The organism is Carboxylicivirga linearis (genome assembly GCF_018271995.1).
In the GTDB taxonomy this organism is placed as follows: Bacteria; Bacteroidota; Bacteroidia; order Bacteroidales; family Marinilabiliaceae; genus Carboxylicivirga; species Carboxylicivirga linearis.
Genome location: NZ_JAGUCO010000020.1, coordinates 1 through 57671 on the forward strand (window position 1 = coordinate 1; position 57671 = coordinate 57671).

Below are 57671 nucleotides of genomic sequence, written 5' to 3' on the forward strand. Positions count from 1 at the left end.
TTTTGCTTCTGTTTTCTTGTATCAAGGCAAGAAAATGAAGTGGGGATTGGGGCAAAGCCCCATTTTAATGATTACCCACTATAAACCATACAGAGACAAATATAAATTCAATATGTGTTTTTTGAGATATTGTAAAAAAGCAATTTCTTTGTACTTAACCGCAAAATAAATAGAAACATATTTATGGAATTTAATTCAATACTGTTTGCCTTTGCTTTAACCTTATTTGCCGGATTAAGTACCGGAATTGGAAGTGCTATGGCCTTTTTTGCCAAACGCACCAATACCCGGTTTTTAGCAATTTCGTTAGGTTTTTCAGCGGGTGTGATGATTTATGTTTCGTTTGTTGAAATTTTTATGAAAGCCAAAGATACTATGGTGGAGGCTTATGGCGAAGCTTCAGGTACCTGGTATACGGTAATTGCCTTTTTTGGTGGTGTTTTGTTTATTGCGTTGATCGATAAATTTATTCCTTCGGCAGAAAACCCGCATGAGTTACATTCGGTGGAGGAAATGTCGGCCTCGCCCAAAGTAAAAGATAAAAAACTAATGCGTATGGGTATGTTTACAGCCCTTGCCATTGGTATTCATAATTTCCCCGAAGGTTTAGCCACTTTTACTGCCGCTTTGCAGGACCCTAATCTGGGTATTGCCATTGCTGTGGCTATTGCCATTCATAATATTCCGGAAGGTATAGCTGTTTCGGTACCCATATATTATGCTACCGGAAGCAGAAAAAAAGCCTTTCGTCTCAGTTTTTTATCCGGATTATCCGAACCCATTGGTGCTTTAATTGGTTATTTAATATTAATGCCATTTATGACACCCTTAACCTTCGGAATCATCTTTGCCGGTGTAGCAGGTATTATGGTGTTTATCTCGTTGGATGAGTTATTACCATCGGCACGTGAATATGGCGAGCATCATTTATCCATTTATGGATTATTTGCCGGAATGGCTGTAATGGCAGTCAGTCTTCTATTGTTTTTATAATACTTGAGAATATATAGTTATGAGAAAATTGATTGGTTGTTTAATCGCAACCATAGTAGGAATTAATATACTTAATGCTCAAAATACCGATGCCAATATATTTGGTGATGTACAGTCTGAAGGGGAGCATCTTCCGTTTGTAAGTATTTATTTAAAAGGCACCCAGTATGGGTCAATGACTGATCATACGGGTCACTACATGTTAACCAATCTGCCCGAAGGGGAGCATATTTTGGTAGCCAGCTTAGTGGGATTTAAACCGGTTGAAAAGAAGGTGCTGATTGTAGCAGGTAAAACACTGGAAATTAATTTTGTTTTGGAAGAAAAGGTTCTATCGCTGGATGATGTAGTGGTTACCGGCACCAAAACCTTTAAGCGTAAAACCGAATCGGCTGTGGTGGTTAATGTGTTGGAAGGCAAAAAGCTTGAAATGCTGCAGGCAGGAACTTTGTCTGAAGGATTGGCATTTCAACCCGGCTTGCGCATGGAAACCGATTGCCAGACCTGTAATTACACTCAATTACGCATGAATGGTTTGGGTGGAGGATATTCTCAGATATTGATTAATAGTAGACCTGTTTTTAGTCCATTAACCGGTTTATACGGGTTGGAACAGATACCCACCAATATGATTGAGCGCATTGAGGTAGTTCGCGGTGGAGCATCTGCTTTGTATGGAGCCGGTGCCATTGGCGGAACGGTAAATGTAATTACCAAAGTGCCTGCTAACAGTTCTTTTTCGGCTTCTACCAGTCGATCGGTAATAAACGGAAGTGCAACCGATCAGCAAATTAATGCCAATGCCGGCATTTTATCCGATAGAAAAAACTCAGGACTCACCTTATTTGCTTCGCATCGTAATAGAGAATCATACGATCATAACGGAGATGGCTTTAGCGAATTACCTAAGTTAAAGAACAATTCATTTGGGCTGACTTCCTTTTTTCTACCGGCTCCCAACCATAAACTGGAAATAAGCCTTTCGAGCATGTACGAATATCGTCGTGGTGGCGATAGTGAAGAGCTACCTGCATATCTTGCCGAACAGTCGGAAGAGAGAACGCACAATGTGCTGATGGGCGGTGTTGATTATTCGTTCAGTTTTAATGATAATCTATCGTCACTGGCTGTATATCTGGCCGGGCAAAATACACAAAGAGATCATTACACCGGCATAAAGCCCGAAGCAGATGATGAAGGCTATATTGAGCATTTAGAGAATCCTCCTTATGGCATTACCGATAACGAAACGTACATGGGTGGTTTTCAGTTGAATCATCTTTTGTCTGAATTTGTTACTGGCAAAAACAACCTTACCGTGGGAGCAGAATACAACTACGATATGGTGAATGATGAGATTAAAGCCTATGATTATCTGCTGGATCAAACCACTCGAAATGTGGGAGGATATTTGCAAAGTGATTGGGATATCACCCGTAAATTGAATCTTTTAACCGGATTAAGAGCCGATAAGCATAATATGGTCGATCATGTTATTTTAAGTCCCCGTGTTTCGGCTTTATATAAGCAAAACGGAATGCAGTTACGTGCCAGCTGGTCAACCGGCTTCAGACCGCCTCAGGCTTTTGATGCTGATATGCACATTGCTTTTTCCGGTGGGGGCATTCGTCGTATTTTATTGGCTGATGATTTAGAGGAAGAACGATCGCAGAGCATCAGTGCATCTGTCAATTACGATAAACCAACTGAGCAATATATTTGGGGCGTTACCTTAGAAGGTTTTTACACCCGTTTATACGATGCTTATGTATTGGAAGAGAATGGTGTTGATGAGCAGGGAAATGCTATTCTGGAAAAGCGGAACGGACCGAATTCAACTGTGCAGGGAGTTACTTTTGAATTTCGCGGAAACTATAACAGAAGATTACAGTTAGAGTCGGGTATAACTTTGCAGTCGAGTATTTATGATGAGGTAGTTTATTGGTCGGAAGAACTGGAAGGAACCGACAAGTATTTGAGAACCCCCGATGCCTACGGTTATTATACATTAACTTATACTTCGCTGTGGGGTGTTCAGGGAGCTTTATCCGGGGTTTATACCGGACCCATGTTAGTACCCTACTACAATGGTCCCGAATTACGCGAATCTGATGCTTTTTTCGAGCATAATATAAAACTTTCTTATGGTATGGATTGGCATCGGGTAGGTGTAGATGTTGAATTCTATGGAGGCGTTCAGAATATTTTCAATGCTTATCAGAACGATTTTGATACTGGAAAAAATCGGGATAGTAATTATATTTACGGACCTTCTCGTCCGCGCACTGTTTACTTTGGACTGAAGGTGATGAGCCTGTAATAGTAAATTATTTGAGTGATGCTAAAAAAAGAAAGATATCAACGTACCATTGAGTACTTTCAAAAAAATATGCCCATTGCCGAAACCGAATTACACTATTCCAATCCATACGAATTGTTGGTGGCGGTTATTCTATCGGCGCAATGTACCGATAAAAGGGTAAATCAATTGACTCCTGCCATTTTTGAACGTTATTCGCATCCCGAAGATATGGCGGCTGCAACACCCGAAGATGTTTTTGAATTGATTCGTTCGTGCAGTTATCCAAACAATAAGAGTAAGCACTTAGTTGGGATGGCTAATATGCTGGTAAATGATTTTAACGGTGTGGTGCCCGATGATATTAAAGAACTGCAAAAAATGCCGGGTGTGGGGCGCAAAACAGCCAATGTAATTGCTTCGGTAGTATACGAAAAACCGGCAATGGCTGTAGATACTCATGTATTTAGGGTAGCTGCCCGAATTGGTTTAACCACCAACTCAAAAACACCTTTGGATACAGAAAAGCAGTTAGTAAAGTTTTTTCCCGAGGAATTACTGCCCATTGCCCATCACTGGTTGATCCTGCATGGTAGATATGTGTGTATTGCACGCAAACCTAAGTGCGGTAGATGTGGTTTAAAAGACTTTTGTAAATTTTTTGAACAACAAACGATCAATGCGTAATAGTAACACTTACAGATCGTAAGGAGTGATGTAGGGTAGGTGCTTATTTGTTGTTTAACAATTATTAACTGCGATAATTTGTTAGTTAAGGCATAAAGTTCCCATATTTGCAGTAGGGATTTTCATAAAATTGGATTTAGTTAGCTGATTTAAGGGTAAGGACAGATTTTTATCTGTCCTTTTTCTTTTTTTACCGCACTAAGCTAACCTTCTCACCATTAACATGATTTAACTTTGTTTGAACTTTGTTCACTGAATAATTTCAGACATTTGTTGTGTAGATTTTTTTTCATAGATTTTGGATTTAGTTAACGAACTGATAAGGTAGGACAGATTTCTCGATCTGTCCTTTTTTTATGTGTAAAGTAATGATTTAACATGAATTAACCTTGTTTGGATTTTCTTTACTATAATAGTTCGCATATTTGCACTGTAGATTTTTATTCATAGATTTGGATTTAGTTAACGAACTGATTTAAGGGTAAGGACAGATTTTTTAATCTGTCCTTTTTTTATGCTTTAAAGAGGATTATCCCTTTATCTTTAGTCTATATCCTGATAGTGGAATATTCGGAGACGCACTAATCGAAACTCAGTTTCGAAATTCGGATTGTCAGTGATAGTTGCGAACATGGCGGAATGGTGTCTCGAGGTACGAGAGATGTGCCTGAAGCCATAAGTTCGACAACGATGCGTAGCAATCGCCTCAATCCGAAAGATTTTTGATTCCTTTTTCTAAAAAAGGAATTATTTAATCAAACAAAGGTATAATGCATTGAAGATTGCCTCGAGCTAGTTCACTTTTTTGCAACAAACTTCTGAGATTCAAATTTGTGTTAGGAAATATTTTTATTCAAGAGGATTTGCGAATTTTGTTTCACTTCAATTGCTTCCAAATCAACGAGTTTTTAGACACTCTTAGTGAGGTTCTGACAAGAAAAGAACTGCTATTTCACAACAAAGCTGTCCAAATTGTTTTAATTAACTGGGCTACACTCATCTTACTCATAAAACTAAGGTTGGTTGCCTAAAAACGTTTAAACTCACTGCGTTCAAACAAAAACGATTTTTAACCGTCAATCTAACCTTGTTTTGGGTTCACTGGCTGAAGCTTACTAAGAAAACGCTTCAAATGCAATTTTTTTTTATTTGGAATTGCTCTCGTTCCGTAACAAATACCTGCTGATTTTACTTGTAAGCTTACCGGGATTTTAGTATCTTATGATCAGTTTAAACCTCTAAAATCAGCGCTATGGATAATCTGTTTTTACAATACATGAAAGATCGGTCCGGACAGCGGAAATCCTCCGATGTTAAAAAGAAAGAAGGTGGTCCGGCTATTACTATCTCGCGAGAATATGGTTGTCATGGTCAACGAATCGGACAATTACTTGCAGAGAGAATTAGTGAAGAATTAAAAAAGCAGGGAGTGAAGAAAGAGTGGCGAATGATTAGTAAAGAAATTCTGGAACGTTCTGCTTCTGAATTAAAATTAACACCTGCTTTGTTAGAAGATTTAAGCGATTATAAGCAAAAGAGTTTCTTTGAAAATCTGGCCTTGTTTTTTAGTCAGGAATACTACCCGGGGGATGTGAAAATTAAAAATACAATAGCCAAGTTTTTGCACGATGAAGCTGAAGAAGGAAATGTTGTAATTATAGGTCGTGCCGGAGAAGCTATCACAAAAAGCATAAAAAGATCATTCCACGTTAAAATGGAAGCACCTTTAAACTGGCGTGCTGAAGTGGTTTCAAAAGAAGAAAACCTGAGCTTATCAGATGCTAAAAAACGTTGTATTGATCAGGACAAGCGAAGAGCCAGCTTTAGAAATTACTTTGAAAAAGACCGTCCTGATGTTGATTTCTTTGATATACGAATAAATGCCATGAGCATGACCGATGAAGAGATTGTAAATCTTTTATTCTGTTTTGCCCGTTCAAGAGGATTTATAGAATAGCTGATTACAGATAGCTTCGCATTAGTTGTTCGGCTTGTGATTTATAAGAATATCCAAAAAGATTGAGGTGATTTAAAACATGATATAATAGGTAAATATTCTGCCTGTATTCGTAGCCTTCTTTTAAAGGGTAAGTTTGATTATAGCTCTGATAAAATTGAGGACTAAATCCGCCGAACAACTTAGTCATGGCGAGGTCGGCTTCGCGATGGCCGTAATAAACTCCCGGGTCAATCAAAACAGCCTTATGGTTGGTGTCAACCATATAATTACCGCCCCATAAATCTCCATGTAGTAAGCTAGGAGCTTCTTTGCTGCCAGATAATATGTGAGAGATATTTTTTTCAATTCCGGCAAACAAGCGCTTGAATCCTTCGTCGGAATATCCATTTTTTTCGCAAAGCAAGAATTGATATTTAAGCCGTTTGTTAAAATAAAAGTTGGTCCAGTTGGTTGATTCAGAGGTTTCGGGGATGTTGAGTTGAGGAGTTGATCCGATAAAGTTATCTTCATAAAAACCAAAGTTATCAGAAGTAAACCGATGCATTTGAGCAAATGCTTTTCCAAAATCATCAAAAAAGTGCTTGCTTTTTGAGCCTTGCTCAATGTTTTCAAGCAGAAGAAAATCATCGCCAACCGCTAAAACCTTCGGAATTCTGATACAACCCGCTTTAGATAACTCTTTTAATCCGTTTGCCTCGTTACGAAACATTGAATTGTTGAACCCGGCTTTTAAGAAATAATTGTGGCCATCGTCTGTTTTTATCACTTGAGTTTGAGCAATACAACCACCACCCACTGATTGATGTTTGACAATGGTTGTTTGCAGAATATCTTCTATTTTCGATATCAGATCAGGCATTTTCAATATGTTCGATTAAACCTTCGCAGGCATCTTCTAGTAGGTCTAATACCAATTCAAAACCGGCAGCACCTCCATAATATGGATCCGGAACCGAAGTGTGTGTATATGTTCTGCAATAATCAGTCATCTTGCTTATTTTAGCTCGTTGTTCATCATTCTGAGCCATCATCTCCAAGTCTTCCACATTTTGATCATCCATTGCAACAATAAAATCGAAATAATCGAAATCAACTTTTGCATTTACTTTGCGGCTTATACTGGTTAGGTTATAATTCCGATTTACAGCATGGCGTTGCATACGTTGATCGGCAGGTTCGCCTGAATGATAACCGGCCGTTCCGGCAGAATCAATTTCCAATTTGGCATCCAATCCTTTTTTTTCAACCAGAGCTTTCATCACAGCTTCGGCACTGGGGCTTCGGCAAATATTACCCAGACATACAAAAAGTACTTTTGTTTTATCCATTCTCATCAATTTTATCTCAAATATAATAGTTTCGTATAGATGAGAAAGTATTTCTATTATGGATATAAGTACCTGTGGCAATCAGTACATAAATAATCCTTCCAATCGGTTCCAATATCAATGGGGTGATGAAATTCAAGTGGCTCATTGATACTTGCTGATTCTAATTGACCCGGCGTTCCTTGCATTAATATGCTGTGACAGGCATTACAGTCTTTGGTGATTTTATTCCCTGCCAGACTTTCATGTGTATCATTATGACATCTGAAACAACCGTTAAATTCAACATGACCAATATGATCGGGATAAACATCCCAGTTGGCTCCCATTTCAGGGAAAATGTTGTTAAGGTATCCATTTGAAATACCTTCAATAGCTTGCGTAATTGCTTCAGGCTGTAATTCGCTGTAATTTTCTTCATAAAAATGCTGAATAGTATTTTTTATTACCATCAGTGCTGTGTCGGTTGTAGGATAGGGATCTTTTAAGACTTCCATAGCTATATATTTTATCTGTGGTAGCTTTGGAATGTCACCCGATGAAATGGCATAATCCACAAAATCAGAAGGTAAATGATAATTGTGTGATGGACGGTTATGGCAATCCATACAGTCCATTGTGCGGATAGTAGCTGTTTTTATATCTTCCGGATCCAATGGGCCCCAGGTGTCCTCGTACAAGGTGGTATCGTTTGTTTTCAGATTGATGTATCGTACCCAGGGAATACTTTCTCTTGTTTCGTCTGCTGCGATATATTCAATTTTAACATTAGGATTAATGTGCCAGTGAATGCCTTCGGCCAGATTGTTAGAACTATGTTGGCTATTAGTTTTCATTTGCAATTGTATCATCCATTCAGTATTTAAACTGTCGGATAAGTAATGCTTTTCGGTATGTAAACGAGGAGTGTAGAATTTCTGCGGCCAGTGGCATTCTTCACATGTTTCTTTTGCCGGACGCAAGCTTGAGATGGGTGTGGGTATGGGTTTAGGATAGTTATTGGTAGCAACTGCATATACCTGATATAAACCAGAGAGCTTTGATTTAACATACCAATCAGCTCCCTGCCCCACATGGCATTCAACACAGGCAACCCGGGCATGTGATGAATTAGTATATGTAACGTATTCGGGTTTCATTACCTTATGACAAACTTTACCACAAAACTCAACCGACTCGGTATAATGGTAAGCTTCATAACTACCAACAGCTGATAGAAGCATGAGTACAACAGTGCCAATGAAAAATACAGATGCAGCATTTCTGTATCGTGGGTCATTAAAATCAATGACAATCCATTTTTTGTATTGTTCTATGTTGTTTTTGCGTGCTTTTCGTGTAGAAAAAAGCATTCCTATTGGGATTAGAATTAATCCAAGCAACATGATGCCGGGGAGTAAAATATATGAAAATAAGCCCAGGTATGAGCTTCCGGCATTAAAAATAAAGGAGAGTATGAATGATAAAATAATAAGTAAGATTGAAATGCCGGCGATTATAGTTCCGACCAGCGAAATGTGATTGTAGTAGGATTTTGGGAAACGCATAACGGTCAATTTTCTAATAATTTACGAAAATTATTCCATTAAAACAATTGTTTGTGAGAGGGAAGGTTCTTATATTTAGGTAGATATGATGCTTAATAGGCATTGAAGCTCTTTTGCAGGAACAAACTCAGTTTTCTGTTGTTTTTTTTATAAGTAAATTGCTTTTACTTTGAATGTTCAAAGGAAATAACGTAAGAAAATGAAAAAGAATAGCTTAATATTAGCACTACTCCTTATCACAGCAGGAATATCTGCCCAGGAAGAGTACAAAGACATTAAGAATGAAAAGTTTGAATATACAGCTGAACAACAACACGAGGTAGTTCAGTTTGATATTGATGATGTGAGGTTTAAAAGAAAACCTAAGAATATAATATTATTCATTGGTGATGGAATGGGGGCTGCACAGGTGTTTGCCGGAATTACTGCCAATGGAGGTGAGCTAAATATTCAGAATATGCCCTTTGTTGGATTCAGTAAAACGCAAAGTGCAGATAACTATGTAACAGATTCTGCTGCCGGAGGAACGGCTCTTTCATCAGGAAAGAAAACAACTAATGGTACCATAGGGTTAGATGCATATGGAAATAAGGCAACCACCATATTGGAATATGCAGAACGAAATGAAAAAGCTACCGGACTTGTTTCAACTTCTGCTATTACCCATGCAACGCCAGCATCTTTTATTGCCCATCAGCCCAGTAGAAATATGTACGAGCAAATAGCCGGTGATTTTATGAACACAGATATTGATTTGTTTATTGGCGGCGGCGCTGATTTCTTTATGAAAAGGGTAGATGGACGAGATTTATTGCAGGAGTTGAGAGACAAGGGATATAGAACTGCCTATAATATGCAGGAAATAGAGCCGGTAACAGAAGGTAAATTGGCTGTATTAACGGCAGTTGGTCATAATGCCGGCTACCGCGATAGAGGAGATATGTTAACCGAGGCTACTACCAAAGCCATTGAAGTGTTGTCCAATGCCGATAGTAAAGGATTCTTTCTAATGGTTGAAGGTAGTCAGATTGATTGGGGTGGTCATCAAAATGATGCTTCTTATAATACCGGCGAAGTACTAGATATGGATAAAGCGGTAGGAGAGGCTATTAAGTTTGCTATTAATGATCGTCGCACCTTAATTATTGTTACTGCTGACCACGAAACAGGTGGTATGTCGGTTAACGAAGGAGATATGAGTATAGGGTATATTAAAGCTGCTTATACAACAGGAGATCATACCGGAATTATGGTTCCTGTTTTTGCTATTGGTCCGGGTGCCGAAGAATTTACGGGAATCTACGAAAATACCGAGATATTCGAAAAGATGTATAAGTTATTTAAGTTTAAAGAGAAAGATAAGGATCAGTAAATATCTTACTGATAAAACGATTATGGGCTGGATAGTTTATCCAGTCTTTTTTGTTTTATAATTAAATCAAATAGCATTTTGCAAACGCCTGACTACAGGAATGCCTTCTCAACATAGCACTGACGTACTATGCTAGTACAGACGTCCCTCCGGGACTGTGAATTTTTATTCAACTATCATTAACATAGCACTTACGTACTATGCTGTTAAATACGTCCCTCCGGGACTACCTATATAGTTAAAGGGCATAGCCCTGACTGTATTAAAACAGTACGTGAGTGCTGTGATGAGCGAGAAGGAAATCAGAGCCCCGGATGGGGCGACTGTGTTAATACATCCTATATCAAACTATAATCCAAATAACGATTAATCACTACCAATACTCAATAAAAACAACCAACTACTCATTTGGATGTGAAACTTTTCTTATGTTTATGATATTTGATGGAAAGAATTTTCAACTTTACATTAAATCCTAAACCAATGAAGAAGCTTCTGTTTTTAATTTATCTAATAGCACATTTTGCGATATCTCAAGCCAACAATTCCAAGTCTTTAAAATATGATTTTAATATTGGCGATGAATTTGTGGTGAAAGTGCGGAGTTATGGGCTGGTTCATAATAAATTATCAATGCAATCTGTTATTTATGTTAATGAGTTAAATCCTACTTCAATTGATTTTTATTTTCTGTTTCAACCTCTCAGTAATAGTAGAGGAGTAACAAAAATGAAGGTGGACATTCATAGGGTAGTTCGATGGCACAACAATCGATGCTACGATACTCAAATACCCAATTATGCGATAGATAGTTATGAAAATATTTTTAAAGAACTGGTAAATAAATCGTTTACTATTACCCTCGATCAGCAAGGAAAGGTGTTAACTGTTAAAGGTATTGAAGGTATTTATGAAGATATACTGAATAAAAAATTCTCCGATAGCTTCAATCAGTTTTATAATACCAGTTTTCGATCAGCATTTTCTGCAGTAGAATTTAAAAAGGTGATTCAAAATATCTTTCCTCGATTGGACTTAGCATCTAATGTTTTAAAAGTTACAGATGCTTCTGATCTGCTAAATGTTATCTACAAGGCTACGACTTCACCCTATAAATATGATATATGTATATTGAATAATGGAGACATGGAACAGTATCTTCCATTTAAGGCCGATACTTTATTGTTTTCTAAGTCAAAAGGTAGATTTGTGAAGGGAGAAATAAAAAGTAATAAAGAGTTTTATGATGACGATGAACCTAATGGAGTAACTGGGTATAATAATTTCTCGAACGTTTTTGGGCGAGTTGCCAGTTTTGTTAATTATGGTGTAGAAGATAATAGATCTAATCGTGTTGTTTTAAAAGGCGTGATTAAAGGGAATACAGCCACTACAGGTAGTTTGTATGTGAAACAGCGTTACCCCGATTATGAGTCCTTTCAGAAGCAAGAATTTATGATAGAAAAGGATGGTACTTTCGAATTAACTTTTGACTTGCATCGACCAATGGATTTAACATTTCGTGTGGGGGCAATAACCTCTGATCTGACTTTTGCTAAAGATATTTTTTTAGAGCCTGGTGATGAATTGGAAATCAATATCAATAATCAAACAGAGAATCCGGAATGGAGCTTTGGTGGAAAATCAACTTTAAAATTTAATTTACTTGATAATATTAATAGTCAGATTAAGCCATATACTGTTACTGAAGGTGAGAATGTTGATTCGCTAATACAAAAGATGTGGGATCAGGTTCATTTATTGGAGCAGCAAATTAAGGATAAACCATTAACAACATGGGCAAAAAAGTATATTAAAACAAATCTTTTTGTCAACATAAATTATTCAATGAAAGGTTCTAATTATGTGTCGCGTAATTTAATTAAGGACTTAAAGGAGCTTCATGTGAAATGGATGGAGGAGATGGAAAGTGCCTTGTATATTTATCCTGAAACCAACAAAACCAGAGCTTTTATCGATACTTATATTAAGATTAAATCTGATGACCTTCAAAGGTACAGATGGAAGAATAATGGGACTGAGGTGCAATATAATTTAGCTAAAGTGTTGCTGGAAGGTGAGGTTCTTTATTATTCTGAAGGGAAATATTTAAATGAAGCCATCCAAAAGGCAGATCTTGAATTGGCAGAGAAAATGTTAATTGAATTCCAGGAGAAATTTCCATCTACCGAATTAGCCAATACGTTTAAGCGACAGTTAGGTGATTATTCCGTAATGAAGGAAGGCAAGCCGGCTCCAGATTTTACTTTACCTAATATGGATGGAAAAAACATTAGCCTATCTGATTATCAAGGACAATGGGTGTATGTAGTGTTTAAAAAAGTGCAGGATGATGTTAACAATGCAAATCTGCGTTTTTTGCAACTTTTAAATGATTCGGTACAAGGGCCGTTTAAAACTTTATTGGTTGTAACGGATAAGACAGCGAATTATAAGTTAATTAGTGAAATTAGGAAATTCTATACAGGTGATTTATTGTTAAACCCAGAGTGGAGTAATTCCGAAACCTTAAATTATAAAGCAACCAAATCTAACTCAGCCTTTTTAATTAATTCAAAGGGAGAATTTGAATTATTATGGGATCAGCATCTAAATTATGATATGGGTTTGGGCAATGGTCGATTCTTTCAGTATGCCAATGTTTTATCTGAATATATTCATCTTAAGCAACCTGAATTTTCAAAGTCAAAGATTCAGAAGAGTTACATTTATGGAAGTTTGGCTGTGATAATGTTGATAAGTGCTTTGGTGTGGTTTTACTTTAAAATGCGTCAGAAACAATTTGAAAAGGAAGAAGCTCGTAAACGCGAAAAGGTGCAATTGGAATTAAAGGCGATCCGTTCTCAGTTGAATCCACATTTCATGTTTAATACGCTAAACTCTATTCAGCATTTGGTGAGTGATGATCGAAACGAGGAGGCTTGTTTATATATTTCTGAGTTCTCGGGTTTGATGCGACAAGTTTTAAACGACTCTAATAAGATATTGATTCCTTTGGCCAGCGAAATAGAAGCTTTGCAAACATATCTGAAACTAGAGGCTCTGCGTTTTGGCTTCGATTATCATTTGGAGGTTGATCCTAATCTGGAGACAGATCTGATAGAAATTCCCGGATTGATGGTTCAGCCCTTTGTTGAAAATGCTGTTATTCATGGAGTTTCAAAACTAAAGGAAAAGGGACGAATACGAATATCATTCCAGTTACATAATAATAAGTTACTCTGTTGTGTTGATGATAATGGAGGCGGTTATTCCGAAGTTAAAAATACCTTGCTCAATGGGCAGGGTATTGCTTTGTCTAAGCGTAGGCTCGAGGTGATGAAAGAATCCTATCAATTGGAAATTGGATTAGATATCAAAAATAAAGGGGAGGCAGATCCCGCTAAAAATGGTACTTTAGTTGAAATAACCTACGAACTGAACGATGTCTGAAAGTAAATTGATAAAAGCCATTATTGTTGATGATGAGCCCAACAACTGTTTGTATTTGAGAAAACAACTGCAAAAGTATTGCATACAGGTTGAGGTTTGTGCTATGGCTAATAATGCAGCCGAAGGAGTTCAACTGATTCATCAGTACCAACCTGATTTGGTGTTTCTGGATATTCAAATGCCCGGAGGCAATGGTTTTGATTTGCTTGAGTCGATTTCGGAACGGGATTTTAAAGTAATTTTTGTTACTGCTTACGATCAATATGCCATAAAAGCCATTCGTTACTGTGCTTTCGATTATTTATTAAAACCAATCAATACCATCGAACTTCAAAAGGCCGTTGATAGAGTAGTGGCTGAATTAAAAGGTCATAAGAAGGAATCGAGACTGCAATATGAGACCTTAAAGCATAACGGTGCCCATTCGGCAAAACGTATTGCTTTGCCTTCGGCTCAGCGTTTGCTGTTTGTTGAGGTTTCGGATATTATACGATGTGAGGCTGAAAGTAATTACACTTCTATTTATCTTCAATCTGGTGCTAAGGAATTAGTGTCAAAAACCTTGAAGGAATATGAAGAATTGCTTGCTGAAGAAGGTTTTATCAGAGTACATCAATCACATCTGGTTAATGTGCAGATGATTCAATCCTACGAAAAAGCCGATGGAGGGTATTTACTCATGAAAGATTCATCGCAGGTTCCTATATCACGACTTCGTAAAGAAAAGGTAATGGAGGTGTTGGGAGGGGAATAAAGACGTCCTTTCAGGACTGTGAATTTTATTCAACTATCATTAACATAGCACTTACGTACTCTGCTATCACAAACGTCCCTAACGGGACTACCATGATTTATAAAGGGTGGAGCCCTGACTGTATTAACACAGCATGACACTAAGTTATGGGAAGTGGAGTGCTGTGCCGGGCGAGAAGGGAGTAGAGCCCGGAAGGGGCGACTGTATTTGAAGGTTAGCGACCTTAAGATCACTAACCATTTATCATTAACAACTAATCCTTAATCTTTAATCTCAATTCCCACCGGACAATGATCCGATCCCATAATTTCAGGCAGAATAAAGGCATCTTTTATCTCAGGAAGGAAAGATTCGGAAGCAAGAAAATAATCGATTCTCCAGCCTATGTTCTTACCGCGTGCTCCGGCCCTGTAACTCCACCACGAATATTTATCGGCTTCATCTGGGTGAAAATGACGGAAAGTATCAACTAAACCACCTTGGGTAAATCGATCCATTCCATCAATCTCCTCCTGCATAAAACCAGCAGACTTATTATAATTAGGTTTAGGTCGAGCCAAATCAATTTCTTTGTGAGCCACATTAAAATCACCACAGCTTAAAACAGGCTTCTTTTCTTCCAGCTTCTTCAAATAATCAAAAAACGCCTTATCCCAATCCTGACGGTAATCCAAACGTTTTAACTCACTACCCGAATTGGGTACATATACATTAACCAAATAAAACCGATCATATTCCAAAGTTAATACTCTGCCTTCGTTATCGTGCTCCTCCAATCCTATGCCTTTAGAAACGCTAATGGGTTCTTGTTTTGAAATAATGGCAGTTCCGGAATAGCCTTTTTTCTCTGCTGAATTGGAATAAAAATGCCAACCCATCATTGACTTTAATACCTCGGCAACCTGATCATCCTGCGCTTTGGTTTCTTGCAAACAAAGTATGTCGGGAGCCATCTGATCAAACGACTCAAAAAAATCTTTTTTAGCAACGGCTCGTAATCCGTTTACATTCCATGATATTAATTTCACTTTTATCTCTTTTTCTTATTTCAAACTATTTGGTAATAAAGACAGATTGGTATTGGTCAATGTTCAATTATCCCCGGATACTTAAATCGTTCAGATAATCTTTATTTAAAAGATGAATATCTTTTCCATCCAATTTCAGAATACTTTCTTTTTCAAGCGTCTTAAGAATTTTAACAGCACTTTCGGTTGTGATACCTGCAAAATCAGCAATGTGCTTGCGAGTCATCAAGGTGAAGATCTCTGGAAACTGTTCTTTAAATCCATCAATATAAAGTAGTGACTCGGCCATTCGACCCATCATTTGCTTGTACAATACTGATCGGAGTGTGTCGAACAAACTCATGTTCTGCTCGGTATAGCGACTAATTAACCCATGTCCGAAAATTCCATTTTTACCTATGATTTCGCTTATGGCTTGTTTTTCAACCAGCAAAACATGGCAATCGCTTATGGCCACTGATGAGTAGTTAAATGTCTTTTTCGAAAAGACAGATGACAAACCTACAAATTCACCTGGCCTTATAATTCTTAAGTTATAGCTTTTATTAATATCTCCTTCAACGTATTGAATAGCTAATCCTTTTGCAACAAAAAGAACATACGAAGCAAAGGTACCTTGCTTAGTCAGGTTATCCCCTTTACGGAATTGAACCTGTGTTTTACTGGTTCTTATAATCTCCACTTCGTTATCATCCAAAGCTTGAAAACAAGGTGCTTGTATGTCGCAGATATAATCAGTGTCTTTTTCAGTAATCGTCTTCATCATACACACAAAAATAGAATGTATTTTATGAAATGAACCAGTCATCACCTGAAAAGTTGTGCAAGGTCAATTTAAATACGGATCAAGGTCAATCCATTTTATTCGGTTGTTTTTTGGAGGTCACATACATTTGTCACAAGAAATTTTGATAACAAAAAACATAAAATAAAGTCTATATGGAAAAGATTGTAATTATCGGAGGAGTTGCTGCCGGAGCTACGGCAGCCGCAAAAGCAAGAAGATTATCACCAGATGCTCAAATTACCATGTTGGAGGCAGGGCCTGATGTTTCATTTGCTAATTGCGGCTTACCTTATTATATAGCTGGCGATATCGAAAACCGTTCAAGCTTAATTCTTCAAAGCCCTGAAAGCTTTAAAGAGCAATATAATGTGGATGTTTTCATTCATACATTGGTGTCATCAATCGATAAAGAAGCACATGTTGTAAATACTATTGATACCCGCGACGGATCAAAAAAACAATATGAATATACCAAACTGATTTTAGCTCAGGGAGGACGTCCTATTCAGCCGGATCTTCCCGGAGCCGATTACGACCATGTTTTCAGCTTATGGACATTGGAAGATATGGATAAAATTGATTCTCACCTGAAAAACGAAGAGCCTAAAACAGCTGTTGTTGTGGGTGGTGGTTTTATTGGTTTGGAAATGGTTGAGGCTTTAGTGAAGCGTGGCTTAAAAGTTCATGTTGTAGAAAAGATGCCTCATGTAATGTCGTTGATGGATGCAGAAACAGCAGGTTTTATCACTCGTGAGTTGCATTCATACGGTGTAGGAGTACATACTGAAACAGGTGTGGTAAAAATCAACGATAACTCAGTGGAGTTAGATAATGGTCAGGAGCTGGAAGCCGATATGGTTTTATTATCAATCGGTGTCCGTCCAACCTTACAATTGGCTATTGATGCCGGATTGGCCATTGGTGAAGCAGGTGGTTTATTGGTTGATGAATACTTACAAACATCAGATAAAGATATATACGCAGCGGGAGATATGGTGGAGATTGAGCATCGTGTGAGCAATAAAAAAGTTCGTATCCCATTGGCAGGACCTGCTAATCGTCAAGGACGTATTGCTGCCGAGAATGCCTTGGGTGGAAAACATGCTTACAAAGGAGCTATCGGAACTTCGGTTGTGCGAGTGTTTGAAGCGGTTGCAGGTATCACAGGTATGTCGTTGAAACAAGCTAAAGCAGCCGGTATTGATGCTGATGCAGTAGTGGTTCATAAAGAGCATCATACATCTTACTATCCTGGAGCTGAAACGGTTTCGGTAATGGTTATTTACGATCGTCAGACGGGCGTTGTGTTAGGTGGACAAACTGCGGGTTACAAAGGAGCCGACAAGCGTTTGGATGTGTTGGCTACTGCAGCTGCTGCAAAAATTAAGGTAAGCGATATTGCCGATATGGACTTTGCTTATTCACCTCCGATTGGAACAGCCAACGATGCTATGAACATGGCAGCTTATGCAGCAGAGAATAAAATGTCGGGATTTAGCCCAAGTATATTGGCATCGGAGTTGGACGAATTTATCGAAGGTAAGCGTTTGGTGGTATTGGATGTACGTGATGTATTTGCATTCCAGAAGAGTAACCTGAAGGGAGCTCACCACTTGCCATTGGAGATGTTATCAGAAAACTTGCAGGCGATTCCTAAAGATGTACCAATTTTGGTTTATGATGAGATTGGTAAAAAAGGTCATCAGGCATTACGTACCTTAAAAAATGCAGGTTTCGAAGAAGTATATAATATCTCAGGAGGTCATACTTCATTGCAACGTCATGCGATGGCTGTTGGATATAAAAACTTCCAGGTTGAGTTATTGCCTATTGAGAAAAAGAATATTAATCAGAAAGAGGAGGTAACCGAGGTTGAAAGCAATCAGAATGTGAGTACAGATGAATTGGCTCGTTTGGTGGTTGATGTGCGTACTCCTGGTGAATTTATGTCTGGTGCTTTCCCTGATGCTGTAAATATTCCACTGGATGATATTATGTCGGGTAAAGGTGATTTGGGAGAAAATACCGATAGAGAAATTATTGTGTACTGTGCCTCTGGTGCGCGATCGGCTTATGCGCAGCAGGTGTTAAAGCAGCGAGGATATACCAATGTGAAAAACGGTGGAGGTATAGCTGCTATGATGGCACAGATGTAAAATAGTTTTTTGCTTTAGTAGAAGAATAGTCACAGGTTTTGAAAACATCTCTGTGGCTATTTTTTTTGTTTTGAATTTTCTTTGCATAGAATAACTATTCGTTATACTTTTCGGAAGAAAGGATTCTGGCTATGTCGTTGATTAAGACTATCAAAAATAATTTTCCTGTTTTATCAGAGCCCGACTTGCTGCAAGAGATGGAGAAATACTGTGTCTATCGAAATGTTCAAGAGGGGGATAATCTGATTGATATTGGGGATGAGGTGCTGTTTATTCCTTTAATTACAAAAGGAACTGTTAAGGTGGTGCGTGAAGATGATAACGGTAATGAGTTATTGCTTTATTATTTGAATAGTGGAGAAACCTGTGCATCCATACTAACTTGCTGCATGAGTAAGACTCTTAGCGAGGTGAAAGCTTGTGTGCTGGATGAGGTGATTGCTATTATGGTTCCCATTCGTATTATGGATGACTGGATGCGTAAGTATGCTACCTGGCGTAATTTTGTTATGCTCTCTTATCGCCAACGATTGGAGCAGCTGTTAACCACCATTGATAGTATTGCTTTTTTAAAGATGGATGAGCGATTATTGCAGTATCTGCAAAAGCGTTCGCAGGAATTGCAAACAAAAACATTGCTGGGAACTCATCAGGAGATAGCTGATGATTTGCACACCTCGCGCGAAGTTGTGTCGCGTTTATTAAAACAGCTCGAACGTCTGGGGAAAATTAAGCTCTCGCGAAATAAAATTGAGATAATTTCTCTTGTGTGACCATAAGCACAAATGAATAGGTTGCTTCTTCCTACTTTTATAATAGTTAATAAGCATGCCAATAATAAAACGATATGCCTGGGTTTTAACTCAGTCTTTTTCAGTAGACAAAACGCGGATTGAAAGGTCAATCTGCGTTGTTGTTTTATTCAACGTCGATTCTCAATAAGTTTAAGCTATAGTTTTATTCCATTTGCCATTAGAACGGGCATTGGAGTGTTGTTGTCGTTTATTGAAAAAGGAATACTAAGTTTGGATATTTCTAATGGTACATGTTTAAAAGCGGACTCCAAAGTGTGGGACGTAAATCCTGTTTCAGCATTGTCAGATTCCGCCAGCCAATCCCATTGAACGAACGTGCCACCCTTTGCGAGTAACGATGAAATTAATTTGAGTGTTTCAGGGTAATTTGGAAGAAAGGCGCAAACCGATGATGCTACAATTAAATCGAACTTTTGCGACAATAATGGATGAGATTGGATTAATTCTTTGCTAAGTACATCGTTAATCAAATCTATTCCTGATAGCTTTTTCTCTTTTAACACGTTTATCATCTCCGCCGATGAATCTAGAGCAACAATATTCTTAGCCCGGGGTAATAATAGTTCGCTGAGGGCTCCGGTGCCACAACCAAAATCCAAAATGTTTAGGCCATCAATATTCACTTCGTCCTGTAAACTTTTAAAGGCAAGTTTTGAATACTCTATTACCAAAGGGTTAGTTTCCCATTCTTTGGCGTAATCATCCCATTCATTTTTCATTGTTCTATTTTAAAGGTTATAATACCAATAACTTAAAATTGTGCGATAACTTTGCGTGCTTATTTAGTTGGTAGATGTAATTGATGCTGTCGTAAAAATGATAGTTTATCCCAGTATCCTCGCTGTAACTGAATTTTGTTATTAACGATATGAAAGAATCCACAGCCTCTTAAGCCAAGAGGATCTTTCCATTCTAAAATACCCCAATCACCGTCTTCAAAAATATTTTCAACAATACACACTATCTCTGCCTGAGCAAATTCAGTTTTAAACATTTGCCTGATGGCCTCTTTGCCTATTGTTGGCTCATTAGCCACCTGATGATTGATGGCGTCTTCAGCATAAAGTTCAGCCAAAGCGTCGGCGTCACCCTGATTAAAATATTGGACAAATAACTGTATTATTTCTTTAGGTTGCATATGATATTATTTATCGCTGTACGGTGATCTATCATTTATAGGAATTGGTTTTAAACCTTTTTTTAATAAAAACACAATTGATAGTAAAGCAATAGTGTAAATGGATAGATGAAGTATAGAATTAGACATATCTAATTCAATATATTCAAAGTTGAATTGAGCAATAATGTTTACCAAGATATGAGCAAGAGTAACTATAATTAAAGAATTAGTTTTGTAATATATAAAACCAAATAACATGCCTGCGATGACATAGTAATGCAGGTTGGCAATACTTAAATGATGTGCACCAAATAACAGGCTTGAAAGAAGTATGGCCCAAACAGGAGAGTATTTTCTTAAAAAGTTCTTTAGTATTAAACCTCTGAAAAATAATTCTTCAATGATAGGACCCATAATAATCACGTTAAAATGGAATGGAAAAAAGAATGATTTTATACTCCCACCAAATATTTTTAGTTGATGATTTAATAAGGATTCAATAAATTCATTAGTCCTCCATAGAGGTGTGATTACTATAGTTTGATAAAGCACAACTATTGTAATTACACTTATAACGGTTGACAAGGCAGGTATAAAAAACGATTCTTTAATATTGATATTTGTTTTTTTAAGAAAGAATATTGTTGGAGGGATAAAAAGTAATGATTCTAAATAATGAAGAGAAATTTTAAATATGTCACTATTATCGTATAGGTCTGTAAATAATAAGGCTGCCAATGCGAATATGACACCGGCTAATAAACGCACTCCAATTAGCAATAAAAGTGCATGCCAGAAGTTAAGGGTGAATTCTTTTTTCAAAAGTTAAGCTTTAGGTTATACAAAAGGTTTTACTCAGCCAAATTAGCTCTCATAATTAAATATACCAAGAGTAGAAATAAAAATAATGGGGATAGCCTCAAGTACATTGGGGAACAAGCTAAGTACACGGGGGATGGTGTCGGGTACATGGGGGATTATGCTTATCCCTTATGTACTTGCCATAAGTACAATGGGGATGGTGTTGAGTACCTGTAAGATTATGTCGGGTACACAGGGGAAGATGTTAAGTTTACGGGGGATGAACATCATCCCTAGGGGGATAATGATAAGTACATTGGGGAGGATGGTAAGTTTACGTGTTTTAACAGGCTTCAGTCTTGAATTAAAAGTAAAAATGGGTTTGAGTATAGCAATTCTCAAACCCATAATAAATAGCTCGTTAGTTTGTTAATTTCGGAACTTACGAAGTTTATGCACCAATGAATTGTCTTTGCCCAGCAAGCCTTCTATTAAGTTTACAAACGACGAGGCATCGTCATAGGCATCTTTCAAAGCTTCGTTAGATGCTTTAGTAGCATCAATGGCAGCAGCCTGAGCTTTTTGCTGTGCAACTTCTGCTTCTTTTAATAAAGTTGATTTAGATTTTAATCCTTCTATTCGAAGCTTTGGGTCAAAACCTGCTTGCGTTAAAGTCTCCGTTTCATCTTGTGCAGTTGTAAGGATGTGATCAACAAAATCACGCTTTTCTTTTTCTGTTTGTCTAGCCATAATAACTGATTTAATGGGTTAGTATATTAATATTTTGCCATCGATAATTAAAGATGGCGAAAGGAGTTATATACTGTTAATTGCAATAAAGCAAAATCGTAACACTTATTATGAATAAAAAATGCTAAACTTAGATGTATATATTGTATAGTAAGTTGAATGAATTGAAATTGGTGATAAAACGGATTTTGCGTTACTCACAGGAATATTAGCCGGAACGATTAAGTGCAAAAAAATACCCGCCTTGAATAACAAAGCGGGCATCTTAACTAAGTATTATGGTTCTTTACAATCCAATTACATTGGGTCCCTGTTCAAATACAATATCTACAGGTATACCGGCTTCTTCAATTTTATTCAAATCTTTTTGCAAAGCAGGACGAATAGTTCCCATCTCTGCCAGTGTTTGTTTGGCTTTTTCATAGTTGCCATCACCTTGTATGGTTAATATTTCGGCTGATAAGCTATTCATGGCTTCAGTCATCTTATCAAAGTCAACAGTGTAATATCCACTGTTTTCGTTGTAACTAAAGGCACCATGCTCCTGAAAATAGTTAAAGCGCATCATATTGGCTTTACCGTGTGCACTGGCGGCTCCAAATCTTACCGAGCGGAATATACCGGCCATAAAGGTTACATAGTTATCCATCAAATCAGTTTCGGGTAATTCACCCATTTTAACCAACTCACTCACCATAAATAAGCCAAGTATATCGGCTTTGGCTTCTTCCATCGATGAGTATGTTTCTTTTAAAGCTTCGCGAACACCACCATTGCCGTTAATAGTCTCTTTTATGCCCAAGCCATGAGCCACCTCATGAAACATGGTGTTTTCGAAAAATGCATCGAATTTAACATGTTGCTGTTGTGCCGGATCAATCAACACTTTGCTAATAGGCACTAATATTTTTTCGAACTTAGCGCGCATCGAATTTTTTAGCTGAAGCTTTCTGCTTCCTTTTGATACGTGTACCTCAGGATCATTAGGAAGGTTAATGGCAATGGTTTTACTACCTGCATTACAGTCGCCGGCATAATATAAGGCATCGTAGGCACCTAAATCACTGTCGCTTCCCGGTACTTCTTGTTTGTAAGTATCATCTACCGGTAACGACTTTTGTAATTCGGGTAGTAAAGCAGCAAAGCGTGTAAGTTTATCCGACCATTCTTTGTCTTTTATTAGAATGTAGGCTTCAAAAGCAGCTTTATATCCGAAAAGAGCATCTTCATAGTTTTCAATAGGACCAACCACAAAATCAATGGTGTTGGTTTTCATATCCATCCAGGCCATGTCGCTGGGTTGATATTCGTTGCTTAACAAAGCTTCAGCTCGTAATTCAAGATAAGTTCTTAATCCTTCGTCTTCGGCCAGGGTAGCAGCTTTCTTCAATAATTCCGAAGCTTTGGTTAACTCCTTTTTATAGGCTTCGCTATAAGGAACAACCTTTAATTTGCCGTCGTCACCTCTTTGAATCAGCGTATATAAATCGTCTTTTTTATCATCATCAAGAGCTTCAAACTCTTCTTTTGTCATGTCTTTAGGATAGAAACCAGCTCCTGCAGGCTTTGCTCCAATTCCCTCAACAAACGATTGGTTGTTATTTAGTCTTTCCCATGGACCATAATTAATCTTTAAAAATTTTTGAAGGGATGGATCTTTTGTGTTATCCAGTAATTCATTTTTATCGCCATATGCCTGCTTCCAAAACAGGTCATCCATAATTTGAGCCGTCTCAAATAATAAGGGTAGCATCTGTTTTTCTTTATCGCTTAGTTGATTTAGGTCGGTAGTGAGTTGAAAAGGGATAAAATCATCCACCTTTTGCGGTAGTTCAGCATCGGAAGAAACATACATTTTAGTTGGTTTTTGATTACATGCACTCAGCATTAAGAGTGCTACAAACGGTAATAAAAGTTTATTCATAACAGAAGATTCTTAGGTGTTGTAATTCTTTCTTTAGCTCTCTAATGAGAGAATAAAATTCATTGATCGAAATTACACAAACAGGCAATGGTATACAACTACCCTGCTAAGTATAGCGGTAAAAAAATTATTGATTGGATGGCGCTTTGGTTTCAAGTAATTCTTCCAGACGATCAATCTGACTTTGCTTATTAACCTCTCTGAGGCTGCGCGCTGTTTCGGTAAAGTACTGGTGCTTTCGAATAAAGTTAAGCTGCATTTGATTCCATTCGTCGAGAGTACCAATCATATCGCGCTCTTTCAATTCTTTGTATAATGTGTTGGATACCGGAATAAAATCGCTTCTACCTAGATAATCAAGGTCTGAATCACAAATTACCTGTTCCATCAAGTTTTTAGGTTCGGGAGGAAACTGGGTAGACATTATTAAGCTGCATACTTTTTCAATTAAGTCCTGAGGGTAATTATAGTTACCTAATACCTCGCGGGCTATATGCGATCCGTGCAATTCATGATCTTTGTAGTCGCGGGTATGCCCTGAATCGTGAAAAAGTCCTGCCAGTTTTAACGTGAGTATTTCTTCTTCCGAAAGATTTTCGGCCCAACCAATAAGCTCTACTTCGGTTATAACATCAATAGTATGTTTGATATTGTGATAATACAAATTGGCAGGCAGTTTTTGTTCCATCATATCCAGCACTTCTTCCTGTAAATCCATAAACTGAATCAGGCCATATTTAGTGCTGTACTGGCGATTAGGAATCAGCCCTTTCCCTTTTTCTGAGAGTTCGGGCAAGATACCTCCAACCAAAAACATGTCGAGTAGGCCTTTGTATTTGGCAGGAATCTGACCGCTTTTATTTAATGTAAAGAACTCTTTTACCAGTTCGTAGGTCATATTTGAAATATTGATACAACCTGTTGGGCAAGCCATTCCCACTCGTGAAGTGAAATTTACATTTTCACCTGTTAAATTATAAGGTAGTTTTTTACGTCCTGTAGGTTCTCCTAAAACCGGCCCGGTATGAATACCTATACTAATATTCCAAAATGGGCGGTGCACTCCTTCAACGCGGCAGTCGAGAATTACTTTACGCATCTCAATAGCTGTGTTGATAACATCAATGGGGTTGGTCCGGTTTTCTTCTAATACGCCACCAGCATACAAAAAAGTGTCGCCAATGGTTTTTACTTTTAGAACACCATATTTTTTAGCTATCTCATCAAACTTTAAATAAACTTCGTCCAATGCATCTATCAGTTCCTGTGCTCTCGGATGTCCATTCAGTTTTTTAAATCCCTTAACAGTAGCATACAGAACCGAAACCATTTTAAAGCGTTTTACCTTTCTGCGACGGGTGGTTTTTAGCTCTTCCTCAATGTTTTTATCCGAATATTTAGCTAAAAGATTATGGTATTTTTCGTTCTGATGTTGCAGATCTTCATACCAACTCATATAACCTTTTAGTTGATCATTGAGCTCTTTATTTCGGTTGGCAAGCTTTGTTATCCTATCTATGTAACCGTCTATGCTATCCATATTTATTGATAAGGGTTTTCAGAGATCCTGTTTTTTAATATTAGTTTATCAAATCAAACTATTAAGAATTAATGAATAAACTTCGTATTAGCACTAGTGGTTACGTTGATAAATTGAAAATGTTGTTATAATTTAGAATAATTCCGAAAACGCTATAAAATTATTGACAAATGAAGAATTTTCTACTATTAATTATTGTTTGCAACGTAACTGTTTTCAATTCCATTCAATCGCAAGAATTAAATCGGATATGGGCAACAGAAGCCATTCTTGAGGTTCCGGAATCGGTGCTTTACTCTGCCATTCACAATTGTTTATTTGTATCGAATATAGCGGGTGATCCTTCTGATAAGGATGGGAAAGGAATGATTTCAGTGATGGATATTACAGGGAAAGTAAATGATTTACATTGGGTAACCGGATTAAGCGCTCCAAAAGGAATGGCTGCTGACTCGATGTATTTGTATGTTTCGGATATAAATGAGCTGGTTGTGATTGATATTGAGCTAAAGCAGATTCATAATCGGATAAAAAGAGAAGATGCTCAATTTTTAAATGATGTAGCTGTTAATAGTCATGGAGATGTTTTTGTGTCCGATAGTAATGGTAAGCGTATTTATAAGCTGAAAGGAGGAGTGCTGAAAGTATGGTTAGAGGGAGAAATGCTAGTGGGAGTAAATGGTTTGTTTTGCGAAGGTGATGATATAATAGTGGGAACATCAAGTTCAATATTAAAAGTTAGCATGGTGGATCAGTCGTATGAGGAATTATTCTCTGAAACTAAAGATATAGATGGAATCGAATCAGATGGAGAAGGAGGGTATTATTTCTCGTCATGGAAAGGATTATTATATCATGCTGTACCAGGTCAACAGCCAGTATTGCTGATGGATACAACCGGCGAAAGTATCAACTGTGCTGATATTGGATATGAACCAGAAAGTAAACTAATTTTTGTACCTACATTTTTCGATAACCGTGTGGTGGCTTATCGATGGGGCAAATTATAAAGGTGTTCTCAATAATTTCTCAACTTTTTCCATTCGCTGCTCAATGGGCTCAAAGGCATCCACCCAATGTATTTTTGTGCCTTTTCGCTCCATTCCTCTGTACCAGGTCATTTGTCGTTTGGCAAACTGATGAATAGACACATTTAGTTTGTCAAACATTTCTTTGTAAGTTAATTCGCCAATGATATGCTGAGTCAGATATTTGTATTCCAATCCATAATAAATAAGATCATCAGGTGTTACACCTTTGTCTAAAAGGGCACGGACTTCGTCAAGCATACCTTCATCAAATCGTTTTTGCAAACGGTCAGTAATTTTTTTGCGACGCGCATTTCGGTCAATGTTGACTCCTATTATTAAAGGATTTACATCTGGTAAATCAAGCTCAATTTCAGGATGATCCTGATAATAGGTTTCTATTTCAATAGCTCTGATAGCTCTGGCGACGGTTTCAGTATCAGTTTGGTTATGTAGCGATTTAAATGATTCGAGTATCTTCGATAAATCTTCAATTGTTTTACCTTCCAGTTGTTCTCTTAGGGCCGGGTTATTGGGTACATTAATAAGTTTGTATTTTTTTAACACCGACTCAATATACATACCTGTTCCACCACACATGATGGGGAAATGACCATTTTGCTGAACCTTTTCAAAGGCTTTAAAAAAATCGGTCTGGTACTCAAAAACGTTATATTTATATCCGGCATCTACTATATCAATTAAATGATAGGGAATAAGTTGCCCGTCAATGGTGTAATCTTCAAGGTCTTTGCCGGTTCCTAAATCCATACCTTTGTACACCTGACGCGAATCAGCACTGATAATTTCACCATCTAGTTTTTTGGCCAGATGAGTGGCAAATGTGGTTTTACCTGAGGCCGTGGGACCCAGTATGACTAATAAGTTATATGGCAATTGAATATCAGACATGGCAATGTTTTATCAGCTTCAAAACTACGTTATTTTTAACCGAAAATAAAACTAAAGTCAGCTTGTTAAATAATACTAAAAGAAGGGTTCCGTTATTGATGCAAAGAAGAATCAAACAAAGTCAGTTTATAAATTTTGTTATTTTTGTCGTCTATGTCAGTTAATAATTTAAATAAGCAATCAGTTACGTTTGGGCATATGTACAGGAATCTTTTCAATAGAATAAAAGATCTGCTTGTCAAGCCAGCCAAGGCTTGGGAGATAATTGTATCCGAACGGAGTTCAATTAATTACATACTGATGACCTTCAGTTTGCCATTGATTGGAGCTTATAGTCTGGCAATATTTCTGGGGTATTTATTCGGTCATCAGGAGTGGGACTTTTCCAGCGCACTTAAGTTTGCAGTTTTTATTTTTTCAGCATGCTTCTTTGGGTTGTACATGTCTTATTTTATTCTTCTCAAGCTAATACCCATTGAAAGTATGAAGTCTGATAAGGGATTGGCATTTAAGATGATTGCTTATTCGTCGTTACCCATATATTTATTGGGTATTGTTACAGCCCTTATCCCACAAACATTTTTCTTTTTCTTTTTAGTGATTTATGCGGCTTACATCATTTGGGAAGGACTTAAAGTGATGCGTGTTAATGTTGATCAAAGAAGTTGGCAAACAGTAGTTTTATCTGTACTGGTATTACTAATGCCTTATGGGTTGCATAAATTGTTAATATACCTAAGTAGGTTTGCTTTATGAGTCAGTCATCCAATAGAATAAATATACGAAATAAACGCTCAACTTTTGATTATGAGTTGATAGAGCGTTTTTCTGCAGGAATACAACTTGCGGGTACCGAAATAAAATCAATCCGAATGGGTAAAGCCAGTTTGGTTGATTCGTATTGCTATTTTGTAAATGGCGAACTGTGGTTAAAAGGAATGAGAGTTTCGGAATACTTTTACGGAACTTATAATAACCATCAACCCGAGCGCGAAAGAAAATTGCTGCTTAATAAAAAAGAGTTGCAAAAACTGGAGCGTAAAACAAAGGAATCGGGATTGACCATTATACCGGTTCGTCTTTTCCTAAACGATAGAGGTTTTGCCAAAATTGAAATAGCTCTGGCAAAAGGTAAAAAGCAGCATGATAAGCGAGAAACGCTTAAGCAGAAAGATGCCAGCCGGGAAATGGATCGAGTTAGAAAAAAATATTAGATTCTTTTACACATTTACGCAACCTTTCCCAATCTAGTTCATCAGAGATATTAAACCCTTTAATGTCTATGCGTAAGGAATTTTGCCTTTGTGCAAGGTTGTGTTGTTCGCATGAAAAGGTTAATTTCAATACTCTGTTTTTATCAACATTTTTTGAAGATTAATCTTATTAGTGAGCGAACTGGATAAAATAATTAAAGATTGTCAGAACAATAAGCGGAGGGCGCAGCAACAGCTGTATGATATGTTTGCACCCAAGATGCTGGGTGTTTGTATGCGTTATTGTAAAGGCAGAGATGAGGCGGAAGAGTGCTTGCAAGAAGGTTTTATAAAAGTCTTTTCAAAAATTCATTTATTTGGTTTTAAAGGTTCTTTTGAAGGATGGGTTCGTCGTATAATAGTCAATACGGTGATTGAATATTTTAGAAAGAAACAGCCCGAAGTATTGGTGGATGAGTTTCCAACCATTACTGAGGAAAATGAGGAGGTGCCAATACCGGTTGTTAGTCAGCAAGAATTACTGATTATGATTCAGGAACTACCGCCTAAATACAGACTGGTGTTTAACATGTATGCTATAGAAGGTTATTCGCATAAAGAAATTGCAGATGAATTAGACATTACCGTAGGTACATCAAAATCAAATTTGTCAAGGGCAAGACAGTGGTTGAAACAAAAGATTGAAGCAAAAGTGAACGGGAAAAAACAAGAGGTATGTTAGATCTTGGTAACAATATAGATGCAACTTTCCGAAACGGTTTGGATAAACTGGAGGTAAAACCTTCAGCCGATGTTTGGAAGGGAATCGATTCAAGATTGAATCATAAAGAAAATAAACGAAGTATCGTAGTTATATGGGGTATGGTTGGTGCTGCATCTGTAGTAGCCGCTGTATTGACTTCAATACTATTATTTCAACCAAATTCAGTTACTGAGCTTGGGCTATCCACATCAGTAGTTGAGGTGGAAAAGAATAACCGATATGATGAAGAAGCAGATGTTAATACAGACGAATCTGTCATGGCTTTTGAAGAGAAGTCTGAGCTTGTTATAGAGAAAGAAGAAATCAATAAAATGATGATTAAGGGTGAGCAAGATATTTTTCTGGCTCAGAACGAAGATAGTTATATGGCTGAAGATGATGAAGAACGCACTGAAGCTATCTCGCTTGAGAAGAAACTGTCCTTACTGAAGGGAAAAGGTATTTATGGTTTGGCCAATAACTCATCTGTTTCTGCAACTAAACTAAAATCTACTACTAAAAAAGAATATTATCCGCTGTACGCATATAATGAGAATTCAGAATCCAAGAAGGATTTTCAGGTTCTGGTAGGAGGAGCGCTCTCATCAGCTTATAACTACAGAAATACTAGTGGAGCACCAGTTAGGTCATATGATAACTATTCAGAATCTGGATTTAATTCAATGGGTGGGGGAATAAATGTACGTATTGAAACGAGTAAAAGATGGAGTGTTGAGACTGGAGTGGTATATGCTCAGGTGGGACAGGAAATTAGTCGCTCTGCAAATTATCAGTCCGATCTGATGTATGGAGATGCATTGATACGAACAAGTGTGGAGTTACCCCGGACCTATACTAACTCAATGGGTAAGATTCGTTTTAGTAATTCCAGTCAGGCCCCCAATGCCAGTCTGGGATATGAATCTGTAAATGCAATTTATGATGCATCCTTGTTATCTGATGGAGATGGAATACGTCAGTCTTTAGAATATATTGAAGTGCCTCTGATGGCACGATATAAATTGTTGGATGGTATTGCAATTGTATCTCTTGCAGGAGGTTTTAGTTCGAATATTTTGGTGGGTAACACAGCCTATATGCTTGATGGAAATAGTAAGATGGACATTGGAGAGACAGAAGGTATTAAACCTGTTTCGTGGAGTAGCTCTTTAGGATTAGGTTTTGAAATTCCAGTTACAAAAATAATTAGAATTGGTGTTGAACCACGATTCAAATATTACTTAGAATCAATTAGTGAGATTTCTGACTATAATTTTCAACCTTATTCATTTTCTGTTTTCGGAGGAATTACTTTTTTACTATGATAAAGGGTTTTGATAAACATTAATCATGTTATAAAACTCTCCCTTTAATGAGATAAGATCTTCGTATGAACCATTTTCACATATTTCACCATCTTTTAAAACGATAATGGTGTCTGCCAGATGGATGGTTGATAATCGGTGGCTTACTATAATGGCTGTTCGTTTCTTTGTTATTTCTTTAAAATGATTGATTAGGTTAGCTTCTGTGTAGGCATCTAAAGAACTGGTAGGTTCATCCAGAATGATAACCTGGGCGTCATTATAAAAAGAACGTGCTAATGCTGTACGTTGCCATTCTCCCCGACTTAACATTTCACTATCTTTAAAAAGCGTACCAAGATGGGTGTCATATCCATCTTTCAAATTATCGAAGATGTTGTGGATTCCTGCGTTTTTGGCGGCATCGGTTATTTGCTCCATACTAAATGGTCGTCTCATATTTCCAAAACGGATATTGTCTTTTGCCGAAACATTGTATAACATGAAATCCTGAAAAATAATACTAATATTTTCAGCTAAATCACTGGGGTGTATCTTACTTAGATTGTTTTTGTCGAACAAAATCTCTCCGTTAGTAGGTTTATATAATCCAGCTAATAATTTAACTATTGTGGTTTTACCTGATCCATTTGCTCCCACTAATGCGACTGTATGACCAGCCGGGATTGATAAGTTAAGATCGTGAAAGACGTAACGATCTGTATTCGGATATTTAAAGCTAACATTTTTAAAAACGATTCCATTTTGCAAGGGGAGAGGGAAGTTTCCTTTAGCATTTTTTTGGGCTGGAATTTCAATATTCTGAAAGTCGAAAAAGTTTTTTAGAAACAGATTATCTTCAAGTAATGACGACATTCTTGTTAATAATTCTTGTAAAACGGCATAGCTTCTCTGCAATGCCAAAAAGTACATAGCCATAGCTCCGTTGGTTATATTCCCTTTTATGGCTTCCGAGATAATGAAAGAGAATACAACTAAAAGTATGATGGTCGACAATATCTGAACTATGGATTCTCTAAGCGTTTTACTTTTTGAGATTGACCATTGTTTGTTTCTGACTTCATCTCTTACCTGGTTGTATTTGTTGCTAAAAGTCTTGCTTAAATTAAATATTCGAACTTCTTTAGCGAAGTCTTTTCCAACCAGTAAACGATTAAAGTATTGTAAGCGTCTTTCGTCTTCTGTTTGTTCAAGCTTCAATTCATATTCTTTCCGCGAATAATACATTCTAAAAAAAATAATTGGAATACCAATTCCTAGTAATACAGGAATCAAAAGCCAATTAAAGGTTGTTAAAACAGAAAGCATCACAAGTAAAGTGATTGTATTTTGAAATAAACCTAAAATGCTATAGAAAACTTTACCAGGTCTGAAGTTAGCTTCATTAATCGCTCTGAAAAATAAATCCTGATAAGAGCTGTCTTCGAAATATCCGTAAGGAAGATGAACCGTTTTGCTATGGATTAATTTTTGAATATAATCTTTTAAAAAATGCGATTGTCTTTCTCTAGTTAAACTATTGACGGAGCCGCTAATGGCATTTAATAGAAAGAAAGATCCAACTAAAGATAAGGATTTTAGGATTTCGGTGTTGTTGATTGAATCAATTCCGTTTGAAGGATCAACTACATCAATTAACTGTTTTACTACTAAAAGCAGTAATAAAGGAATTAATCCACGCAGAATGGTGAGTATTGAATTTATAAAAGTCCACTTAGGAGAGCTACGATAAACCAGTTCAACGGCCCGAACCAAGTGCTTTAATGAAAGTGAGTTCTTTTTTGTCATTAATTTCAGATGAAATTCTAATACTAAAATAGTATTTAATTATCAGCTGTTAGAAAGGTGAATCAAATATTATTTTGTGGAGAGGAATTCTTTTTCATTTTCAAATAAGCAAGAGCCGTATAGCGAATGAAAATTCTAGGGTATTTACCAAGTGTTGGCATTATTTTTTTAGCTAATTTATATTTCCAGTGCGAACCTGATCGATATGAATTGTTTCTGGTTCTTCCAACAACAACTCCCAATATGTTTTGCTTTAATAAAACAGGATCGGAAAGGTACAGGCTATCACCTTTACAGATAATGTTTTCCGACTCCATTTTAACTATTCTGTGCGCTACCAGAGTCTCAGTACCTTTAAAAATAACTATGTCGCCTGTAGTAAAGTCTTGCTTAGGTGATATTTTTAATCTGTCGCCAGGGAGTAAGAACGGAAACATGCTTATTCCATGTGCCAGTAATTCTGTGGTTTTTCCTTCTTCAAGGAGGTTAATGACGATATGTATAAAACTATTTTTGTCCAAACTCTTTTATGATTAAATCAATAATTGAAGTATCGGGTTTAAAACCAATTACATACACTTTGTGTTTCTGAACAACTTTAGCAATATAGTCTAATCTTTCTTTAATTTGGGTCTCATTAAAATGATATTGTATGCAGTTGCTTAATATGGATAGTGTACCGTTTGTTGTGCTTAATGGTTTTATGTAGTTTTCTGTTGATTGCTTTATTATAAATAAATTCTGAAGTTTTACCTTCTTGTTTTCGTCTTTATAATAAGGCATTGGCGTGTTATGTAGGTAGTAGTTGCCATTGTTGGGTCTTACGATAATTCTATCATCATTAATTATGGTTGCTCCTTTTTCTTGCCACAGCCGGGCCATAGTGCTTTTCCCAGTACCCGAAACTGCAGAGAACAAAAAACCCATGTTTTTATAATTAACAGCTGAGGCATGCATCACAAAACCTTTTGAATTATGTACTATAAATTGTAGGATAAGGATTCCTATGGGATGAAAAAAAGGATCAAGTGTAATTTCTTTTTTTTCTTTTTTAACCTTTAATTGCAGGTCGATTTGCTGTGTTGACTCATTGATTCTTGCAATACCGCAATCAATATTATCATCCTTCTCAAATATAAAGTGGATGTATTTGAAAGAATCATCATAGAGGAGTTGCCATTTATAAGGAACTTCTTCTTCAAATGATTGGGCTCCTTTAAAAGCAACCTTTAGGTGGTTAAGATTGATGCTCTTAGTTTCGTTAAAATTTAAAATCCAATTTGATATTTCTGATTTTTCTATAAATAATTGACTGCCACTGTTTGATTTTAGCATAAAAAAAGGATATAAGAAATTAACTTTTATTCTTATATCCCCAATATTGTAGATGGTGCTATTTACCATTTATTAATTACAAATTATCATAATCAGGATTTGTTCCACCGAAAGGAGAATCGTTACTAAGTGTTGATGGGTATTCAGGAGTCGAAGAGGGAGCTGCTTCCCATCCAGTGTCTGGAGGATCAGAAGGTACTGATGCCATAACTAAACTGATTTCCCGATCTAATTCGAAAGCCTCAATTTTTGGTGAAATATATGTTTTTTTATTCTTCATTTATACTTTATACTATTCAATCATCTTAATTATACTTGCTTTCAATGCATTTGTTAAGAATGATTTGATGTCAATTTGAGCAACCTCTTTTGAAACATCAAATTCTTTGCAAACAAGATTAATAACCTCTTCTTCTGATTTTGGTTCAATCAATTGTTCATAAATATATAAGCCAACTTCATTAAGAGAGAAAACTTTATTCATTTGAGCAACCTCAGAAGCAACAGGCACAATAACCAATTCGTCTCCTATTTTTTTTTCAATAAATCCAGTTACTTTCTTGTATTTCAGATGTTCCACTATAAACAAATTAGTTGCAAAAATATAAAAAAACGATTTTGGACCTTATTAATGGTTTAAAACTTTGTTTTATTTTGACCAATATAGTTTTTTGCTATTTAAAATAACGATTAAGTTCTTTATTGGTTTAAAATTCTAATCTTGCAAAAGGAGCAGTTTCCTGTCCTACAAAATCTTTTTTTAGATATTTATAGTATCCGTTGATAGCTATCATTGCCGCATTGTCGGTGGTGTACGCAAACTTGGGTATATAGGTTACCCAGTTGTGTTGAATGGCTAATTCTTCAAGTCGATTTCGTAATCCTGAATTAGCAGAAACCCCACCTGCCAAGGCTATTTGATTAATGCCGGTGTCTTTAGCTGCTTTAATAAGCTTATCCATTAAAATATCAATAATAGTCTTTTGTAACGAAGCGCATATATCTGCTTTATTATTCTCTATAAAATCAGGGTTAACCTTAATCTGATCTCTTAAAAAATAGAGGAAAGAGGTTTTTAATCCGCTAAAGCTATAGTCGTAATTATCGATTCGTGGTTTGCTAAAGGTAAATGCGTTCTCATCTCCTTCTTTAGCCAATTTGTCAATTAAAGGACCACCAGGATAGGGCAATCCCATAACCTTAGCACATTTGTCAAATGCTTCACCTGCTGCATCATCTATTGTTTGACCAATTATCTCCATTTCTAAATGGTTTTTAACCATAACAATCTGGCTATTACCTCCAGAAACCAAAAGGCATAAGAATGGAAACTTAGGTTGATCAAGATCTTCAGGGTGTTCTTTTATAAAATGAGCCAACACATGTGCATGTAAGTGGTTTACATCAATAAGAGGCAAGTCGTTGGTTAAAGCAAAAGCTTTGGCAAAAGAAGTGCCGACTAGTAACGATCCCATTAATCCCGGTCCGCGGGTAAAAGCAACAGCACTAATATCTTCCTTTTTTATTTTGGCATCTTTAATGGCTTTATCAACAACCGGTATTATATTCTGCTGATGTGCACGTGATGCTAATTCTGGTACAACACCTCCAAACGCCTTGTGAACATCCTGATTGGCCACGCAGTTGGATAAAATAACTTCATCCTTGAAAACTGCTGCAGAAGTGTCATCACATGATGACTCAATGGCTAAAATAATCACGCTCATAATTTCTTCTTATAGAATTAGCTTCCTAGTCGTTTAAATTCCCGCCTTTTTCTTAATTTTGGTGGGTTTTAACGGGTCAAAAGTATAAAAAAAAATATCAAAATAGGATTATATGTATTAGCAGTGCCATTGGCTTTACTGTTGATAGGGTATATGCTGGTATTAATTCCAGCAGTTCAAACTCGTTTGGTTTCCTATTTTACAAATGAATTATCAGAAAAGTACAATGCTGAAATATCAGTAGGTAAGGTGTATTTTAAACCATTTTCAAGTGTGGTTTTAAGACATGTACTGGTGAAAGATCAGCAAAGTGATACTTTAATGTTTGTTAACTCACTGACTTCACATATAGATTCAATCTTTTTTAAAGATAAAAGACTTTATCTATCCAATATTTCAATCAAGCAGCCATATATCAATATCTATAAGCAAGATTCAGCTTTTAATTATTCCTTTTTAATTAATGAAGAAAATGAGGTTGATACTTTACAAACAGATTTTTGGCGTTTTGGAGTTCAGTCAATCAGTTTAAATAATGGCAATTTGTTAATAAAGCAAACTTCAAACACTGCAGAGCCAATAAAAATAAGTGGTTTAGATATTGTTTTAAGTCAAATTAACAGAGATAGTATATTTTCCTTCTCCGTAGATGAACTAAGGTTGGATGAAGAAGATGGAGTTATTGTGCAGGGAGCATCGGTGTATGTTAGTGCTGGGGAAGACCAGGTTATTCTAAAGAGGCTTCAGCTTAAAACGTTTCATTCCAGAATAAACCTGGATAGTTTGCAAGTACGTTACAACAATAAAGAAGAAGGCTTGAATAAAATTGAGTCATTCTATGTTGGACTAAAACCTTCCTATATCTCTCATCGCGATTTAGGTTTATTTGTTGATCTAAAGCAGTTAGGAAATCTGCCTTTTAATATATCCGGTCAAGCATACGGCACCATAAATAGTATAAAAGGTAGAAATGTTAGATTTGATTTTGGAACAGAGTCTTCTATCTCCACCAGTTTTGATGTGAATGGCTTACCTGATTTGGATGAGACTTTTCTGTATTTAAATGTAAGAGATTTATATACTACTCCATCTGACCTGCGTTACATTTTGTCATATAATAATAAAACAAAAATACAGTTGCCGGCAGCCTTAAATAATCTGGAAAGCATACATTATAGAGGTAATTTTACTGGTTTCTTGAGTGATATTGTGGCTTTTGGAGAATTTTCGACTCCATTAGGATCAATTAATACTGATATTGGTTTAAAAGTAGACGAAGAAAAAGGAATGGTGTTTGCCGGTAATCTGGCGACTTCAAATTTCGATATCGGAGGTTTATTAGATGCCAATGAGCGCCTGGACAATCTGTCAATGGAAGTATCAATTCAAGGAAATAGAAGGCCATCCGGTTTATTTTATGCTTTTATGAATGGAGTAATTGATACTCTTGCTGTAAATCAGTACGATTATAAGAATATTACCCTAAATGGATTATTTGCCAATCAAAAATTCGATGGTGCATTTCAAATTGATGACCCAAATGGTAAACTTGATTTTAATGGTAAAATAGATTTATCAACCGAAGAGCCCAACTTCGATTTTAGAGCGGTGGTCCAAGATGCTAAACTCGATAAACTAAATATTCTTCCTGATATTGAAGATAATTCAATGTCGGTGGTTCTTACATCTAATTTTAGCGGTAAAGATATTAATGATGTTATTGGTTATGTAACGGTAAAAAATGCAGAATTTATTTCGCCGGAGCATAATGTTAAAATGGACTCATTACTGTTGGTTTCTTTGCGTGAAGGTGAGGAGAAACACGTAATTCTGCAGTCGGACCTGTTGGAAGGTGATTTAATTGGGAGTTATAATTTTACCTTTTTTCGGCAGATTTTTATAAAATATTTACAACAATATTTGCCAGCATTAAAAAATGTTCTTCCTCAGAAAGATGTTCCTATTCACGAAAATGATTTTACTTTTTCGTGCCGATTGAAGAAGATGAGTGAGTTGGTTCATTTGCTAAAACCTGAGTTAATGGTGTCGGAAGATGGAATTATTTTAGGGAAGTTCAATAGTAAGGATGATATACTGGATGTAACATTAGAGTTGAGTGAATTAAAATACAAAAATCTGTCTTTAGTGAATCCTGAGTTACAGATTGCCTCAAATGATGAAGATGATTTGTCGATAATCACCAGATTTAAAGAAGTGCTCGTAAATAAGACTTCTCTATTTCAAAATTTTAGTCTTCATAATCTTTTATATCAAGATTCAATACAGTTTAATGCCTATTGGAATAATTGGAACGAAATCAATAACAGCGGATCTATTCATGCTGTATCAAACATAAAAAGTAACAAATCAGGTTTATATGCCAGTATCGATATTGAGCCGTCGTATGTAATGGTAAAAGACAGTATTTGGGAAATACAGGAGACGCGTATCAATTATCACCCAATGGGATTTTCAATGAGGAATTTTAGGATTCATCATAATAATCAGGAATTTGGAGCCAATGGATTTTTGCATAAAACGGCGGATGATGGTATGGAGATACATATGCAAAATATTCGATTGGGTGATATTATTTCAGCGCAGGAAATCAAAGGCTTAAGCTTAGATGGATTATTAAATGGAAGTGTTCACTTGGCTGATTTTTATCGAACTCCTATTGTGACCAGTGATTTGAGAATAGATGATTTTGTGTTTAATGATGATAAGATTGGTGATTTCTATTTAAATACTAATTACCTGCCTGAAGAGAAACAGCTTGCTGTTGTATCCAAAGTGCAAGATGGAGAAAAGCAGCCTTTGTTGGGAGGTGGTTATATTGATATGAAGAATCTTTCGCTGAATTTGGATTATCAGCTGGATAGTTTGCAGATTGGATTTCTGAACCTTTACCTGAGTAAAATAATGCAAAATCTTTCCGGTACAGCATCAGGTAATTTAGGAGTTAAAGGAAGTTTTACTGAACCTGCGTTAGTTGGTAGTGTTAATATAAATAAAGCTTTTTTTGATGTTGGCTTATTGCAAACTACATACTCTATTACGGATTCAATAGTTTTCAGGCCTCATGAGATCGATTTCAGGTCCTTAACATTGCACGACCGATACGGAAGAAATGGTTCGTTTGACGGTACAATTCATCATACCGGATTTAAAGGTATGAGTTATAATCTTGTGCTTATAGCAAACGATATGCTTGTGTTGGATACAAAATATAAGGATAATCCTCTTTATTATGGAACTGTTTATGCTGATGGTAATATGGCCATTACCGGCTCAACATCTGATTTAAACATCGATATTAGTGGTCAGACTAAGAGGAATACTTTGTTTTATATCCCACTTAGTAGCGATGAAGTGGTGGAGGAAACCAACTTTATACGTTTTGCTAAACCATCGATACCATCTGATGATATAGAGGTGGAAGAAGTGGAAGATGATAGTTTTATTACTGATTATTCGGGGATGACAATCAATATGGATTTGGATATTACACCCGATGCTCAAACGCAGGTTATATTCGATTCAAAAATTGGAGACATTCTAAAAGGGAGTGGGAATGGAAATCTTCAAATTAGGATGGATAAGGAAGGTGGTATTAACTTTTACGGTGATTTTAGTTTTGATGAGGGAGATTACATGTTTACGCTTCAGAATGTGTTGAATAAGCGATTTATCATTAATCACGGCAGTACCATACGTTGGGATGGAGATCCATATGATGCAAAAATTGATTTGAATGCCACCTATAAATTAAAAACATCACTGTATGATCTGGTTCGATCAACTATTTCAGATGAACAAACATTACAGGATTATACCAGAAGAATACCGGTTCATTGTAATCTGTTGTTGAGCGACAGATTGATGAAACCTTCTATAAAGTTTCAGATTGAAACGCCATCAGCCCAAAAAAATAATCAGGATGTAATTAATGCTTATATCAATACAGAGGAGGAATTAAACAGGCAGGTTCTATCGTTGCTGGTGCTAAATCGTTTTTATACCGATGAGAATTTATCGAATGCTGTAATGGATAATAATCGATCGACAGGTAATAATGCAGCATTGGTAACTACCACCGAAGTATTATCAAATCAGTTAAGTCATTGGTTATCGCAGATAAGTAATGATTTTGATATTGGTGTAAGTTATCGTCCTGGTGAAGAGGGGATATCCAATGATGAAATTGAGGTGGCTTTATCAACTCAGGTTTTTAATAACCGTGTAACCATAAACGGTAATGTTGGCTACGGTCAGGATAATACGAGAACCAGTAACCTGATAGGCGATTTTGACGTAGATATCAAACTAAATCAATCAGGTACTTTGCGCGGAAAAGCATACACGGTTACCAACAATGATATTATTTATACCGAATCGCCCACAAGGCAGGGAGTAGGCATTTCATTTAAAGAAGAATTTGACTCGGTAAGAGAATTAATGCGAAAATATTGGAGGAAATTTACCGGGGATGCCAAAAAGGAAGACGATGAAGAGAATAATGATTAAATCTTTACGTTTACCTTATTGAAAGATAGGTGCAGTTAGCATTTTTATTATTTTAGCTGAATAGAAATCTAGAAATACAACAATGAATCTATTACTATTTATACAGGCGACAGCCGAAAACATTGCTGATGCAAACCTTGAGGAGGGAGCTGAGCAAAGCATAAACTATATTGAAATGGCCATGAAGGGTGGTTGGATTATGTTGCCCTTGTTGTTTCTGTCGGTTGTTTCTGTTTATATCTTTTTCGAACGATTTATGGCCATAAAAAAAGCTTCTAAAGAAGATGATGGCTTTATGAATAAAATTAAGGATTATATCCATGATGGAAAGATTGATTCAGCCATTGCGCTTTGTCAATCACATGATTTTCCAATCTCGCGAATGATCGAAAAAGGAATTACACGTATTGGTCGTCCGTTAAACGACGTTAATACCGCTATAGAAAATGTGGGTAACCTTGAGATTAGTCGTTTAGAAAAAAGCTTGCCTACCTTGGCTACGGTGGCTGGTGGAGCTCCTATGATTGGTTTTCTTGGAACTGTAATTGGTATGATTCGTGCTTTCTACGATATGGCTAATGCCGGAAATAACATTGATGTAAGCTTGCTTTCGTCGGGTATTTATACGGCTATGGTAACAACGGTAACTGGTTTGGTTATTGGTATTATTGCTTATTTCGCTTATAATATTTTGGTAGCCAAAGTAGAGAAAGTGGTTTTCAAGATGGAAGCACGCACCATGGAGTTTATGGATCTGTTAAATGAACCTGCTCATTAACCAATGGCTTTAAAGCGAAGAACAAAAATAAGTGCCAGCTTTAGTATGTCGTCTATGACCGACATCGTGTTTTTATTGTTGATCTTTTTTATGATCACATCAACAATGGTACATCCTAATGCCATTAAATTGTTGATTCCTCGTAAAAGCACAAAAAAGGTAGTGGTTGAGAAATATGTAAATGTTCGTATTACAGCCTCCAGTCGATTTGTTGTAGATGGAAAATGGATGGGAAGCGATAAGGTAGAGAATAGCTTGTTAAATATTTTTACCCGTAATGATAAAACCATCATAAAGCTCCGAACTGATGCAAATGCTTCAACAGGAGATGCTGCAAGAGTGCTGGATATTGCTGAATCAAATGGTGTAAAAGTAATTTTGGATATCAGGTAATGGGATTGAAAAGAAGAAGTAAAGTAGAATCAGGATTTAGCATGTCGTCTATGACCGACATCGTTTTCTTATTGCTTATATTCTTTATGATTACGTCAACATTGGTAACACCTGTGGCTAATAAAAACCTGCAATTACCCAAAAGTGATCATCAGGTATCAGCAAAGCCCAATACCACTATTTCGGTTACAGCAGATAAAGAATACTTTGTTCAGGGTGAGAAAGTATCATTCTGGCAGATAGAAAAAAAACTGCAAGAAATATTAGCCGACAGTCCAGAGATGTATGTTGCTCTGCATGTAGACGAATCGGTTCCGTTCTCGGTAGTTGGTAAAATACGAGATATCGCTATACGAAATAAATATAAGTTGATTTTGGCCACACAAGCCAAGTAAATATGAGCGAAAAAAACAAACGATACGGTGTAATTGGTACAACAGTATTTCATTCTTTACTGTTGTTGTTCTTGATTTTCTTTGGGCTGAAAACGCTGCCTAAAGGAGAAGAGGGGATTTTAGTGAGCTTTGGAGATACTGTACTAGGACAAGGACCCGAAGAGCCTAAAGAATCTGAGGCTGTTAAACAAGAAAAGGTTACCCCACCACCTACAAAAACAACGGAACCCGTTCAACCAGAACCGGAAAAAGAAGATATACAAACACAGGATTATGATGAGGCTCCTGTTGTGAAATCAGAAGCTCAGAAAAAAAAGGAAAAGGAAGAACAGGAACGTTTGGAGAAGGAACGCAAAGAAAGAGAAGAGCAAGAGCGAATTAGACAGGAAGAACTGGAGAGACAGCGACAAGAGGAGTTGGAACGTAAACGCATAGAGGAAGAAGAACGTAAGCGCCAGGAAGAGTTGGATCGTCAAGCTGCTGAAGCGCGCGATAAAGTAAAAGGTGCCTTTGGTAAAGGAACTGGTGACAATACTTCGGAAGGTAATACGGGCGGAACAGGTAATCAGGGACAGACAACCGGAGGTAATACCACTAACCGAACAGGATCTGGCTTGGGTAACTCGGGTAATGGATTTGATTTAACTGGGCGTAGCCTTATTGGAGGACTTCCAAAACCTACATATAATATTCAGGAAGAAGGAATTGTGGTAGTTGAAATTACCGTTGATAGAAATGGGAATGTGATTAATGCAGTTCCTATTTTACGCGGGTCAACAACTCAAAATAACTACCTGCAAAGTAAAGCAATTGAAGCGGCTAAAAAAGCCAAATTTAATTCCGATAAAGAAGCGGCTGCTTATCAAAAAGGAACCATTACTTATCATTTTGAGTTGGATTAACTATAGTTGATTAGTTTTTAGGCAGTAGTCAGTAGCACTAACCTTCGTTTCCAAACGAAGGGTTGCTATCAAATCAATTCCTATTGATATACAATAAACCGAATTAAGAAATATAAACTACTCGATAGAAATCGAGTAGCAGGGATCGAGGAGTAACTCATGTTATTATTCCGTTTTTGTGTTTTATAATTCTAATATCTAAAAGCGAAGCGTTCTAGCTTCTATTACTTATTACAGATAGAAATCGAGGAGTAGTGATAGAAAAGTCTTGACACTTCGGTCTTGCATTTTGTTACTTAAAAAAGCAGATCAAAAATTCCCAACACTTTCATAGCAGCCAACATAACAGCTCCCAATAAGATGTATCGGATTGGTTTTACCCCAATCTGCTTGGCGTACCGCGATGCAATATATGCTCCTGAAGCATTTCCGGCAGAAAGAATAAATCCATATAGGTAATTGATTTGACCCGACCAGATAAAAACTACCAAAGCAACAGCTGTGTAGCAAAGCACAATTAACACTTTAACTGCATTGGCCTGAATGAGATTGTAGCCTACACCTAATACTAATCCGGCCAGCAGAAAAAAGCCAACACCGGCCTGAATAAAACCTCCATAGAATCCAATAAAAAAGAAAATAACAAGTTGCCAAAAAGCAGGTCTGCCTTCAATTTGTCCGGCTTGTTCTTTTACCCATTCGGTAGGTTTAAACAGAATCACGAAAAACATAACAAACAGTAATCCACCTATAAAATAGTTTAAAGCCTGTTCACTGATATTGATTGAGAACAAAGCTCCGGCTACCGACCCGACCAAAGCTGGTAGGATAAGATAGAGGTTGCTTTTGTAATCCAGTGTTTTCAGTTTCCTGAAATTTCGAACAGCCACTATATTCTGAATAAATATAGCTATGCGGTTGGTGGCATTGGCCTGATGTGGACTTAAACCCAGAAACATCAACATGGGCAGCGTTATTAATGAGCCACTTCCGGCAAGTGTGTTGATAAATCCGGCAAATAAACCGGCAAGGATTAAAAGAAGAATGTTAAGAGTTGAGATATCCATAGGGTAAAAATACATAAAAAGCCCTTAGTGTATAAAAAAGAACGGTTCTCTATTGCCATAATGGCTATAAAGAACCGTTCTTTAATATTGTAAATTCTAATAACTAAAAGCGAAGCGTTCTAACTTCTAATAGCTATCAACTAAAATTACCATGCAAACATAGGCTTATCAGCCATCAATGCGTTTACTTTTTTACATACACCGGCAATTACTTCTTCGTTGTCGATATTGGAGATTACTTCGTCGATAAAATCAACAATGGTAACCATATCTGCTTCTTTTAAGCCACGTGATGTAATCGCAGAAGTACCAACGCGAATACCCGAAGTGGTAAACGGTGAACGACTATCGAATGGCACCATGTTTTTGTTGATGGTGATATCTGCTTTAACCAATGTGTTTTCAACCTGCTTACCTGTAATATCAGGGAATTTAGTTCTCAAGTCGATCAACATCAAATGGTTATCTGTTCCGCCCGAAATAATTTTATATCCTAGTTTGATAAACTGTTCGGCCATGGCCTGAGCATTCTTTTGAACCTGCTCGATGTAAACACCATAATCGTCAGATAAAGCTTCACCAAAAGCAACTGCTTTAGCTGCAATTACGTGCTCCAATGGTCCACCTTGTTGACCAGGGAAAACAGCAAAATCCAAAACAGCGCTCATCATCTTGGTTTCGCCCTTTGGAGTTTTAATACCGAATGGGTTTTCGTAATCTTTACCCATCAAAATCATACCACCGCGAGGTCCGCGAAGCGTTTTATGAGTAGTGGTTGTAACAATGTGGCAATGTTCAACCGGGTTATTCAATTTACCTTTGGCAATTAAACCAGCAGGGTGAGCCATGTCGCAAAGTAATAAAGCACCAATTTCATCAGCCAAACGACGCATACGGGCGTAATCCCACTCGCGCGAATAAGCTGATGCACCGGCAATAATCATTTTAGGTTTTTGCTCACGAGCCAATGTTTCCATCTCGTCGTAATCAACCAAACCAGTATCTTCTTTTACGTGGTACGAAATAGCGTGGTAAGTAACACCTGAAAAGTTAACAGGCGAACCATGTGTAAGGTGACCACCATGAGCCAAATCCAATCCCATAAAAGTATCACCTGGCTTCAAACAGGCAAAAAATACGGCAGCATTAGCTTGTGCCCCCGAGTGTGGTTGAACGTTGGCATACTCAGCTCCAAAAAGTTCGCAGGCACGGTCAATGGCCAGTTGCTCTGTTTGGTCTACTACCTGGCAGCCTCCGTAATAACGTTTGCCCGGATATCCTTCGGCGTATTTGTTGGTTAAACAAGAGCCTTGGGCTTCCATTACTTGTTCACTTACAAAGTTTTCGGAAGCAATTAATTCAATACCGTTTTTTTGACGATCATATTCTTTGTTGATCAGGTCAAAGATGACTGTATCTCTCTTCATTTGTTTGTAATTAGTTTTTAACCCATTCCAATTGGTTGATAAATAACCAATATTTGGAGCAATGGCCTATATGTTTTACTACTTATTCATCACGAGTCCACAAATTTACGGAACTAATTGATATAAAAAAGTAAAGCAGTTTATAAGTTTTATGGTATTTTAAAAATGAGAAAATACACAATTGATAAAACTCACATTTTTACTAGCTTTACATTTCAAACTTAAGTTTATGGATGCAAATAATGTTACTTTGTTTTTGGCTCAGAATAGCAGTCGTTTTCCGGTAGAGTCGTTGCCAATAATTAAGAAGAAGCTGGAAGAAATTGATGAGCAACGTTTTTTTCTGGCAAGCACACAAGAGTATCGCGATCCAATAGTTGTTTTAATCGTCTCTATCCTTTTTGGTAGTTTAGGCGTTGATCGATTTCTGATTGGTCAAACCGGATTAGGAGTTGCCAAGTTATTAACCTGTGGTGGTCTTCTTTTTTGGATGGTAGTGGACTGGTTTATTATAATGGATGCCGCAAGAGAAAGTAATTTAGAGAAATTCTTACGAGTTGTTTAATCGGAAGCGACGGTTTAGTATTGCTATAATTGGGGTGATTATACTCGGGTATGGTTACCTTCTTTTACCTTCTTTTCCCGATGCAAAAAACACTATCTGTGCTTTTAAAAAAATAACCACTATTCCATGTCCGGGTTGTGGAATGGGCCGCAGTACATGGTCTTTACTGCGCGGGCATGTTGCACAATCACTTTTTTATCATCCTTTGGGTATTGTTTTTAATCTTTTTATGATAGCTGCTGTTTTGCAGGCTGCGATTGATGTGTTTAAGAATGATGATAAGCTTATCCGAATACTGAAAAAGCCCTGGCCCACTTGGGGCATTATTTTGTTTGTGGTTGTAATTCTGTTAGTATGGGCACGAAATATCTGGGTAGGGTTGTAAGGATTTATGATGTAAAGATGTATGATGTTTATCTATGGATCTATTACTCTAAAAACCTTTTTACTTTTGCCTTTGCACTTTTACCTTGAGATTCTCTATTCATCTGAGAAGTGAATCAAAACACGACGATATACTGAGAAAATTTTTGATTTAGAAACAAATCCCAAATAACGACCGTTTTCAACTACCGGCAGGTTCCATGCACCCGTTTCCTCAAACTTCTTCATTACGTTATCCATGTTCTCGTCATGCTCAATGATGGCTGGAGGCATTTCCATTAATTCTTCAACCGTTGTTTCGTTGTATAAATCATGATTAAAGATGATACCACGTATTTCGGCCAGTAAAATAACACCCTGCAATTGATCAGCATGATCCACCACCGGAAAGATATTACGTTTTGATGATGATACTACTTTGGTAAAATCACCTAAGGTCATCTCAGGATAAACAGTTTTAAACTCAGTTTCTAAAACTTTATCCAAGCGCATCATGGTTAATACAGCCTTGTCTTTGTGGTGAGTAATTAATTCTCCTTTAGCAGCAAGACGTTTGGTATAGATTGAGTGTGGCTCGAAATACATGATGGTCAGATAGGCAATGGTTGAAGTGATCATCAAAGGTATAAATAAACCATAACCATTGGTAATTTCTGCAATCAGGAAGATAGCGGTTAAAGGAGCATGCATGACGCCAGCCATCAAGCCGGCCATACCTACAAGTGTAAAATGCGACGTAGGAAGATTTACGAAACCTAAGGTATTGGCTAATCGTGCAAAGAAATATCCGGTAACTCCGCCCATGAATAATGTTGGTGCAAAAATACCACCAATACCACCACTACCCGTTGTAACAGCCGTAGCAAATACTTTAAAAATAATTAGTAGTGCCAGAAAAACAAGTATTGTCCATATGTTATCATGAAAGGCATAGAAAAGACTCTCGTTAAGAACCTCGTTGCTGTTTCCATTTAATAGCTCTGTAATAGTATGATATCCTTCACCGTATAAAGGAGGAAATAAGAAAATAAGGAAACTTAATACAACACCTCCTGCTATCCATTTGGCAAAAGGGTTTTTTATCACTCCCAAATGTTTTTCAACCCACATTACTCCGCGGGTGAAATATAACGATACAAATCCTCCAATTATACCTAATCCAACATAGTAAGGTATGTTATTAAGAAGAAAAGGTGCTTCCAGTGCAAAGGTGAACTCAACTTCTTTACCCAAAAAGAAGTATGCAACTGTTGCTGATGTAACAGCTGAAATAAGAAGTGGCACTATGGAAGCCATGGTCAAATCCAGCATTAGTACTTCCAGAGTAAAAACCAATCCGGCAATAGGTGCTTTAAAGATACCAGCAATAGCACCGGCAGACCCACATCCAACTAACAGAACAATGGTTTTAGTATTCATCCTGAAGATTCTACCCAAAGTAGAACCAATAGAAGCACCGGTTAGTACAATTGGGGCCTCGGCTCCAACAGATCCTCCAAAACCAATAGTGAACGAACTGGTTAGAATAGAGGAGTAGTTGTTATGAGGTTTGATATGGCCGCCTCGTTTTGAAATGGCGTACAGAATTTTACTAACTCCATGCCCCAGGCCATCTTTAATTACGTATTTAACTATGATAATGGTAATCAATATACCTATAATCGGATATGCCAGGAATAGGTAATTCTGATGTGCTACCTTAAAATTGTGCGTTAAGAAGGTTTGAATAAAATGAATAGCATTTTTTAATATCACTGCAGCCAGCCCACTAAAAATACCCACCAATAAACTAAGAATTAAAATAAACTGTTTTTGATTGATATTCTTTACTCTCCAAACCAGAAATTGCCCTAATAATTGATTGACCTTCTTCATAATGGCCGCAAAAGTAATACAAATAAAGTGTAGTGCAATTAACTACAAAAAATTGTTGGCAATTTTATTAATCTAATAATAAGGTTTTAAGTTGGTTGAGACTTGTTATAAAGAATTAATCCATTTTGGGTTCTATCTCAGCCCAGTTTTCTTTACGTGCTATCCGGCTAACCTGCATTTCACTTACGCAAAATAGTTTGGCAATAAGGTTTTGCTTTACGCCTTTTTCAAGCATGCCCTTGATAACAGCAACATCATGAGTACTAAGCTTTGAACTTGTTACCACTTTCCCGGCTTTCTTACGCGCTTCCTGCAAAACTTTATGCATGCGTTTGTAGCTTTCTTCTTTGGTAACCCATTTAAGATTAGTGAAGTAATTGTTTTGTTTGTTCCAATCTAAATGGATAACCACATCCTGATCAGGACTTGTTTTATCAACAAAATATTCAGCGGTTAGCTTATGAACCAAATACGATTTCTTTTTTCCATTTACACGTAAACTAACATTGTAGAAGCCCTTTATATTACCCAACTTCACAATTCGTCCATTTTCTTTATCGTAGCAATAACTCTTTATCCGTCCGTAGTTACTTATTTCATATTTTTTGTCAGTGAACGTGAGTTGTTCCCATGACTCATCATCTATTTTACGAAGTTTGCGAGTGTTTTGTGTCGGTTTCATATATAGTATTAGGTTAGTGTTAGCCAATTAACTTATTTCGAGAAATGTCTAATAATTTAAAAGGCAGGGATTTTGAGAAATATTCCTGCTAACTGTTTATAAGTAACAGCAAAAGTATGAAAAAGCCTAAATCAATGCAATGTTATACTGTAGTTTAATACTGTTAAAAAAAGTTAAGCTTTTACTTATCTTTAACTGTTGCGTCCAATAATACTATAACGCGGTTTTATCCATTTTAATATCTTTGCCGATGAAAAAAATATAACATACTTAGAATTGATCGTGCTGATTTAGCTGTTTATCCATTTATAGATGGTTATGAGATTGAATTTAAGAAAGTAATGAGCGTGATTGTACAACATACTTCCATAAGGATGTTGAAGAGTTGAAGGATTGCTTGAGTAATGGAAAGAAATAGAATGAATAAGGCCATAAAAACAGGGAAAGAGAATTATTGGAGTTCAATAAAAGAATCGATATGGGCTTTGGCTCCCATGGAGGATGTTACGGATACTGTTTTTCGTGAGGTTGTTTTGCGTTTAAGTAAACCAGGGCATGTGCACTTGCTTTTTAGTGAATTTTTATCAACCGATGGATTTTGTCATCCGGTTGGAAAAGAAAAGGTTTTGCATCGCTTTCATATTAATCCGGAAGAACAGGAACTGGCCCGTAAGATGAATGTGAAGCTGGTAGCTCAGATTTGGGGAACTGATCCTGAAAAGTTTTATCAAACAGCTAAATATATTGCAGAGGAGACCGAATTTGACGGTATTGATATCAATATGGGCTGCCCGATGAAGAATATCATCAAAAAAGGTGCTTGTTCTGCCTTAATTAATACGCCGGATCTGGCACGCGAAATCATTACTGCAACCAAAGAAGCATCAGATTTGCCACTGAGTGTTAAAACACGAGTTGGTTTTAAGTCAGTAGTTACTGAATCGTGGATTAGTACTTTGCTTCAGTCAGAGATAGATGCACTGATTGTACATGGTCGAATTCAGAAAATGATGTCGGAAGGAGAAGCCAATTGGAATGAGATTGCAAAAGCTGTTCAGTTGCGTAATGAGATTAACCCTAAAATTAAACTTCTGGGTAATGGTGATGTGATGTCAGTTGCTGAGTCGGAACAAAAAGTAAAAGAGTTTGGTGTAGACGGAGTAATGGTGGGGCGCGGAATTTTCCATAATCCATGGATCTACCATCCGGGACATGAACCAGACATGGAAGAGCGTTTGAAGGCTTTGTTGCTGCATGCCAGATTATATTCCAAAACCTGGACGGGAGAAAAGAACTGGTCGATATTGAAACGATTCTTTAAAATATATACCAACAGTTTTAAAGGAGCGGCCCATTTACGAGCTCAATTAATGGAAACACATGGGGTTGATGAAGTAGAATCTATTGTGAAAGCTTTTAAAGAGGATGTGAAAAGACGTGAATAGGAAGCTGAAAAGGAATAGAATGCAATTGCTGCAAAAACTAATAGATTAAACAAAAAAGCATCCTGTCAAAAAGTCTATATTCTGACGGTCTATAATTCTTATTTTAGTAGGCTCCTGAGAACATCTTTAACTGATTTCTATAGGCGGTAAAGGCATTGGCCCGGGAAATAAAACCAAGGTATTTGCCTTTATCAATAACAGCAATATTAAAACGGCTCGATTTACGAAACATTTCAACCAGATCTTCCATTGAATCATCGGGACTGATATAATACTCGGGCATGTACATCAGATCTTTAACCATGGTTTTCTCATATAACTCTGGTTTAAAGATGATCTTTCTTACATCATCCATTTTAATCATACCATGCATTATTCCTTTGGAATCAACCACAGGAAAGAGGTTGCGATGGGCTTCGGAAACAACTTTTACTAAATCACCCAGACTGGCTTTCGGATGAATGGTGGCAAAATCTGTTTCAATCAGGTTTTTTACTTCCATCATGGTTAATACTGCCTGATCTTTGTCGTGAGTAAGCAGTTCCTTGCGCATGGCTAATAAGTGAGTGTAAACAGAGTGTTTTTCAAATGTTTTAGCTGTAGCAAAGGAGGCGGTTGCTGTTATCATCAGGGGCAAAAACATTTCATACCCGCCGGTTAAATCTGCAATTAGGAAAAGTCCGGTCAGAGGAGCTTGTAATACACCTGCAATTAGGCCTGCCATACCTATCAATGCAAAATTCTGAATGGGTAATTGATGAAAGCCCAATCGATTGACAATGTTAGCAAAGAGTAAACCCGTATTGGCTCCCATAAAAAGGGTTGGGGCAAAAATACCACCTACACCACCACTGCCAAATGTAAGCGAAGTAGCTACTACTTTTAAGGCAATAATAACTGCCAACAAAATAAACGCAGCCAAAATGCTATCAGACCAGCTTTGGAAAATGGTATTCTCAAAAATAAAATTAATATTGCCACTTAATGCACTGTTAATAACATCGTAACCTTCTCCGTATAAGGCAGGAAAAAAGAATAGCAAAACGCCCAATAAAGCACCTCCAACAGGTAATCGTATACGGTGTTTATCCAGGTTTTCAAACCATTTCTCCATAAATATGTAGATACGTGTAAAGTAGGATGAAACAAACCCGGCCACGATGCCTAACAAAACATAGTATACCAGATCTATCATTTCGTATGTGTGGGCTAATTCAAATGGGTAAACCACCTCTTGCCCCATGAAAATATAAGAAATGATAACGGCTGAAATAGAGGCCAGAAGAATAGGAACGATGGCTGCCAGAGTCAGATCAAGCATAATCACTTCCAGGGCAAAAACAATGGCTGCAATAGGTGCTTTAAAAATGGCTGACATGGCAGCAGCACACGCGCATCCCAATAAAAGTTTTATTTGTCGATAGTTAAGCCGAAATAGTTGCCCAACATTACTTCCAATAGCAGCACCGGTTGAAACAGTTGGTCCCTCTAATCCCACACTACCTCCAAAGCCAACTGTTAAAGCACTGGTTACAATGGATGAAAACATATTGTGGCGATTCATCTTTCCCTCATTTTTTGAAATGGCATACAAAACATTGGGAATACCATGTCGAACGGGACGCCTAATGACATATTTAATAAAAAGCACCGTAAGAAAAATACCTATGGTGGGTGAAATAAGAAAGATATAATCGTGGTCTTGTCCCAGAAAGCTATGAACAAAATGACTAATCCAGTGAACTGAATTTTTAATGGCCACGGCCGCAAAACCGGCCCCAACACCAACAATGATGCTTAGAATCATCATAAATTGACGATTGCTAACATGTCTAAGGCGCCAGATAAGAAATTGTTTGAACAGCGATTTTCTATCCATATGATCAGGATTCACAAGAGAAAGGTAATCAATTTTTAAAATTAGTGAATAAATAAACTTTTTTTATTTGAAGGTGTTTAAGATTGTGATGATAATTTTGAACAAACATAATTTAATGATGAACTGGTCGCAATTAATTAAGAATTTACTTTTATTGGCTTTTTTGCATTTGAGTGTCGTAAATATAAATGCTCAAACGGGTGTATTAAAAGGGCAAGTGCGCGACGCCTATACTAACAAGCCTATTCCTTTTGCTAGTGTTGTTATTTTTAACACCACCACCGGAACCATGACAGATACACTCGGGCGCTTTGAATTTAGAGATTTAGATCCCGGGTTTATTCGTTTACAGTTGTCGTCGCTGGGGTATAATTCTTTAATTACGGAAGAATACAATATATCACAGGTTAGGAATACCAGTGTTCAGATTAAACTGGAATCAGCCACAGAGTCGTTGGAAGAGATCAGAATTACAGCCTCTCCATATGCTGTAAGACCCGAGGCACCTGTGTCGCTTAGACGAATTGGTATTGACCAGATAGAAAAGAGTGCGGGAGCTAACAGAGATATTTCCAAAGTATTGCAGTCTTTTCCGGGGGTTGGTTCAGCCAGTACTTTTCGGAATGATTTATTTGTGAGGGGGGGTGGACCGTCAGAGAATCGTTTTTTTATTGATGGTATTGAAATCCCCAATATTAATCACTTTGCAACGCAGGGAGCCACAGGAGGACCCGTGGGTATTTTAAATGTTGATTTTATTCGTGAAGTAGATTTTTATTCCAGTGCTTTTCCTGCCGGTAAAGGCAATGCATTGAGTTCGGTTTTTGAATTCAAGCAAATTGATGTGGATGTAGATAAACCCACTTTTAAAGGAACGTTGGGAGCTTCAGAGATATCGTTAACAACATTAGCGCCATTGAGCGAGAAAACAGGATTGATTGCTTCGGTCCGACGATCGTATCTTCAGTTTTTGTTTGCTGCTCTGGATTTGCCTTTTTTACCAACGTTTACCGATTTTCAGTTTAAGACGGAGACGCGTATTGATGACAGAAACGAAATATCTTTTCTAGGAATTGGGGCTATCGATGTATTTGAGTTTAATGATGGAGCTTCGCCCACAGATGAAAATAAATACATTATCGGCTACTTGCCAGTTAATAATCAGTGGAACTATACACTAGGAACTTCCTACAAACACTACTTTGAGAATAGTTATTTATCGATGTTTTTAAGCCGAAACCATTTAAATAACGAGGCTATTAAATATGATGATAATATTGAAGAACCTGAGAACCTTAATTTGAATTATATCTCTGATGAGATAGAGAACAAATTCAGAACTGAATATACAGCACGTCCCAATCAGTGGACCTTAAACTTTGGAGCAGGAGCTGAGTATATAAATTATTACAACCGTACTTATAATCGAACTTTTATTGATGGGCAGCCATCAGAAATAAATTATAAGTCGGAATTAGACTTTGTAAAGTGGTCGGTTTTTGGTTCTGTTTCTCATCCTTTTTTCGATAATCGTCTGACATTATCGGGTGGTGTGAGAATGGATGCCAACAGTTATTCGAGCCAGATGAATAATTTATTGGATCAGTTGAGTCCACGTGCCTCGCTTTCATATATGATTTTACCAGAGTTTTATTTTAATGCCAATGTGGGCCGTTATTATCAGAATCCATCCTATACAACTATGGGGTATAGAAATACGGAAGGGGACTTAGTGAATAAGCAGAATGGCCTGACTTATATTTCGTCTGATCATTTTGTGGCAGGTCTGGAATTGCGCCCCAATGATCATAGTAGGATGACGCTGGAAGGTTTTTACAAATTGTATGATAAATATCCATTCTCGGTGAAGGATTCTATTTCTATGGCCAGTAAGGGAGGAGATTTTGGGGTAGTAGGTGATGAAGAAGTGACTTCAACCTCAAAAGGAAAGGCTTATGGTTTTGAGGCTTTGTACCGTACCAAAACTAATAAAGGATTGAATATGATTGCTGCCTATACCTATGTGAGAAGTGAGTTTACCGATTACAAAGGCGATTATATTGCTTCAGCCTGGGATAGCCGTCATTTATTTACTGTTACCGTTAATCAAACACTAAAACGCAACTGGAGTGTGGGCATGAAATGGCGTTATGTAGGTGGTTTGCCATATACTCCTTACGATGAAGATAAATCGTCGTTGAAAGTGGCATGGGATGCACAGTTTAGGCAATATCTGGATTATTCGCAATACAATACAAAGCGTTTAGAGGATTTTCATCAGTTGGATTTAAGGGTGGATAAAACCTATAACCTTAAAAGGATGACTTTGGGTTTTTATATCGATATTCAGAATGTATATAATAATCAATCAGCCCAAGCTCCTGAGCTGATTCAGCAATTGGATGATAATGGCGAGTCTATCGTTGTTAATCCTGATGCACCTTTGAATCAACAGCGCTATGCTATGCAGGAATTAAACGGCACCTCAGGAACCGTTTTACCAACCATTGGATTGTTGATAGAGTTTTAAACGCTAAGCAACTTATAAGAGCTGCTCAGTGTTTTTTATGTTCTGTCTCTGATAAAGAAAGCTTCATTTTTGAGGCTTGCGATGCTTATAAAATGGGAGTTTACTTTGGTAAATGACCAGTTTTAAAAGCGAGCATAACGAGAAAAATGGAGCTTGCTTGCAGAGACTACTTGTCTAAAAATCCTAATATACGCAACATATCCTCCACTTTCTGCTCGTCTTTAAACAGGTAATCGCGAAGCAAACCGTTTTCATCACGTTCAATCACCACATGTTTAGGTGCAGGAATCAAACAGTGTTTTAAACCACCATAGCCACTAATAGAGTCCTGGTAGGCACCGGTGTGGAAAAATCCCATATATAATGGTTCTTCGTCGGCGTTTTTAATCTTGGGTAAGAATACCTGTTGGTTTAGGTCTTCCGTATTGTAATAATCGGAGTGATCGCAGGTTATTCCACCAATATTAACTTTTGAGTATTCCTTATCCCAATTGTTAACCGGTAACAGAATAAATTTCTCGAAAATACTCCAGCTGTCCGGAATGGTTGTCATCAAACTGTTATCAATAATGTACCATAGCTCAGCATCATTCTGCTGTTTTACTTCCAATGTTTTAAAAATGATGGCGCCTGATTCTCCAACGGTATACCTTCCAAATTCAGTAAAGATATCCGGATCATCAATGCCTTCAGAGGTACATGTATCCTTTATGTTACGAACAATCTCGTTGATGATGTAATTGTAATCGTATTCAAAACCAAGATTGTTACGAATAGGTAAGCCACCACCAATATTGAAGGCGCTCAATGATTCACATTGTTTTTTTAGCTCAACATATAGGTTTAGTCCTTTTTGGAATAATCCCCAATAGTAAAGTGTATCTTTAATACCACTATCCACAAAGTAATGAAGCATGCGAAGCTTCACCTTTGGGTTGTCGGCAATTTTTTCTTTGTAAAAGTTCATAACGTCGGCCGGACGTATGCCCATTCGTGAAGTGTAATAAGCCGATTGAGGCTCTTCGTCAATGGCCATACGAATACCTACCTGAATGGTTCCACTTTCAATAAGGGGTAGCAAGCGGTCTAACTCATGAAGGCTATCCAGTACTACAATCAGGTTTTTAAATCCGGCATTGTGTAATTGAGCAATCTTTTGCAGATAACCATCTGTTTTATGACCGTTCTGTACTAGTTTAATATTCTTGGTAATCAGTCCTTCTTCGTGAAGCTTTAAAATAATGTCTAAGTCGTAACTTGATGAAGTTTCTAAACTAACACCGTATTTTAATACTTCTTTAATGATGAAACTAAAGTGACTACTTTTTGTGCAATAGCAATAATTGTATTTTCCTTTGTAACCATTGGCTTTAATGGACTTACTAAACAGGTTTTTAACCCGTTTTATCTGTTCGCCTATACGCGGTAAGTATGAAATTTTAAGTGGTGTACCATACTTATCAATCATGTGTTTTAACGACACATTATTAAAATATAAATTCCCGTTTTCGATATCAAAACCCGGTTGAGGGAAATAGTAAGTTTGGTCGATCAATTCGAAATACGATTGCTTCATTTTTGCAGGTCTAAAATTATTGCTACAACATTAAAAAATGATTTTACTAAGCTTAAAAAAGTTCGGCAAAAATATAAATAGTTGCCAATTATTTTTCTTGAAGATAGAAATTTATTCAATTATAAATGAAATTTTATTCGACTGCAATAATGGTCTGTAACGCAGTGTTTGTAAATGATGTGTCGGGGTATTAAAAAAGCGGAGGTAAGGGCCTCCGCTTTGTGCAATTTGTATAAATGAGGGTATTATTTTTTCAACTGTTCATCTAAAAAGCGGAAGAATTCGCGTTGCCATAAAATACCGTTCTGACATGAAAGTACCCAATGGTTTTCTTCGGGGAAATACAAGAAACGAGCTGGAATATCCAGCATACGAGCTGTATTAAAGGCTGCCATTCCCTGAGTATAAGGAATACGGAAGTCTTTGGCACCATGGATAACCAATATCGGAGTATCCCAGTTTTGAACAAACTTGTGCGGCGAATTAGCATAGCTTTTCATAGCAGCTCTGTTGCTCTTATCCCAATAGTTACCTTTGTTATCCCAGTTCACAAAAAACATCTCTTCAGTAATGCTGTACATCTGTTCAAGGTTGAAGATACCGCAATGAGAGATAAGCGCACTGAATCGTTTATTATGGTGACCAGCCAGCCAGTAAATTGAGAAACCTCCATAGCTGGCACCTACAGCGCCCAGGTTATCGTTATCCACAAATGGTTCTTTGGCCACTTCATCAATAGCTGTAAGGTAATCTTTCATATTCTGACCACCGTAATCGCCACTAATTTGTTCGTTCCATTCTTGTCCGAAACCAGGTAAGCCTCTACGGTTAGGCGCTACAATAATATAATCGTTAGCGGCCATCATCTGAAAGTTCCAGCGTGTACTCCAGAATTGACTAACCATACTTTGTGGACCGCCCTGACAATATAATAAAGTCGGATATTTCTTATTCGGATCAAAGTTAGGAGGATAAATCACCCAGGTAAGCATCTCTTTGTTGTCGGTGGTTTTGATCCAACGTTTTTCAACTTTACCCATCTTCAATTGAGCAAGAAGAGGATCGTTTACTTTAGAAATATTTTCTCCTTTACCCGATGCTGGATCAACCGAAATAATTTCTGTTGGATATTGCATTGAGGTACGCGTAGCAATCAATTTGTCTCCGGCAGGCTCAACTGAGTTGTAGTTGTGAATACCATCAGTAACTTTTGAGTATGAAGCATCGGCCAGATTAAATTTATAGATTTCTTTCGATCCTTTATCATCAGAGGTAAACCAAATGGTGTTGCCATCCTTACTCCAGGTAAGGCCGTGTACATTAAAATCGATTTCTTTGCTATAATCTGTTTTAGTACCAGTTGCCAAATCCATCACAAACAAACGGTTTTTGTCGGCTTCGTACCCATCGCGTTCCATGCTTTCCCAGGCCATTAGCTTACCATCGGGCGAAAACGTAGGAGCAATGTCGTACCCCATCATGCCTTCGGTAAGATTTTGGGTTGATTTATCTTTAATCGAATACAGATAAATGTCGCTGTTAGTAGAGAAAGCTGATGCTTTACCTTCAAGTTTTTTACAGGTATAAGCAATGTTTTTACCGTCGGGAGTGAAGCTGACTTGCTCCATGCCACCCCATGGCTTCAACGGAGCGTGGTATTTTTCGCCTTCCATAATATCGGTAGCTGTTCCTACTGTTGAACCATTAGCATAATCAATATAAAATACATGGCTGTATTTAAAATCGTGCCAGTGATCCCAGTGGCGATACATTAAGTCATCTTCAATGCGAGCATCGGCTTTAGGAAGATCGGGGTATAAATCATGAATGGTTTTATCCAGCTTTACACTTTGAGTAAAAA

48 protein-coding genes (1 of these 48 running past the window's edge) are annotated in these 57671 nt (G+C 37.1%); 23 read left to right on the plus strand and 25 right to left on the minus strand.

The window, feature by feature from the left end; all coding sequences use genetic code 11:
• The first annotated feature begins 183 nt into the window (after positions 1-183).
• The 4 genes from zupT to KEM10_RS18180 all read left to right on the plus strand — a co-directional run bounded on the left by zupT (position 184) and on the right by KEM10_RS18180 (position 5936).
• Positions 184-993 (plus strand): zinc transporter ZupT, encoded by an 810-nt coding sequence (gene zupT / locus KEM10_RS18165; protein WP_212217645.1) that lies wholly within the window; start codon positions 184-186, stop codon positions 991-993.
• 19 nt (positions 994-1012) lie between these two features.
• Positions 1013-3313, plus strand: coding sequence for a TonB-dependent receptor (locus KEM10_RS18170; RefSeq protein ID WP_212217646.1), 2301 nt, complete (start codon positions 1013-1015; stop codon positions 3311-3313).
• An 18-nt stretch (positions 3314-3331) separates the two neighbouring features.
• Complete coding sequence (nth, locus tag KEM10_RS18175; protein WP_212217649.1) at positions 3332-3979, plus strand: endonuclease III; 648 nt, start codon at positions 3332-3334, stop codon at positions 3977-3979.
• A gap of 1252 nt (positions 3980-5231) precedes the next feature.
• The gene (locus tag KEM10_RS18180) at positions 5232-5936 is read left to right on the plus strand and encodes a cytidylate kinase-like family protein (protein ID WP_212217652.1); all 705 of its coding nucleotides are present in this window, start codon (positions 5232-5234) and stop codon (positions 5934-5936) included.
• A gap of 4 nt (positions 5937-5940) precedes the next feature.
• Here the strand turns inward: KEM10_RS18180 and KEM10_RS18185 are convergent, their stop codons facing one another.
• Genes KEM10_RS18185 through KEM10_RS18195 form a run of 3 tightly spaced genes read right to left on the minus strand, consistent with a single transcriptional unit; the run spans position 5941 to position 8814 of the window.
• Entirely contained in the window at positions 5941-6798 is an 858-nt protein-coding gene (locus KEM10_RS18185) for a fructosamine kinase family protein (protein WP_212217656.1), read from the minus strand.
• Positions 6791-7267, minus strand: coding sequence for a low molecular weight protein-tyrosine-phosphatase (locus KEM10_RS18190; protein WP_212217659.1), 477 nt, complete (start codon positions 7265-7267; stop codon positions 6791-6793). The genes KEM10_RS18185 and KEM10_RS18190 overlap by 8 nt, the downstream gene beginning before the upstream one ends.
• A gap of 56 nt (positions 7268-7323) precedes the next feature.
• Positions 7324-8814 carry a cytochrome c3 family protein gene (locus tag KEM10_RS18195; RefSeq protein ID WP_212217662.1) on the minus strand — a complete coding sequence of 497 codons (1491 nt, stop codon included), beginning with the start codon at positions 8812-8814 and terminating at the stop codon, positions 7324-7326.
• A 199-nt stretch (positions 8815-9013) separates the two neighbouring features.
• Between KEM10_RS18195 and KEM10_RS18200 the strand changes: the two genes are divergently transcribed.
• The 3 genes from KEM10_RS18200 to KEM10_RS18210 all read left to right on the plus strand — a co-directional run bounded on the left by KEM10_RS18200 (position 9014) and on the right by KEM10_RS18210 (position 14393).
• Positions 9014-10186 carry an alkaline phosphatase gene (locus tag KEM10_RS18200; protein ID WP_212217665.1) on the plus strand — a complete coding sequence of 391 codons (1173 nt, stop codon included), beginning with the start codon at positions 9014-9016 and terminating at the stop codon, positions 10184-10186.
• A gap of 483 nt (positions 10187-10669) precedes the next feature.
• On the plus strand, positions 10670-13639 hold the full coding sequence (locus KEM10_RS24800) for a DUF6263 family protein (protein WP_212217668.1): 2970 nt from the start codon (positions 10670-10672) through the stop codon (positions 13637-13639).
• The gene (locus tag KEM10_RS18210; protein WP_212217670.1) at positions 13632-14393 is read left to right on the plus strand and encodes a LytR/AlgR family response regulator transcription factor; all 762 of its coding nucleotides are present in this window, start codon (positions 13632-13634) and stop codon (positions 14391-14393) included. Before KEM10_RS24800 ends, KEM10_RS18210 begins: the two co-directional genes overlap by 8 nt.
• A gap of 260 nt (positions 14394-14653) precedes the next feature.
• On the opposite strand, the gene KEM10_RS18215 is transcribed toward KEM10_RS18210, so the two are convergent.
• Positions 14654-15421, minus strand: coding sequence for an exodeoxyribonuclease III (locus tag KEM10_RS18215; RefSeq protein WP_212217672.1), 768 nt, complete (start codon positions 15419-15421; stop codon positions 14654-14656).
• Between the two features lie 67 nt (positions 15422-15488).
• Positions 15489-16187 (minus strand): Crp/Fnr family transcriptional regulator, encoded by a 699-nt coding sequence (locus KEM10_RS18220; RefSeq protein ID WP_212217674.1) that lies wholly within the window; start codon positions 16185-16187, stop codon positions 15489-15491.
• A 173-nt stretch (positions 16188-16360) separates the two neighbouring features.
• On the opposite strand from KEM10_RS18220, the gene KEM10_RS18225 reads away from it, so the two are divergent.
• A complete protein-coding gene (locus KEM10_RS18225) occupies positions 16361-18364 on the plus strand; it encodes an FAD-dependent oxidoreductase (RefSeq protein WP_212217676.1) in 2004 nt (667 codons plus the stop codon).
• Positions 18365-18495: 131 nt separating this feature from the next.
• Positions 18496-19137, plus strand: coding sequence for a Crp/Fnr family transcriptional regulator (locus KEM10_RS18230; protein ID WP_212217678.1), 642 nt, complete (start codon positions 18496-18498; stop codon positions 19135-19137).
• Between the two features lie 176 nt (positions 19138-19313).
• On the opposite strand, the gene KEM10_RS18235 is transcribed toward KEM10_RS18230, so the two are convergent.
• The 6 genes from KEM10_RS18235 to KEM10_RS18260 all read right to left on the minus strand — a co-directional run bounded on the left by KEM10_RS18235 (position 19314) and on the right by KEM10_RS18260 (position 25314).
• The gene (locus KEM10_RS18235) at positions 19314-19898 is read right to left on the minus strand and encodes a class I SAM-dependent DNA methyltransferase (protein ID WP_212217680.1); all 585 of its coding nucleotides are present in this window, start codon (positions 19896-19898) and stop codon (positions 19314-19316) included.
• A gap of 59 nt (positions 19899-19957) precedes the next feature.
• Positions 19958-20317 carry a nuclear transport factor 2 family protein gene (locus KEM10_RS18240; protein ID WP_212217682.1) on the minus strand — a complete coding sequence of 120 codons (360 nt, stop codon included), beginning with the start codon at positions 20315-20317 and terminating at the stop codon, positions 19958-19960.
• Between the two features lie 6 nt (positions 20318-20323).
• Entirely contained in the window at positions 20324-21121 is a 798-nt protein-coding gene (locus KEM10_RS18245; RefSeq protein ID WP_212217685.1) for a CPBP family intramembrane glutamic endopeptidase, read from the minus strand.
• A gap of 408 nt (positions 21122-21529) precedes the next feature.
• Complete coding sequence (locus tag KEM10_RS18250) at positions 21530-21850, minus strand: hypothetical protein (RefSeq protein ID WP_212217687.1); 321 nt, start codon at positions 21848-21850, stop codon at positions 21530-21532.
• A 286-nt stretch (positions 21851-22136) separates the two neighbouring features.
• Positions 22137-23774: a dipeptidyl-peptidase 3 family protein gene (locus KEM10_RS18255; protein WP_212217688.1), complete on the minus strand. Its 1638-nt coding sequence runs from the start codon at positions 23772-23774 to the stop codon at positions 22137-22139.
• Positions 23775-23901: 127 nt separating this feature from the next.
• A complete protein-coding gene (locus tag KEM10_RS18260; protein WP_212217690.1) occupies positions 23902-25314 on the minus strand; it encodes an adenylate/guanylate cyclase domain-containing protein in 1413 nt (470 codons plus the stop codon).
• 170 nt (positions 25315-25484) lie between these two features.
• Between KEM10_RS18260 and KEM10_RS18265 the strand changes: the two genes are divergently transcribed.
• A complete protein-coding gene (locus KEM10_RS18265; protein ID WP_212217692.1) occupies positions 25485-26324 on the plus strand; it encodes an SMP-30/gluconolactonase/LRE family protein in 840 nt (279 codons plus the stop codon).
• Here KEM10_RS18265 and miaA read toward each other — a convergent pair.
• A complete protein-coding gene (gene miaA / locus KEM10_RS18270) occupies positions 26319-27254 on the minus strand; it encodes a tRNA (adenosine(37)-N6)-dimethylallyltransferase MiaA (protein WP_212217694.1) in 936 nt (311 codons plus the stop codon). The genes KEM10_RS18265 and miaA overlap by 6 nt on opposite strands.
• A 198-nt stretch (positions 27255-27452) precedes the next feature.
• On the opposite strand from miaA, the gene KEM10_RS18275 reads away from it, so the two are divergent.
• From KEM10_RS18275 to KEM10_RS18290, 4 genes are all read left to right on the plus strand, one after another.
• Positions 27453-28010 carry a YIP1 family protein gene (locus KEM10_RS18275; RefSeq protein WP_244825993.1) on the plus strand — a complete coding sequence of 186 codons (558 nt, stop codon included), beginning with the start codon at positions 27453-27455 and terminating at the stop codon, positions 28008-28010.
• Positions 28007-28468, plus strand: coding sequence for an SsrA-binding protein SmpB (gene smpB, locus KEM10_RS18280; protein WP_212217698.1), 462 nt, complete (start codon positions 28007-28009; stop codon positions 28466-28468). The genes KEM10_RS18275 and smpB overlap by 4 nt, the downstream gene beginning before the upstream one ends.
• A 172-nt stretch (positions 28469-28640) precedes the next feature.
• Positions 28641-29189, plus strand: coding sequence for an RNA polymerase sigma factor (locus KEM10_RS18285; protein ID WP_317196693.1), 549 nt, complete (start codon positions 28641-28643; stop codon positions 29187-29189).
• Positions 29183-30535: an outer membrane beta-barrel protein gene (locus tag KEM10_RS18290; protein ID WP_212217701.1), complete on the plus strand. Its 1353-nt coding sequence runs from the start codon at positions 29183-29185 to the stop codon at positions 30533-30535. The genes KEM10_RS18285 and KEM10_RS18290 overlap by 7 nt, the downstream gene beginning before the upstream one ends.
• Here the strand turns inward: KEM10_RS18290 and KEM10_RS18295 are convergent.
• The 6 genes from KEM10_RS18295 to tsaD all read right to left on the minus strand — a co-directional run bounded on the left by KEM10_RS18295 (position 30530) and on the right by tsaD (position 35385).
• Positions 30530-32323, minus strand: coding sequence for an ABC transporter ATP-binding protein (locus tag KEM10_RS18295; RefSeq protein ID WP_212217704.1), 1794 nt, complete (start codon positions 32321-32323; stop codon positions 30530-30532). The genes KEM10_RS18290 and KEM10_RS18295 overlap by 6 nt on opposite strands.
• A 62-nt stretch (positions 32324-32385) precedes the next feature.
• Complete coding sequence (locus KEM10_RS18300; RefSeq protein ID WP_212217707.1) at positions 32386-32844, minus strand: S24/S26 family peptidase; 459 nt, start codon at positions 32842-32844, stop codon at positions 32386-32388.
• Positions 32831-33658 carry a hypothetical protein gene (locus KEM10_RS18305; RefSeq protein WP_212217709.1) on the minus strand — a complete coding sequence of 276 codons (828 nt, stop codon included), beginning with the start codon at positions 33656-33658 and terminating at the stop codon, positions 32831-32833. Before KEM10_RS18305 ends, KEM10_RS18300 begins: the two co-directional genes overlap by 14 nt.
• A gap of 76 nt (positions 33659-33734) precedes the next feature.
• The gene (locus KEM10_RS24580; protein ID WP_262897939.1) at positions 33735-33866 is read right to left on the minus strand and encodes a hypothetical protein; all 132 of its coding nucleotides are present in this window, start codon (positions 33864-33866) and stop codon (positions 33735-33737) included.
• A gap of 84 nt (positions 33867-33950) precedes the next feature.
• Positions 33951-34238 (minus strand): PqqD family protein, encoded by a 288-nt coding sequence (locus KEM10_RS18310; RefSeq protein WP_212217711.1) that lies wholly within the window; start codon positions 34236-34238, stop codon positions 33951-33953.
• 127 nt (positions 34239-34365) lie between these two features.
• Positions 34366-35385 carry a tRNA (adenosine(37)-N6)-threonylcarbamoyltransferase complex transferase subunit TsaD gene (gene tsaD / locus KEM10_RS18315; protein ID WP_212217715.1) on the minus strand — a complete coding sequence of 340 codons (1020 nt, stop codon included), beginning with the start codon at positions 35383-35385 and terminating at the stop codon, positions 34366-34368.
• A 153-nt stretch (positions 35386-35538) separates the two neighbouring features.
• On the opposite strand from tsaD, the gene KEM10_RS18320 reads away from it, so the two are divergent.
• The 5 genes from KEM10_RS18320 to KEM10_RS18340 all read left to right on the plus strand — a co-directional run bounded on the left by KEM10_RS18320 (position 35539) and on the right by KEM10_RS18340 (position 42380).
• Positions 35539-39912, plus strand: coding sequence for a translocation/assembly module TamB domain-containing protein (locus tag KEM10_RS18320; RefSeq protein ID WP_212217718.1), 4374 nt, complete (start codon positions 35539-35541; stop codon positions 39910-39912).
• A gap of 82 nt (positions 39913-39994) precedes the next feature.
• The gene (locus KEM10_RS18325) at positions 39995-40690 is read left to right on the plus strand and encodes a MotA/TolQ/ExbB proton channel family protein (RefSeq protein WP_212217721.1); all 696 of its coding nucleotides are present in this window, start codon (positions 39995-39997) and stop codon (positions 40688-40690) included.
• Positions 40691-40693: 3 nt separating this feature from the next.
• Complete coding sequence (locus KEM10_RS18330) at positions 40694-41083, plus strand: ExbD/TolR family protein (protein ID WP_212217724.1); 390 nt, start codon at positions 40694-40696, stop codon at positions 41081-41083.
• On the plus strand, positions 41083-41478 hold the full coding sequence (locus KEM10_RS18335; RefSeq protein ID WP_244825995.1) for an ExbD/TolR family protein: 396 nt from the start codon (positions 41083-41085) through the stop codon (positions 41476-41478). Before KEM10_RS18330 ends, KEM10_RS18335 begins: the two co-directional genes overlap by 1 nt.
• A gap of 2 nt (positions 41479-41480) precedes the next feature.
• The gene (locus KEM10_RS18340; RefSeq protein WP_212217727.1) at positions 41481-42380 is read left to right on the plus strand and encodes a TonB family protein; all 900 of its coding nucleotides are present in this window, start codon (positions 41481-41483) and stop codon (positions 42378-42380) included.
• Between the two features lie 296 nt (positions 42381-42676).
• Here the strand turns inward: KEM10_RS18340 and KEM10_RS18345 are convergent, their stop codons facing one another.
• Both KEM10_RS18345 and glyA read right to left on the minus strand, forming a co-directional pair.
• Positions 42677-43462, minus strand: a complete 786-nt coding sequence (locus KEM10_RS18345; protein ID WP_244825997.1) for a sulfite exporter TauE/SafE family protein — start codon at positions 43460-43462, stop codon at positions 42677-42679.
• Between the two features lie 131 nt (positions 43463-43593).
• On the minus strand, positions 43594-44874 hold the full coding sequence (glyA, locus tag KEM10_RS18350; RefSeq protein ID WP_212217730.1) for a serine hydroxymethyltransferase: 1281 nt from the start codon (positions 44872-44874) through the stop codon (positions 43594-43596).
• Between the two features lie 229 nt (positions 44875-45103).
• On the opposite strand from glyA, the gene KEM10_RS18355 reads away from it, so the two are divergent.
• Both KEM10_RS18355 and KEM10_RS18360 read left to right on the plus strand, forming a co-directional pair.
• Positions 45104-45439, plus strand: a complete 336-nt coding sequence (locus KEM10_RS18355; RefSeq protein ID WP_212217733.1) for a TM2 domain-containing protein — start codon at positions 45104-45106, stop codon at positions 45437-45439.
• A complete protein-coding gene (locus tag KEM10_RS18360; protein ID WP_212217736.1) occupies positions 45432-45824 on the plus strand; it encodes a DUF2752 domain-containing protein in 393 nt (130 codons plus the stop codon). Before KEM10_RS18355 ends, KEM10_RS18360 begins: the two co-directional genes overlap by 8 nt.
• Positions 45825-45919: 95 nt before the next feature.
• Here KEM10_RS18360 and KEM10_RS18365 read toward each other — a convergent pair whose 3' ends face one another.
• Both KEM10_RS18365 and KEM10_RS18370 read right to left on the minus strand, forming a co-directional pair.
• Positions 45920-47698 carry a chloride channel protein gene (locus KEM10_RS18365; RefSeq protein ID WP_212217739.1) on the minus strand — a complete coding sequence of 593 codons (1779 nt, stop codon included), beginning with the start codon at positions 47696-47698 and terminating at the stop codon, positions 45920-45922.
• A 115-nt stretch (positions 47699-47813) separates the two neighbouring features.
• Entirely contained in the window at positions 47814-48380 is a 567-nt protein-coding gene (locus tag KEM10_RS18370) for an NUMOD4 domain-containing protein (protein ID WP_212217742.1), read from the minus strand.
• A 419-nt stretch (positions 48381-48799) separates the two neighbouring features.
• Here KEM10_RS18370 and KEM10_RS18375 point away from each other — a divergent pair, with 419 nt between their 5' ends.
• Complete coding sequence (locus KEM10_RS18375) at positions 48800-49825, plus strand: tRNA dihydrouridine synthase (protein ID WP_212217745.1); 1026 nt, start codon at positions 48800-48802, stop codon at positions 49823-49825.
• Between the two features lie 103 nt (positions 49826-49928).
• Here KEM10_RS18375 and KEM10_RS18380 read toward each other — a convergent pair whose 3' ends face one another.
• Positions 49929-51704, minus strand: a complete 1776-nt coding sequence (locus KEM10_RS18380) for a chloride channel protein (protein ID WP_212217749.1) — start codon at positions 51702-51704, stop codon at positions 49929-49931.
• Positions 51705-51819: 115 nt separating this feature from the next.
• Between KEM10_RS18380 and KEM10_RS18385 the strand changes: the two genes are divergently transcribed.
• On the plus strand, positions 51820-54234 hold the full coding sequence (locus KEM10_RS18385) for a TonB-dependent receptor (protein WP_244825999.1): 2415 nt from the start codon (positions 51820-51822) through the stop codon (positions 54232-54234).
• Positions 54235-54400: 166 nt separating this feature from the next.
• On the opposite strand, the gene KEM10_RS18390 is transcribed toward KEM10_RS18385, so the two are convergent.
• Positions 54401-55810 (minus strand): type III PLP-dependent enzyme domain-containing protein, encoded by a 1410-nt coding sequence (locus KEM10_RS18390; protein WP_212217752.1) that lies wholly within the window; start codon positions 55808-55810, stop codon positions 54401-54403.
• 245 nt (positions 55811-56055) lie between these two features.
• On the minus strand, positions 56056-57671 hold the 3' portion of the coding sequence (locus KEM10_RS18395; RefSeq protein ID WP_212217755.1) for a S9 family peptidase. It continues 472 nt past the right edge of the window; only the last 1616 of its 2088 coding nucleotides appear in the window; the start codon falls outside the window, past its right edge — the gene reads right to left on this strand; the stop codon is at positions 56056-56058.

Coding starts and splice junctions, on each gene's coding strand:
- zupT (WP_212217645.1), top strand. CDS start 184: ATGGAATTTAATTCAATACTGTTTGCCTTTGCTTTAACCTTATTTGCC.
- KEM10_RS18170 (WP_212217646.1), top strand. CDS start 1,013: ATGAGAAAATTGATTGGTTGTTTAATCGCAACCATAGTAGGAATTAAT.
- nth (WP_212217649.1), top strand. CDS start 3,332: ATGCTAAAAAAAGAAAGATATCAACGTACCATTGAGTACTTTCAAAAA.
- KEM10_RS18180 (WP_212217652.1), top strand. CDS start 5,232: ATGGATAATCTGTTTTTACAATACATGAAAGATCGGTCCGGACAGCGG.
- KEM10_RS18185 (WP_212217656.1), bottom strand. CDS start 6,798: ATGCCTGATCTGATATCGAAAATAGAAGATATTCTGCAAACAACCATT.
- KEM10_RS18190 (WP_212217659.1), bottom strand. CDS start 7,267: ATGGATAAAACAAAAGTACTTTTTGTATGTCTGGGTAATATTTGCCGA.
- KEM10_RS18195 (WP_212217662.1), bottom strand. CDS start 8,814: ATGCGTTTCCCAAAATCCTACTACAATCACATTTCGCTGGTCGGAACT.
- KEM10_RS18200 (WP_212217665.1), top strand. CDS start 9,014: ATGAAAAAGAATAGCTTAATATTAGCACTACTCCTTATCACAGCAGGA.
- KEM10_RS24800 (WP_212217668.1), top strand. CDS start 10,670: ATGAAGAAGCTTCTGTTTTTAATTTATCTAATAGCACATTTTGCGATA.
- KEM10_RS18210 (WP_212217670.1), top strand. CDS start 13,632: ATGTCTGAAAGTAAATTGATAAAAGCCATTATTGTTGATGATGAGCCC.
- KEM10_RS18220 (WP_212217674.1), bottom strand. CDS start 16,187: ATGATGAAGACGATTACTGAAAAAGACACTGATTATATCTGCGACATA.
- KEM10_RS18225 (WP_212217676.1), top strand. CDS start 16,361: ATGGAAAAGATTGTAATTATCGGAGGAGTTGCTGCCGGAGCTACGGCA.
- KEM10_RS18230 (WP_212217678.1), top strand. CDS start 18,496: ATGTCGTTGATTAAGACTATCAAAAATAATTTTCCTGTTTTATCAGAG.
- KEM10_RS18235 (WP_212217680.1), bottom strand. CDS start 19,898: ATGAAAAATGAATGGGATGATTACGCCAAAGAATGGGAAACTAACCCT.
- KEM10_RS18240 (WP_212217682.1), bottom strand. CDS start 20,317: ATGCAACCTAAAGAAATAATACAGTTATTTGTCCAATATTTTAATCAG.
- KEM10_RS18250 (WP_212217687.1), bottom strand. CDS start 21,850: ATGGCTAGACAAACAGAAAAAGAAAAGCGTGATTTTGTTGATCACATC.
- KEM10_RS18255 (WP_212217688.1), bottom strand. CDS start 23,774: ATGAATAAACTTTTATTACCGTTTGTAGCACTCTTAATGCTGAGTGCA.
- KEM10_RS18260 (WP_212217690.1), bottom strand. CDS start 25,314: ATGGATAGCATAGACGGTTACATAGATAGGATAACAAAGCTTGCCAAC.
- KEM10_RS18265 (WP_212217692.1), top strand. CDS start 25,485: ATGAAGAATTTTCTACTATTAATTATTGTTTGCAACGTAACTGTTTTC.
- miaA (WP_212217694.1), bottom strand. CDS start 27,254: ATGTCTGATATTCAATTGCCATATAACTTATTAGTCATACTGGGTCCC.
- KEM10_RS18275 (WP_244825993.1), top strand. CDS start 27,453: ATGTACAGGAATCTTTTCAATAGAATAAAAGATCTGCTTGTCAAGCCA.
- smpB (WP_212217698.1), top strand. CDS start 28,007: ATGAGTCAGTCATCCAATAGAATAAATATACGAAATAAACGCTCAACT.
- KEM10_RS18290 (WP_212217701.1), top strand. CDS start 29,183: ATGTTAGATCTTGGTAACAATATAGATGCAACTTTCCGAAACGGTTTG.
- KEM10_RS18295 (WP_212217704.1), bottom strand. CDS start 32,323: ATGACAAAAAAGAACTCACTTTCATTAAAGCACTTGGTTCGGGCCGTT.
- KEM10_RS18305 (WP_212217709.1), bottom strand. CDS start 33,658: ATGCTAAAATCAAACAGTGGCAGTCAATTATTTATAGAAAAATCAGAA.
- KEM10_RS24580 (WP_262897939.1), bottom strand. CDS start 33,866: ATGGCATCAGTACCTTCTGATCCTCCAGACACTGGATGGGAAGCAGCT.
- tsaD (WP_212217715.1), bottom strand. CDS start 35,385: ATGAGCGTGATTATTTTAGCCATTGAGTCATCATGTGATGACACTTCT.
- KEM10_RS18320 (WP_212217718.1), top strand. CDS start 35,539: ATGCTGGTATTAATTCCAGCAGTTCAAACTCGTTTGGTTTCCTATTTT.
- KEM10_RS18325 (WP_212217721.1), top strand. CDS start 39,995: ATGAATCTATTACTATTTATACAGGCGACAGCCGAAAACATTGCTGAT.
- KEM10_RS18330 (WP_212217724.1), top strand. CDS start 40,694: ATGGCTTTAAAGCGAAGAACAAAAATAAGTGCCAGCTTTAGTATGTCG.
- KEM10_RS18335 (WP_244825995.1), top strand. CDS start 41,083: ATGGGATTGAAAAGAAGAAGTAAAGTAGAATCAGGATTTAGCATGTCG.
- KEM10_RS18340 (WP_212217727.1), top strand. CDS start 41,481: ATGAGCGAAAAAAACAAACGATACGGTGTAATTGGTACAACAGTATTT.
- KEM10_RS18345 (WP_244825997.1), bottom strand. CDS start 43,462: ATGTATTTTTACCCTATGGATATCTCAACTCTTAACATTCTTCTTTTA.
- glyA (WP_212217730.1), bottom strand. CDS start 44,874: ATGAAGAGAGATACAGTCATCTTTGACCTGATCAACAAAGAATATGAT.
- KEM10_RS18355 (WP_212217733.1), top strand. CDS start 45,104: ATGGATGCAAATAATGTTACTTTGTTTTTGGCTCAGAATAGCAGTCGT.
- KEM10_RS18365 (WP_212217739.1), bottom strand. CDS start 47,698: ATGAAGAAGGTCAATCAATTATTAGGGCAATTTCTGGTTTGGAGAGTA.
- KEM10_RS18370 (WP_212217742.1), bottom strand. CDS start 48,380: ATGAAACCGACACAAAACACTCGCAAACTTCGTAAAATAGATGATGAG.
- KEM10_RS18375 (WP_212217745.1), top strand. CDS start 48,800: ATGAATAAGGCCATAAAAACAGGGAAAGAGAATTATTGGAGTTCAATA.
- KEM10_RS18380 (WP_212217749.1), bottom strand. CDS start 51,704: ATGGATAGAAAATCGCTGTTCAAACAATTTCTTATCTGGCGCCTTAGA.
- KEM10_RS18385 (WP_244825999.1), top strand. CDS start 51,820: ATGATGAACTGGTCGCAATTAATTAAGAATTTACTTTTATTGGCTTTT.
- KEM10_RS18390 (WP_212217752.1), bottom strand. CDS start 55,810: ATGAAGCAATCGTATTTCGAATTGATCGACCAAACTTACTATTTCCCT.